We start from the raw sequence: 57,671 nt of genomic DNA on the forward strand, positions 1-57,671 counted from the left end.
CATCACCACGGCACGCCTCAACGACGTCGACCCGAAAGCCTGGCTCGCCGACGTCGTGGCCGCATTGCCGATCTTCCCGCCTCGCGTCTGCACGAACTACTGCCCTGACAATGGAACCGCCTGCGCGAAGCCGACAAGCCCGCCGATCAGCAGGCCGCCTGACCTTCACGCAAGTCCATCATAGAGCCCGCCGCGGCCACGCGCGCGTGCTAATCATGCGGCCTTCGTCGTATGCGTACGATAGGTCGCAACCTTGACGCCAACCACTGTCATCAAGGCCACCAAGGCACTGGGCGCCGATGCCCAGAGTTTTACGCGTGAGGTTAAGTCTGAGAATTGGTTGGTGTCGAACAGAGGAACGCGTCCGCCGGACCAGAATACTGGATGCTTATAATGTCACCCCAGACAGCGAAGCCATCGGCCAGGACAAGCCCGACGCAGATAGCAGCCTGATTGTCATAGAAAAATGCGCCCTTGCCAGGCGCTAACAAGACATCTTCGATCTGCATTTCGTTTCGCTCGGGTTGTTCCAAATGCGTTAGCCGCCTGGCCAACAATACGTCACTTGCCAACGAGTTCGCCAATGCAGATGGAGGCACTTGCCGCCGTCAAAGGTCTCTCGGAGACGATGCTGAGTCCTGAATTCCAGTTTCGCCGGTGTGAAGAATGGACCAATCAAGCCGTCTGACATACCGAAGGACTCACGAACGTGCTTCATCGCCGCAGTCGTGGATCGAGCGCATCTCTGAGGCCGTCGCCGATATAAGCGACGCTGAGGACTGTGAGCGAAATCGCAATCCCCGGCCACAGCACTAGTTGCGGGTAAACCTGCATCTGTCCCATCCCGTCATAGAGCAGCCGCCCCCAGGTCGGGAAATCTGGCGGAAAGCCTAAACCGAGAAACGACAGCACGCTTTCCGTGATAATGGCGTCGGCGATGCCGAGAGTGGCCGAGACAATGATCGGCGACATGACGTTGGGCAGCACATGCCGAAAGATGATCCGATGCGGCGGGGTGCCGATGCTGCGCGAAGCCAATACGAATTCGCGCTGCTTTACGGCCAACACCTCGCCCCGCACGATGCGCGCCGTGCCCATCCAGCTCATCACGCCGATGATCGACACGATTAGGATGAAACTCCCCAGATCGGGTCCGAGAACGCTTGCCACCGCATCGCGGAACAGCATCACTGCGACTAATAGCAATGGGAGCACCGGCAATGACAAACAGAGTTCGGTGAGCCGCATCAGCGGCCCATCAAGGGATTTGAAGTAACCGGTAAGGACACCGACAAGCGTGCCGATACAAATAGAGATGACCATCGCCGTCAGGCCGACGGCGATCGATATGCGACCGCCTGTCATCATCCGCGCCAGTAAATCGCGCCCAAGCTGGTCAGTGCCCAACGGATGGCCCCAGCTTGGTCCCGCGTTCATAGTCGTGAAGTCGATATAGGTAGGGCTTACGCGCCAAACGAAGGGGACGAAGAGGACACCTACGACAATCAGGAAGAAGACGGCCGCCCCGGCGAGCGCGCCCTTGTGGGTCTTGAACTGGTCCCAGACGTCCCACCGCTGATTGCGCGACGGTGCCTCGATCAACACAGGGTCCACGTCGGCGACGGGATCGGTAGTTGGCGTTTGCAAAACAAACGCCTCGGCAACTTCTTTCGGCTCGTGGTAGCTAAGCAGATTAGTCATAGCGAATCCTGGGATCGAGTACGCCGTAGAGCAGATCGGCAATCAGGTTGAAGACGACGATCAGCACAGCGAAGATGAAGGCCAATGTCTGCACCATCGGCACGTCGTTGGCGGAGATGGCGGTAATCAGGAGCTCGCCGATTCCGTTGACCTTGAATATCTGCTCGGTGACGATGGCGCCGCCGAAGATGCTTGGCAGCCCGAGCGCGATGATAGTGACCACCGGGATCATCGAATTGCGCAACACATGGATGAAAACGACCACATGCTCTCCCATTCCCTTGGCACGAGCCGTGCGGACGTAGTCCTGGCCGAGATTGTCGAGCATTGACGACCGCAGATAGCGGCTGATGTAAGCCGTGGTCTGAACAGCTAGCACCATCACCGGCATGGCCATTTGCCGGAGTTGCTCGAGAAAACTGCCCCAGTTGTCCACGACGAGATTGGTGTTGTAGATCGTCGGAAGCCAGTCGAGATACACGGCGAAGATCAGAATCGCCAGAACGCCCGAGAAGAAAGACGGTACGGCAAGGCCGAACATCGAAAAGAAAGTGCCGATCTGATCGAACACAGAATATTGCTTGTAGGCCGAGACGATGCCGATCGGCAGAGCAATCAGCACACCGACGATATAGGCGAGGCCGACGACTACCAAGGTTTGAGGAAGGCGTTCGGCGATAATGCTGAAGACCGGGCCGCGCGATTGCCAGGAGATGATGCGCTGTACACCGTCCGAAAAGTGCGTTCCGAAAAGAACGTCGAAGCCATGCAACGGCTCGATTACGAAGAACTGCTTCAGCCAAAGAAGATACTGGACGAACAGCGGCCCGTCGATGCCAAGAGCGGCGCGCATCTTTGTGCGCACTTCAGGCGGAAGGGAAGGGGGCAACTGCGATAACGGATCGCCAGGCGCCATTTTGAGCAGCGAGAAGATCACGAGGCTTATTAATAACAGGGTCGGGATCGCGATAAGCAGTCGTCGGATGGCATAGTTGAGCATGCGCCGTACCTATTGCTGCCGGCCGCGGAAATAGTGCCCGCGGCCGGTGTGGAAATGGAAGCCGAGCACCCTTACAAGAACACGCAGGCTCTCATTTTTTGCGATACCAGTCCTGAGCGTTCCCCAACTCGGAATCCCAAGCGTTCGGGATAGTGCCGCCCAGCGTATTGGAAATCGCCGAGACGACTCCGCGCCAGACCAGTGGCATGATCGCGTAACTGTCCGTTAGAATGGTATCGAGTTTTTTGACTATCTCGCCGCGCTTCTGGATATCAGCGGTCTTGCCGAGTTCTGTCACGAGCGCGTCGTAGTTCGTGTCGCAGTAGCGCGGGGTGTTCGTGCCTGGAGAGCCCGGCTGCGGAACCCGGCTACAGGTGTAGGCTTCGACATATGCGCCGGGATCGGTACCGTCAAAGTAGTCGGCCCACATCTGGGCGTCGGCGTAGAAGTTCGTGTACGTTTCCGGATTGCTCGGATCGCTGCCGAAGAAGACCGAAGCGTCGACGCTCTTGAGCTCTACCTCAACGCCTATCTCGTGCCACCACTGCTTGATGATCGCCTGGAACTGGTTGCGCACGGCGTTGGTCGTGGTCACGAAAGTGAGGTTCAGCTTTTCGCCGTCCTTCTCCCGGATGCCATCGGGCCCCTGCTTCCAGCCCGCCTCGTCAAGAAGCCTTTTGGCGTCCGGGATGTCCTGCTCCAGGCAGCCCGTACTGCCGGCGGCGAAGGTCGGCGGCGCCGGAACGAAGTCGCAGGTGGGCTTGCCCATGGAGCCGTAGCCGATCTCGCTCAACCTCACGCGGTCTAGCGCCATCGACAGAGCCTTGCGCACGCGAACGTCGCTGAGAATCGGGTGTGGATGTTTGGCTGTCGAACGCTCCTCCGGCGGGAGGCTGGGCGAGGGATCGGTTAGGTTCATGAAGAGGAATTCGACTTGCGCCCCGAAGGCCACCGCCACCTTGCCCTTGTCCCCTTTCTCCATCTCGCTTAGCACGTCCGGAGCGAGCTGCAAGTTTATGGCGTAGTCATATTCGCCCGTCTGCAGCACGGCACGGGCCGCCCCGAGCGCATCGCCGCCGCCCTTGATGTCGACCTCGGCGAAAGCGGGCTTGTTCGGATCGCGGTAGTTCGGGTTGGCCTTTAGCTGGATCGCGTCATTCGGCTTGAAACTGGTGACGACAAACGGCCCGGTGCCGACCGGATAGAAATTGGCTTCGGTGCAGGTCTGGGCCTTTGCGCCGAGGCAGTCGGCGAACTGGTTGGCCTGGATAATCGGAGACGCCTTCCCGACAAAGAGGGTATAGGGGACTCCCGTCGGCTCCTTGAACGTCACTTTAACGGTCAGATCATCCAGCGCCTCGACCTTGTCGACACCCTGGAATCTAGCTGTTGAGCAGCCAACCTTTGGGTCCATACAGTAGTTGGCGGTGAAAACCACGTCCTTCGAGGTGACCGGCGAACCGTCGGACCATTTGAGGCCTGGCCTCAGCTTCCAGGTGATCGACTTGAGGTCCTTGGCGACGCCGCCGTTTTCGACGGTCGGGATCTCCGCGGCAAGCCGCGGGAAAAGCTCACCATTCTCGTCATAACCGGCTAGCGGCTCAAGCACTAGCGAGGCAGGAATGGTCTCCTTGTCGCCTTGCGCGAGGTAAGAGTTCATCATCGACGGCGCCTGCCAATTCAGGATCTTGACGGCGCCGTCTGTGCCGCGTCCGGCAAATGCAGACGATGCGGCTAGGGTCGCTACCATCCCCCCTGCTAGAAGTGATTTTAATCTTAACATTCTGTTGTTCTCCTCTTTTTTTAACCTCGGCCTGGCTTATTCTGGCCTTTTGCCCCACGCCTAAATCCGTCCTCGTGGTGAATCACGGACGCGTTAGTGAAACCTTTCTGCGAGGGACCTCGCTTCCACTGCTTCACTCGGCCCTGTGGCAAGCGACCCAGCGCTCTCCGGCCAGCTTTCGCCAAGCCGGTTGCTCTACCGCGCACCTGTCGAACGCGACCGGGCAGCGGGTGCGAAATCGACACCCCGAAGGCGGATTGGCCGGGCTCGGTACATCGCCCTTGAGGACGATGCGCTGCCGAGCTCGCTCTACCCTTGGATCCGGCACCGGGACCGCAGAGAGCAATGCTTTCGTGTAGGGATGCATTGGGTCTTTGTAGATGAGGTCGCGCGGTGCGAGTTCCATCACCTTGCCCAGATACATCACCGCGACATCGTCACAGAGGTGACGAACCATTGAAAGGTCGTGACTGATAAAGAGGTATGTCAGCGAGAACTGCTCCTGGATGTCTTTGAGGAGATTGACCACCTGAGCTTGGATGGAGACATCCAAGGCGGAGATCGGCTCGTCGCAGACAATGAAGTCCGGATTGAGTGCGAGCGCCCGGGCGATGCCAATGCGTTGGCGCTGGCCGCCGGAGAATTCATGCGGGTAGCGGTTGGCGAATTTCGGGTTGAGGCCCACTGAATCGAGCAACTCGCGGATTCGCCTCTCCTTTTCCGTGCCTTTTAGCACAGCGTGCTCATTGAGCGGTTCAGCGATGATCGAGCCGACGGTCATGCGCGGATTGAGGCAGGCCTGCGGATCCTGGAAGATCATCTGCATGCGCGCGCGCATGCGGCGCAGCTTGTTGCCCCCGATGTGCGTGATGTCTTGTCCATCAAATTCGATGCGGCCGCCGGTGGGGTCGTAAAGGCGCAGGATAACGCGCCCCGTCGTCGTCTTGCCGCAGCCGCTCTCGCCAACCAGGCCCAGCGTTCGGCCTCGCCTGACTTCCAAATTCACGCCGTCCACCGCTCTGATGCTGCCTGCCTGCCGCCCGAAGACACCCCGATAGGTCGGGAAATGCAAGGTCAGGTTACTGATACGGAGAAGGACGTCGTCGTCGCCGGCCTGTCCATCTCTGGCGAGGATGCTGGGCTCAGAAATCATCGCGCGGCCTCCCCCTGGTTACGTCCCACCAGCACGCCGCATCGTGAGCTTGGCTAACAGGCATCAGCGGCGGCCTTTCGCTGAGACACCGGTCGAAAGCATGCGGACATCTGGGCGCAAAGGGACAGCTAGTCGGAAAGACGGTGAGATGGGGCGGCTGGCCGCCAACGCTCTTCAGTCGCTCCTGCCCCGACATATTGGCCCGCGGCAAGGTTTCCAGAAGCGCGCGCGTATACGGATGACTGGGATTTGCGTAGAGATCGTTGACAGCGGCGCATTCGACAACAAGTCCGCCATACATGACCATCACCCGATCGGCGATCCCGGCTACCACACCGAGATCATGTGTGATCCAGATGATGCTCATGCCGATTTCCTGGCGCAGCTTCTGCATGAGGTCCAGGATCTGGGCCTGAATCGTCACGTCGAGGGCGGTCGTCGGCTCATCGGCGATAAGCACCTTTGGGTCACAGGCTAACGCAATGGCGATCATCACCCGCTGGCGCATCCCACCGGAGAACTGGTGCGGATAGTCGTCTATCCTGTCCTGCGGCGAGGGAATGCCGACCCGCGAGAGAAGCTCGATCGCACGCTTGCGCGCCTCGCTACGGCTGAGACCGAAATGCTTGCGCAACGGCTCCATCAACTGGTAGCCTACCGTGAAGACCGGGTTGAGCGATGTCATCGGGTCCTGGAAGATGAACCCAACCTCGCCGCCGCGGACATTTCGCATTTCGCTCGGGTTAAGCGACAAAAGATCCCGGTCCCCGAGACGCACCCTTCCAGACACGATTTCGGCAGGCGGCGTTGGCAGGAGCTTCATGAGCGACATCATCGTAACGCTCTTGCCAGAGCCGCTTTCACCGACGACGCCAAGCAGTTCGCCGGGATTAAGTTCAAAGCTGACGCCGTTAACGGCGTGGATCGTGGTTCCGCGGGTCCTAAAAACAATCCGCAGGTCCGACACCTGCAAGACCGGCGCGTCGTTTATTCTGTGTGATGTCCGACCCACTAAAGCTACCCCTCGTTTCACCGAACGCCCTCAATGTGTCCCGGATAGCTCGGCCAGTGCCTTCTCAAGCTGGACCACGTGCGTTTCACGCAGAACTGGCAACTGAATGAATCGGCAATCCCTCCCTTTTCTTTCGATTCTGACGAGGCTTCCTTTTCCATTATGGCGGGATGAATTCTATTATGGCGGGACAAGCGAACTCTACTCGCTTTCGTTGATAATCAACGGCCGGCCGGATTACGTCAATTATAGTTTGTATAATGTTGTTATCTAGAAGCGAGATGGGTCAAACTGGATAAGTGCGATTGGGTGACTTTGAGCGCGCCGCTGATGCGGTTCGCTCTTGGTGATTGCGGTTGAGAGTTCGTCCCGGATATGGTGATGGGCTTCCCCGGTTTCGTTTCTAGTGACAAGGATCCGCGATCGATCGAAAGCGGGCAGCTCAGGCCCATGAGGCGTCGATGTTGCAGTTGGGCCAGCCATTGGCGATGCGCTCGATGTCTGGTAAAGTCAGGCGTGCGGATCAACCTGATTAACCTTGGCGGTCTATGCCGGGTTGTGTGCGTCAAGTTCTGCAAATTGGGGGCGGCCACGATGCTGGTCATGCGGCTTGGCGCAAAGCAAGCTTCTTGTGCTCGCGCAGGTCATCCATGTTGATGTAGCGGTTGGCCTCCATCCAGTTTTCGTTGGTTTCGACGGCCAGCGCCCTGACCAGGCGCAGGCAGCTTTCGGCGTTCGGGAAGATGCGCACGACATAGGTGCGCCGGCGGATTTCCTCGTTGAGGCGTTCCAGCATGTTGGTGGACTTCAGGTGCTTGTGGTGCTGGCGCGGCAGGCAAAAGAAGGTCAGCGTGCATTCGATGGTCTCCTCTACCCAGCTCGTCAGTCGCGGATAGCGGCCCGACCATTTGGCAAGCCATGCGGCGAGATCGGCCTTGGCCTCGGCGAGATCGCGCCGGTCATAGAGCCAGCGCAACTCCTGCAGGCAATCATCGCCACGATTTCTCGGCAGGTGATCGAGCGCGTTCCTGAGGCACGTAGCAGCGCTGCCAGGCGGCTTCGGGGATCACCCCGCCGATCGCCGCCACCAGGCTGGCATGATCGTCGGACACGACCAGTTCGACGCCCCTGAGCCCGCGCGCCTTCAGCGCGACAAGGAAGTCCCTCCAGGCCGAGCGGCTTTCGCGATTAGCCATCTCGACGGCCAAGATCTGGCGCCGGCCGTCCCAATCGATGCCGACAGCGATCAGCACCGCCTGGCTCATGACGACGCCGGCCTCACGCACCTTCTCATAGCGCGCATCGAGGATGAGGTAAGGAAACGGCTCTTGAAGGGGGCGCCTGGCAAAGGCAGCGAGGCTCTCGTCCAGCCGCTTGTTGATGGCCGAGATCGACGAGGCCGAGAACGCATGGCCGCACAGCTCTTCGGTGATCGCCTTGACCTTCCTGGTCGACACGCCCTGCACATACATCTCCGCAAGCGTCGCCACCAAGGCCCGCTCGGAACGCTGGTAACGCTCGAAAAGCTCGGTCGAGAAGCGGCCGGCCCGGTCCTGCGGAACCCGCAGCTCAAGCTTGCCGACCCGCGTGACAAGGGTGCGGCCGTAATAACCCGAGCGGTAGCCGAGCCGCTCAGGTGTGCGCTCGCTCTTCGAAGCCCCCAGCGCCTCGTCCATCTCGGCCTCGAGCACCTCCTGCATCACCGCACGGATCACTTCGTGCAATCCATCCGGGTCCGAAAGCAGAATGTCTTTGACGGCAGCGCTGGCGGTCTTACTTTCAATCTTGGTCATGGTGGCGTTCCTTCGCGGGAATCGGTGACGTTAACAATCACCAGCCTGCCATGACCGCCCTCTCTCAGCGAATTTGCAGAACCCTCAGCACACTACCCTATGCCGACCGCCGAACTTATGCCGAGCGGGTATACCAGGACGTAGACTCATAACCGCGTAGCCAGATGCGAATTGCGACAAGTTTCAGTGCGGCGAGGTAGTTCTCGGCCAGTAGGTGACGATCCGGATATTGAGCCGGCCGTTGCTAGTCAGAACGTAGGAGAAAGGGAGGCCCATGTTGGGAACCTAGATGATCGCGCCGCGTACACAAAGGCACAAACGCAAGTCCCAATCCATTCGTCTCTCGGTCATCCCTCATTTATGAGTTCACGGCCTAAAGTTTTTTGTGGCTTGGTCGCAGCTTGATCGCATAAGCGGTTCCCTCAGTTCCGAAGTCGGAACATGACGCAGGCCTCCCAGGTAAGTTCAATCACCTTTCCCGCGCACCTGCCGGATCTACAGCCCTGCCCCTTGATGATATGGACTTCGCGATATGTTGCCCGCTCGTCCGGCCCGGGGTGCCTCACATCCGGTTTCTGTTCGCCAGATCGCGCTCCACGCTTCCTTCAGACACCACCTCGCGGCAACACCCTTGGCTTCACTAGCGTTCACCTCCATCACATTTGGCGGTTCGGCTTGCGGGTGAAGCTTCTGTTTTGAAGGATTGCGGCTGTTAAGGTTAAAGCGCAATCTTGAGAATAGGAGCAATAAGATGGCCGAGTTGAGCCCGCTTCGCCCGGCGCATGATCGAGGATATCACGATCCGTAATCTGTCGCCGGCCACGCTGCGCTCCTATGTGCATGCCGTGGCGAAGTTTTCGCACTACTTTGGCCGTTCTTGGTCCGGAGGAGCACCACGACTCCCATGGTGAGCACGCGGCCAGCTTGCGAGTGGGGATCGGGAAACTACAATGCGTGGAGAGCATGCGACGCCAAACACCATTATTTTCGCATTGTGGCCTTAACGGCCCGGCATCAGAGGGTGCCCCCCATAGCGATGTCGCTGCGCATCTGGGGGTCCCCGCCAGCGCGGGCTAAAGACCGACGCACCGGCTTGGCCCCAGTTTGTTGATGCGCCCCCTCGGGCCAGATGGCATTCCGGACGCGGAGTTGGTGGCATCGCGCGCACAGGTAACGGCGTGCCAATCCTGGCAAACAGCACTACGACGACGGTCTCTACAACCCTATCTTATTTGGTCACCCTACCTTGGGCGAACTATGCCTGCCCGGGTCGGAGTTTGGCGGGTGATGTCTGAGCTGAAGCTCAACGAATTGGCAATCCGCCGGTGACAAACACAGATCCTTTTCGATAAGGCTGAGCTCGCTGGGTGCCCCATTCAGGTGCGGGCGCTTGCGCTTTCGCCCCCGGCATGATGGGAAGGAGGATTCTCGAAGGATATGTCTCCGAGTGATAGACCCTGTTAATGGATGCAGCGCCAGCTGGAATGCTGCCGATGGACGGCTTGGAGATGGGATTGGGAGCGCCGATGGTTAGCTCAAGACTGTGGCCTCGTCGCACTACATGAGCGATTGGCGACAACAGCGACATTCGCATCTCATAAATTTGCCCCGGCGTGAGTTTCTGGGTTTCGCGAAAAATATGAACGACTTCGTCAGAATAGCTCCGCTTTTCATCGACTGCGCGTAGTGACGCGCGCAGCAGGCCTGATTGAAGGAAGAGCACGTTTCCTTCCGAATCGACATCCTTCAAAGTTAGTTCCAAGTCTGCATCATCTCCATTGTCGATGCTGAGATAGAGTGTAACTTCCGGGTTCCCCAATAGTGTCATCTCGGAGAGCGCTACAGCCGTGCGGTAGTTCAACACACCTTCCTTGTTGGGCTGGATGGCGAATTGCTGATTGTTTCCATAGAGTTCTGCTCCAGACGGATAGAGGTAGGCGCGCGAGCCGTGATTGGGACGAGCATCAGGTTTGTCAGGCGATATCTTGGCATCGGCCGTCAGAAAGTACGGGCGACGCTCCACTGAAGATTCTGGCCAACCGTTGTGCTGTGTTACCCAACCCGCAACGGACTTCTTGGGATCTCCACCGGGCTCCCAAACTTCCCAATAGATAGTTACCGGCAATTCGTGTTCTATACCATTGTCAACCCTCTTTACCCAGCGATCCAGAAATTTCATACGCTCGTCGCTTACAATGCTATACTCACGGGGTCCCGGACCGGCGATACCGTGATCGCCGTTCATAAGGACAAGTTTCTGGTGCTCCAAGTTCGGCATCAGCTGAGTAAATAGCCGAGTGCTTTCCCTGACTGCACAGCGGTCCTGCCACGCACCAATAATCATTGTGGGGACAGCAACCTTGCCGGCAACCTCGTCGCGAGCCAAACAGATCGAGTCCCACCATTCATCCTTTAGTGGGCGCTTTCTGATCTCATCAAAGAATGAATGTTTGACGAGTTGTCGGTCGCCTCCACGAATTCGGACACATTCGGTATCCCCCGCGCTGATTCGCCCCTCCACTCCCTCAACCTGGGAAACGAACTCACTGTCGAGAGACCATCGCAATGTGGAGAGCTGCAGCATTCCGCCTAAGGAAATCCAATCGTCGTAGCCGTCTAAGACGCCGCTCGCCACAATGGCTCTCAAATGAGGCGGTCGTTCTGCTGCGACCCAGAATTGAACCGTGCCCGCAGATGAATTGCCGACCATTCCAATGTTGCCGTCGCTCCAGGGCTCTTCAGCAATCCATTCGACTATTTCGGCACCATAAATCCCTTCCTTTCGGTCAAACCAATAGTCGATGATGCCTTCCGAACAGCCCGTCGCTGGGAAGTTGGCCCCGACGAAAGCGTAGCCGGCGTTTAGAAACGGTTTCGCGACTTCGAAAGGTGCAAAGCCCGCTGTGTATGGGGAGTACCAGAAGACGCTCGGATAGCGGCCAGATTTCGGATAATACGAAATGTAGGCAATGCGCGTTCCGTCCTTCATCGACACGTAGCCCATGTCGCATGCGACGTCAGCTTCAGTAAGAGGGGCATTGAGTGTCATCTGCGAATCCCGTTCAATTTCCATTTACTTTGCTTTCATAATCGCGTTGAACAATGCACAAAAGCCGGAAGACATTCTTCGAAACAGGCGGCCTGTAGTGCTGAGCTTGGGCGGCCTCACATGGCTCCGACAATCAAGAACCGCGCTATGAAGCTAGCAGCGTCAGCGGCCGCTTTGAACGAATTATCCTTCGGCAAACGCAGGAAATCGGCGTTCCTCCGCTGAGGGCGCACGTAACGTGCAGAGTACTGGCCTGCTGCCGGTTTCGTGGACACCGAGATAAGGTGTTTAACGGAACTGGAGAGTGGAAATGCAGAGAAGGAAGTTCAGCCGCGAGTTCAAGCTTGAGGCAGTGAGGCTGGTGAAGGATCGGGGCGTCGTGGTGACCCAGGCGGCCCGCGACCTCGATCTCCATGAGAATGTGCTGCGCAAATGGGTGCGCGATCTATCGGCCGATCCGCAGCATGCCTTTCCCGGCCACGGACAGATGAAGCCCGAGCAGTTGGAGATTGACCGGCTGCGCAAGGAAGTCGCGAAGCTGAAGGCGGAGCGCGACATCCTAAAAAAGGCCGCAGCCTACTTCGCGAGGGAAGTGACATGAGGTTCGCTTTCATCGCGAGGCACCGGGGCATCTGGCCGGTGGCATGGCTGTGCAGTGTGCGCTGGATGTGTCCCGCTCGGGCTTCCATGCCTGGCTCAACCGCAGCCCCAGCGTTCGCTCCCGGCATGACGAGATCCTCGTTTCCAGGATCGACCGAAGCTTCAAGAGCAGCGACCGCACTTACGGCGCGCGTCGGGTCTGGCACGACGTTCTGGCAGAGGGACTTTCCTGCGGACTGCATCGCATCGAACGGCTGATGCGGGAGAACGGCTGCGGGTCCGGCCTCGGCGCCGCGGACTGCCGAAGGACACCAGAGAGCGAGCGGCGGTGTCGGAGAACCTACTCGACCGCGCCTTCGAGGCATCGGCCCCGAACCAGAAGTGGATTGCGGACTTCACCTACATCTGGACCGCCGAAGGATGGCTCTACGTTGCCGCCGTCGTTGATCTGTTCTCCAGGCGTGTCGTCGGCTGGGCGATGAAGGCCGAGATGACGGCGCAGCTCGTCACCGACGCTCTCATCATGGCGATCTGGAGGAGAGGCAAGCCGGACAGCCTGCTGCACCACTCCGACCAAGGATCGCAATATACGAGCGAGCAGTTCCAGCGACTGATGGCCTAATGAGCCGGTCGGGCAACGTCTGGAACAACGCTGCGATGGAGAGCTTCTTCTCGTCGCTCAAGACCGAGCGGATAGCCCGCAAGGTCTACAGAACGAGGGATGACGCCAGGGCGGATGTGTTCGATTACATCGAGCGCTTCTATAACCCTCGGCGAAGGCACTCGACGCTAGGCTACCTGAGCCCAGTCGAGTTCGAGGAACAAGCTATGCTAGCTTAACCTCGTGTCCGAAAAACCGGCAGCAGGCCATACAATGCAGTCCGTCGGGCGGTCTGACTTAAAGCCGACGACAATTTAGCGGTTGCCCTTCCCAAACCTCGGTATTTCGGTGGTGCCGGCGCAGCGGCGGCGAGTTGTAGCGTTCCAGACCGCGTAACCGCATAAGCGGAGCCCCCCGGCCAGTTCCTTACGACGTCGCCCGTGAACTATCGGCAAGGCGGCTCGCTGATTGAGGAAGATTGTGGATTAGTTAGGCATTGCAGGAGTTGCAGTGTTTGGCCGCTGCTTTCTTGCTTTCTTGCAATTCGATTTGCCGATTCCATTGTGCGCCAATGCGTGATTCACTCGTTTAGGCGAGGCGAATCGAGGGGACGGCGGTGTCCAGGCCACGCGAGAAGCGCGAGACGCGAGAGCAGGATCTGTTCCGCTCCAGGCTCGATCAGATCATCAACATGAAGCATGAGCTGGTGCGGCTGGCGCAGGCGATCGACTGGCCGGTGCTGATGATCGTTTCGGCGCGGTTTATTCGGACGGACCGGGCATGCCGCCGTTGGCGACGTGGCTGATGGGGGGGGCTTGCGATCCTGAAGCACACCTTCAATCTGTCGGACGAGGAGCTGTGTGCCCGCTGGGCGGCGAGACCCTGCATGCCCTCTCGAAGCGCCACGACATCTCACGCAATCTGATGCGGATACACCTTGAGGACCGCGTTATCCTGAATGGGAACAAGACCGTCGTTTTCTCAGGCTGAGAAGGCAGAGGCTCTTAGTCGTAGTCGCGAAGCCCTCAAGGGCGGGGAAGCGATGCTCGCTGGCGCGAAGCGGTTCGCGTTGAGCAGCGCGCGACTGTACCGCATTGAAAGTTTGTCCGAACTCTTTCGGCGCTGCCATCCGCTCTGCGAGCGAGGCCCGCGCGCTGTTCTGGTCTGCGCTCCCTATAGGACGAGAAGAGCGGTGTGTGCGACCAAGGTGAACATCGTGTCGTTCAGCAGTTCACCGCACGCGTTTGTCCCAGGGCGGACGCTTGCCCCTTTCGCGATGCCGGGCTTCTGGCCGGCCTATGCATATTCGAGCGTCGCAATTCAATGGCACGCAGACTAGCAAGGGACGGAGGGCGCCTTCTTTCAGTTCGGCGGCATGCGGAAGTACTGCCCGAAAAAGCTTTTAAGTTCCATTAGGTGACACCTGCGAGTACCGTTCAGCCCGCTTTCGCACCACCTGTGCTGCCATTCTTCTAGCAATAGCGACGCAGCAGTCGCGCAAGGCGGAACAATTCGTCTGCACGTCACTATTCGCAGGAGAACGGCTTGGTAGGCTGCAACTGCGCTGCCAATCGACGATTTTACAGCGCTAATTTTGATGAAATTGAACGCCCATCCGGAGTTTTAGATGAAAGGTTCCGCAACCGCTGCATTGGAGGGCCTCAAACGCCCGGACCTGCTGCAACGAGGCGCGTATGTGAATGGCGCTTGGCTCTTGAAGCCCGAAACCCTCGCTGTGGTCGATCCCGCTACCAGCGAAGAACTGGCTCAGGTGGCAGCCTGCGAAATGTCTGATGTAGATAATGCGGTTCGTTTCGCGCGAAGCGCATTCCTGCGGTGGCGCGACTTGCTTCCTTCAGAACGGGGCGCATACCTCCGGAAGTGGGCGACAGGATTGCGCGAAAATGCGGAAGATCTGGCCGTCATCATGACCGCCGAGCAAGGCAAGCCTATCGCGGAGGCTCGCGGCGAAATCTCATACGCCGCGGGCTTTCTGGACTGGTTTGCAGCGGAGGGCGAGCGAGCATACGGCGAAACCATCCCCAGCCATATAATTGGAAGCCGGCTGGCCGTGCAGATGCAGCCGATCGGAGTGACCGTTGCTATCACACCATGGAACTTTCCATCGGCAATGATCACAAGAAAGGCCGGAGCGGCGTTGGCCGCTGGCTGCACCATGATTGTAAAGCCTGCTCCAGAAACACCCTTGTCGGCACTCGCGCTTGCGCGTCTTGCCGAAGACGCAGGAATCCCCGCCGGCGTGTTTCAGGTGATAACCGGCGAAGCTCCCCCAATTGCAAAGCGGCTGTTGGGACATACCGATGTGCGCGCGTTCTCATTTACGGGCTCGACCGAGGTCGGGCGATCCCTGCTTGAGCAGTCCGCAAGGACTGTAAAGAAAGCTTCGCTCGAGCTGGGCGGCAATGCTCCATTCATTCTTTTCGACGACGCGCCGATGGAAGCTGCGGTGACAGGCTGCATGGCAGCAAAGTTCGCTACATCCGGCCAGGACTGTTTGGCAGCAAACAGGATTTACGTTCAGCGGGGAGTCTATGACCGGTTCGTAGAAGAATTCGGCAAGGCCACCAGCAAACTGAAAGTCGGACACGGATTGGAGATCGACGTCGACATCGGTCCAATGACCAAGGCATCTGGTGCCGAAAAATGCAGGCGGCAGATCTCCGAGGCTCTTTCAGCAGGGGCTCGAATGATAGTCGGCGCACATACCGCTCTTGGTGGGAACTTCGTGATGCCGACAGTGCTCGCCGATGTGACCGACGACATGCTGGTTGCAAAAGAAGAAACGTTCGGGCCTGTGGCTGCAATTCTGCCCTTCGACAACGAAGCGGAGGTGCTCGCGCGCGCGAACAACTCGGAGATGGGTCTTGCGGCGTATATTTACACCCGAGATCTTAACCGCGCGATGCGGCTCACCGACCGGCTCGAATACGGCATGGTGGCGGTCAACACCCCAAAATTTACGGGAGCGCCCATCCCCTTTGGCGGATGGAAACAGTCCGGACTCGGCCGGGAAGGCTCAAAACATGGCATTACCGAGTATCTAGAACCCAAATACACCTGCTTCGGAAATCTTGCAGCATAAGAGGATGCGTTGATGACTATCAACATCAAAGAAGTAAGCGAGAAGGACAGGAACTCTGTCCTGCATCCTTTCACGCAGCTCAGGGATTTCGCTAGCGGCAAGCTTGGTGATCCAACGATCATCGAAACGGGCAAAGGCATCCGCATCCAGGATGCGCATGGAAACCAGTTTATCGACGGCTTCGCTGGCCTATACTGCGTTAACGTCGGCTACGGCCGCACCGAAGTCGCAGAGGCGATCTCCCGTCAAGCTCACCGTCTCGCCTATTACCATTCCTACGCCGCGCACACGACCGACGAACTTGCTATCCTGTCTGACCGTCTCGTGAAAATGGCGCCAGGTAAGATGAGCAAGATTTTTTATGGCATGTCCGGCTCGGACGCCAACGAGACGCAGGCCAAACTGGTCTGGTACTACAACAATCTTCGGGGCAAGCCGAACAAGAAAAAGATCATCTCGCGCGAGCGCGGTTATCACGGCTGCAGCGTCGTGTCGGGGTCCATGACCGGCATGAGCTTTTACCACGACCACATGGATCTGCCGCTCCCGCAGATTGTTCACACCGGTGTTCCACACCATTACTGGGGTGCGACCCCGGGCGAGACCGAGCGCGAATTCTCCGTTCGCCGCGCCGCCGAGCTGGATCAGCTGATCGAACGCCTGGGTCCGGACAATGTTGGCGCCTTCATCGGCGAGCCGGTGCTCGGCACGGGCGGCATCACGCCTCCGCCGGAAGGTTACTGGGAAGCGATACAGACGGTCCTCAAAAAGCATGATGTGCTGCTCATTGCTGATGAAGTCATCACCGGTTTCGGCCGGATCGGCTCGATGTTCGGCTCCCAGCACTATGGCATCGAGCCAGATCTGATCACGATCGCGAAAGGTTTGACGTCGGCCTACTTCCCGCTCTCCGCGGCAATCGTCGGTGAAAAGGTCTACAAGGTTCTGGAAGATGGAGCCGACAGAGTCGGTGCATTCTCCCACGGCTATACCTACTCAGGTCATCCGATCGGAGCGGCGGCGGCGAACGCGGTTCTCGACATTGTCGAGAAGGAAGACCTACCCGGCAATGCTCGCAACGTTGGCGCATTCTTCCAGGCGCAATTGAAGGAAAGATTCGCGCAGTTGCCGATCGTCGGCGAAGTGCGCGGCGTCGGTCTTATGGGCGCAATCGAATTTGTCGCCGATCGGCACAAACGCAAAGGTTTTGATCCGACGCTCAAGGTTGGTGCCAGAATTTCGAAGGCTGCCCGTGACCGTGGTCTTATCGCTCGTGCCATGCCGCACGGGGACATTTTGGGCTTTGCTCCGCCGTTGATAGCAACCAAGGCAGAAGTCGAAGAGATCGCTGCAATCGCCGAAAGCGCAGTGCGCTCGGTGATGGACGAACTCGTCCGTGATGGCCACATCCTCTGAAACACGCTTCGAGGTCTCCTGCAGTATCAATGCGAGGCCGGAGAAGCCTTGCACATGTCTATATAACCAGTGGCCACCCACACCTCCACGCCGTTCGAGACTGGATAGACCGCTCCAGCACATCAAGGAACCGGCCGAGCGCGTAGGTGTCGATACTCTCGATCCACAGCCGACGGATGCCGCCAGGCTCCATTTTTCCATGCTGCTCTTCATCGCCAGGACGGAACATATGCGCTGGCTTCGCCAAAACGACCTCCACGGTAACAAGCTGCGGCACGGACGGCACGGAGATCTGGCAGAGCTCCTTGCGACCGGAAAAGCTGGCACTGAAGGCTCGCCCGATCGCGCGATCGCCGAAACACTGGCCCCAGCCCTCGAAAGTCGCCGCGACCAGCCGCTCAACCTGATGCTTCGTCACAGGGCTACTCCGAGTGCTTTGCACTGCCTTCAGCCAACTCAGCAAGCCAGCCGTCACTGTACCTCACCGTGAGGATACGAAAGGACGGGTCAGAAGGAAGAGCACGGCGAAGATGAAGCGAAGGCCGAGTTCCGAGAGTAGCGGCGAGAGACATTCCGCTGAACCTCGCAGAAGATGATCCAGCCGCGGCCTTCGCCCCGCATTGTGGCCGCCTCGACAAAGTCGATCGTATTGATGTCGGCGGGACGGCGCGTGACAGCCGGTTGACTGCGCCGGTCTGGAGTTCGGCAGCAACATCGGCTATCACAACCAATCCAGGCCGCGCTCGATCTCGATCGCAAAAATCAGCTTACCTTCGTGCGTAACCCGACCCTGCCCCTCCGGCGGTCTTGCATCGCCGAACCGCTACGATCTCGCACCGGTTTCTTAACTTTCCAGCGCATCTCGGATGGCGCGAATCGCCCCGAACGCATCAAAGGGAAGGGCTTTGGGGGCCTGGTAAACTTGGTCAGGCCACTGTGCCCGCTTCACCGGTGATTGGCCAGGCTGGTGTGAGAGCTTCACCGCCGCGAAGTCTGCTTGAGGATCAATATAGATCACCTGGCCACCATACCCCCACGCGATGTAGGCGCCTCTCTCTTGGTCTTCAATCCAGAACGTATTGTGATAAGCGCCATTGGGCAGGTCTGAACTGGCATCGGCATAAGAACCGTTCGGTGCGAACAAGTCGAATAGATGAGACTTAGGGCGTCTTATCGCCTCGATCCATTCAGATGGAACGATCTGCCTGCCGTTGAGCCTGCCGCCGCGCAGATGCAGCAGCGCGAAGCGCGCGAAATCACGGAGTGTGGCTTGAAATCCACCGGACGACATTGAAAAACGAGACTTGTCTACGATTTGGCAGGCGTCTTCCTCCGCCCCCATCGGACTCCACAATTCGCTGCTGTACAGTTCCGGGAGAAACTTGCCGGATACGCGCTGCATGATTAGCCCCAGCACGTCGATGTTGGGGTCAAAGTACTTGAACCGCGCGCCGTGCGGCGCCTCCTGCTCGGTTATCCGCAGAATGGCCTGCCATATATCGGGAGGAGCGGCAGGATGTCCCTCCGGGTGGCCGAAGTATCCTGTGGCTACAACGTAATTAAAGTAATCGTTGTTTGGCACGTACCACAATCCCTTGAGAGTGGCGCCCGCAGTCATGTCCAGCAAGTGCTGCACCGTGGCGCCGCGGTAGGCGGTGGCCTGTAGTTCCGGCAGATACCGTGTTACCAGACTTTCAGGGTCGATAAGCCCACGGTGCACAAGAATTCCGAACACCGTCCCGGTGATGGACTTGGAACCCGATCTGGCGATGTGCTGAGAATGCGGTTCCATACCATTCATGTATGTTTCGAACACGATCTCGCCCTGGTGCAAAACCAGAAACCCGTCAGTATAGTCCCTCTCGAGGTATTCGCGGATCGTGGCGTGCTGGCCGTCGCTCGACGAAACTTCGATGTCACCGATATCCCCCCTGGTCCGACTTGGAAGCGGCAGGACCGGTCCTGGCCCGCGCCAAACCCGGGCGGTTCGCGTAGATTCGCTTACGTGCGAGTATGTCCACTTGCTATAAGGCCAAAAAGACCACTCGTCGGGTGGGATGATCGGCGCACCCAGCGTCGGATCGGGCCGCCATAACTCGGGATCGGACTGCGAGGTGCCGGCAACGCGGCGGTTGAGATCTTCGACTTCCTGAGACATCGAAATGCTCCTTGACTTCGGCCAATGCCATCACAAACTGGCGGCAGATGGCCAATTTTCTGAAATTCAGCACTCATCAGGCCTATACTTTGATCAACCCGACACCGCTCGTGAAAAAGGTTTCACTTGGGCAATGGAGAGCCGATCGACATAAGCACCTATTGGGATCACGCCCATGTTCGCCAGCTGCTGCTGTGTTGGACGAAACAGCGTTTGCAGGTGCGTTAACATTGCGCGTCTACTGGCCTGGCAGCGAACCGGGCCGCGATCGGAACACCCCCAAGTTGTTCTCGATTGGCCCAGCCCGGTATCATCAGAAGCCTGCGTCTGTTTTAGCGGACGTAAAGCTGACGTTTGTAGTTCGTCAAAATCTCGCAGCCAGTTTCGGTTACTCGAACAGTCTCGCTGGTGCCGACGTCCGCAAAGCCGAAAGCCTTGACCATCGAGGGGATATGGAACACCATATTCGGCTTGAGGATCCGCGTTTCCCCTCGCTTAAACGACAGGATGTGGCCTTCGCCCCAATCCGGCGGGTAGCTGATGCCGATGGAATACCCTGTGCGCTTGAAACGACCCTCGTAGCCTCCATCGTTGACGGTCTCCGACCAGATACTCCACACCTCACCGAGAGGGCGATCAGGACGTATGCCGTCGAGCATGTTTTCCAGCGCCCTTCGTGACACGTCCTCCATTTTCTCGAGTTCACGGTTGGATGGACTGACCACGGAAGCCCGCATGATCGCGGCGCTATAGCGTCGAACGGTGCCGGACAGTTCCAGGAAGACAGGATCACCCGCCTGAATCTGCCGGCCCGACCACGTGCCGTGCGCATAGCTCGTGCGCACGCCTGAAGTCACAAACGGCGGGTAGCCGGGGTATTCACTTCCCTTGAGCGTGACCACGCGCTGGATTTCGGCGGCGATTTCATTCTCGTTCACGCCGGCCCTTATCTGGTTGATACCTGCTTCGATGCCGGCCTCAGCAATCCGAGCCGCCTGCCGGATATAGTGTATTTCAGCATCGGATTTAATGACGCGGACGGTCTCGACAATTATCGAGCCATCTTCGAAGCGCACATCGGGGAGAAGACTCTTGAGCGCTTCATAATCGGCGATCGAGAAGAACCAGGACTTTTTCTCAAACCCTACCTTCGCCTTGGCAAACCCCAGGTTACGCAGGGTTTCCGCGAGCAGCTCGAGCGGGGCCTCGTGGTCCATGTAGCTGGTACTGTTATCTATCCACGAATAGACCCGGACATTCACTTCTTCAATGCCGCGGGTGATATGCAGGGGCTCCCCTTCCAGCGGGATAAGCAGATACTGGGCGGAGGCATAACCGAGCGTGTTGTAACCGCTTAGGTAAAGCATGTTCTCGGGGATGGTCACCACGAGGATGTCCAGATCGCGGGCTGCAATGCCTTCGCGGACCGCCTTGAGCCTTCTTTGATATTCCTGGATAGTAAAAGCCAGGTCTTTTTCTACCTTTATGGTGTCTATTCCGGAAACTTTCATAGGAGCCCTTCGAAACAAAGAGGCGCGCCACGCGCTGGACGGTGTATCGTAGCACCTGACCTGCGCATAACGTTGCCGTCGTTTCCAAGTTCGCGCAGGAAACCTGCGTTGAGCTGGCCTTGATGCTCAAAAGCCTCCGTCCTCGTCTACATTGCTGTTCCATCGACAGCCATCCCAACAATCCAAACCTCTGGAAAATGGCGGCGGGTCGGGCGAAATCTGCGCGAAGGTTGTGCCCGCGTCAGGAGCCTGGACTTCGCCGGCTTAGATCACTTCACTTCCGGCAGCCTCGGCGCGCGTGCGGGCCGTCGGAGTGTTCTGCCAGTTGAGATGGCAGGCTTGTGATCGGGTAAGAATGCGGCTGCCGTCACCGCTGACGTCGGGTCCCCTGTCCGAGGCGCTGACGTCGCGGGCCTCCCGATGCAAAGTGCCTGCGCGCACGATTGGCTGCCCCCTCCCGGCTCGAAAGTCTGCACGCAATTCGCATCTATGCAGAAAATCCTCAACATGGGTGAGAAATAGGGGGAATTTCCCATGGTCTGACGGATATGATCAATCCTGCACAGACGAAGCTAGTTCCCCGCTGCCGCCAGCCGCGTTCGCGCCTGGAGTCTGTCCGCGGCGTTTGGACCAAGGTAAACCGCAATTGACGAGCTCCATGATTATGAACGGCAGTCTCCTTCCATTAGACAGCATCAGGGACGATTTCCCAGCGACGCAAGACTTTATTTACATGGATGTTGCCAACCAAGGATTGATATCTCGTACCACAAGAATGTCGTTCGAGGATCATCTGAATAACAGATTGCACGGGATAAACGATGAGCTTAGCCAATTGGCGGCCATCGAGAAGACACGCGCCAGATTTGCTAGATTTGTTGGTGCGGATAAAGATGAAATTGCCATCACAAAAAACGCGTCAGAGAGTATCAACATAATCGCCAACGCGATTGACTGGCGAGCCGGCGACAGCGTTGTCTTATGCCCTCAACTTGAGCATGCTAACAACATCCTGCCATGGCTCCAGGTGAAAGCTCTACATGATGTTGATCTGAAATTGGTGGAGCCGGATAATGGTGCCATTCCCGTAGATGCGATTGTCAATGCCCTTAATTCCAGGACTCGCGTTGTGGCGCTTTCGACCGCAACAATGGTTCCTGGTTTTCGGACAGTCACGCAACCCGTCGCGGAGGCGTGCAGGCGTCATGGCGCCTTCCTTTTGGCGGACGGGACTCAGTCGGTCGGAATTCTCCATACTGATGTCAACCGGTTGGGAGTAGATGGTTTGGCCGTCTCGACTGTGAAGGGATTGATGGGCCTCTACGGATCGGGGTTTCTCTACTGCCGCCGGGAGTGGGCAGATCAGCTAAAGCCAGCTTACCTCGCTCGCTTTAGCGTCGATCTCGGGAACGCACCAGAGTCGGCTCCCATTCTCAACGCCGCCAGGCTGCGGGCTGGAGCGCCTCGTTTTGATATCGGGCATTACAATTTCCCAGGCATGATTGCCGCGCACGCATCCTTGGGGCAACTGCTGGAGATCGGAACCGAAGCAATCGACAAGCACGTGACATCTTTGGCAACTCGACTGGCTTCAGGGCTGCTAGAAGCCGGACTGCCTGTCTGTGGCGGGCCTCCTGGCGACCACACTGGGAGTATTGTGGCGATTGGCGACATGGCTGCACTCGGCGGAACGCAAGAAGTCGCCGCTTACATACCGTCGCTGCACAGCTATCTTGCGGAAAACAAGGTCGTTGCATCAACGCGACGAGGGCTCCTTCGGTTCTCGCTTCATCTTTACAACAGTGAAGAAGAAGTCGACCAAGTTATCGATATAGTCAAGAAATGGTCGAATTAGCTGCGCCAGATTACAACCGGATAGGAGAATTTATGTCATCGCAAAGCGCGGATACGGTGGCGCTTCTTCAAGACCTTGTCAAAATTGAAAGCGTCAACCCTTCGCTTTCACCCAGGGGCAGCGGAGAACAGCGGGTCGCCGAATATCTTGAAGGGTTTTGCCGGGACCGAAACCTGCCTTATGAACTCCAGCACGTTGTCGACGGGCGCTCGAACTTCTTGACCTGGATCTCAGGCAAAGACCCTGGTCGGCGCCTTCTTTTCGTGGCCCATATGGACACGGTGCCCACTGATAATTGGGCTTCCGATCCATTTTCTCCCGAATTGAAGGACAATCGACTCTACGGCAGGGGGAGTTGCGACACAAAAGGTTCCCTCTCTGCAATGATGATCGCCCTGAGTACCCTAGGTGACCGTCAGCCGAATGCCACAATTGTCGTTGCCGCTAGCATTGATGAAGAGTACCGCAAGATCGGCGCTCGCGCCATCGCTCTCTCCGGCAAGTCGTATGATGCCGCCGTTGTTGGCGAACCAACCGAGCTCGAGCTTGTAGTCGCCCACAAAGGGTCAGTCCGCTGGCAAATCGAGGTTCAGGGTGTCCCTGCTCACACTTCGAAGCCGCACCTAGGAGTCAATGCAATCTCAGGCATGGCAAAGGTGATATTGGCGCTCAACGAACACGGCGAGAATCTCGCTTCGCGCACCCAACCTTTGGTCAGCCCTCCCACTTTGACGATAAGTCTGATTGAGGGTGGCTTGGAATTGACGACGGTTCCTCCATCGTGCCGCATCTGGGTGGATCGGCGCCTCGTTCCAGGGGAGCGACCAGAGCAGGCGTTGGCAGAAGTGGAGAACATACTGCAAGGTTTGCGGGATCGCGAAGACATCAAGGTCCGATCATTACTGCCCGCGCTTGAAGATCCTGCTCCGGACAGTGCCGAGTCAAGCAAGATAGCTTCTGTGGCAGCGCAGGCGTGTGCCGATATTGCCGGCACGGGCACGTACATTGGAGTGCCGTACGGCACGGATGCTAGTCAGCTATCTTTGGCCGGCATTCCCTGCATTGTGCTAGGACCAGGAAGCATTGATCGCGCTCACACAAACAATGAGTTCATTGAATTGGATCAGCTTGAAATGTGCGTTCAGATATATAGACAAATAATGCTCAGTTATTAGATTCGAAACTGCAGAGATAGCACGGATGCTTACGCGGCACGTCGTGAGAGAGAGCCGTGGTCCGGCTCGACCACTCTCAATCGGGAAGGGATCATCGCTATGAATGATCATTGTCGAAAAGTTCTGGTGATGGCCAGTAGCAAGGGTCTTGGCTTGGCCATCGCAAAACGATTAGCTAAAAATCGCTCGGAAGTCGTTATCTGTGGTCGTAACAAGGCTGCATTAGACCAAGCCGTAGGTGATCTACAGAAAATTGAGGGATGCGCTGGCGCTCATGGCATAATTGCAGACTTATCCCGGCGATCAGATGTCGACATGTTGTTGCAACGCACTTTGGAGCTCCTCGGGAGCATTGATTGCCTCGTCGTAAATTCCGGTCATATGCCGCACGGAACTATCGAAGACCTAAGCGACGATGATTGGGATCATTCCTACGAGACGCTTCTCATGAGTGCAGTAAGGGTGTCGCGAGCGGCAGCCGCTGCGATGAAAGCGTCTGGTCGTGGGGGCGATATCGTCTATGTTACCTCGGGAGGCGTGCACGAGGCGACAGGTCACCTACTGCTGTCGAACGTCATGCGTGCCGGCATAGCAGTATTAGCTAAGCACCTCGCAGATACACTTGCGGGAAGTGGCGTTCGCGTGAACGTTGTCGCGCCTGGTTATTTTGACACAGGCAGAGTTCACAAGAGAATTGAGGCGTTGATGGTCGACGAAGGTCTCAATCGAGATGCCGCTATCAAACGTGTGGCCAATACCAATCCCTTGGGGCGTATCGGAACTGCCGACGAACTCGCGGAGCTAGTTGGATTCATCGTCGGTGACCGAGCAAGATACCTGAATGGCACGACAATAGTGATTGATGGCGGGGGCAGTCGCCTTGTGATGTAGCTGTAGGTGGTTGTTGGTGCATCCGTGCATCCCTCGCCGCATCCGACCTCAGCGCACAGGCCAGCCGAAAGAGGGCGAATTATTTTCTGCCCCAATGCCCCTAATGAGCTATGCAGCCGATTATGGCTGGCTGCTTGAGAGCTTGGATTTGAATGGCACCGCAAAGATGGACTTACAGCGGCGAGCTTCCAGCCGCACGTCAGACTCGGAGACACTCACTCTACGGTAAACGGAAGGGTCAAGGCTGGCCACATGTCTGACCTTGACGAGCCGAAGGCTCGCGAGTAGGGAGCAGGACGCAAGCAACGCCAATGATCCTGAGCTATGCGCCTGATCTGCCCTACATGGCTTGATTAACGTGAAGCAATGATTTCCCGGCGAATGCGCTTCGGCCGAATAGACTGCTGCTGTTGATTGCGCCGGCTCACATTGCACCATCACGCCGCCGAGCGGCGCGTCCCGGCTACCCGGCGCGAGCAAAGCAGAATGTCAGTTCACCACTGCAACCGACCCTCGTTCCAGGAGCACGGCTTTCGAATCGCCGTTGCGTGAGTGCCAGTCCGACCGCTCATCTTAGAAGACTCTCAGCGGAGTTCGATTCCCTACAGCGCGAGGGTCAGGCGGCCGCGATAGGCAGCAGAACATACGAGGGGAACTCTTCGCAGTGATGCACGCTGTTGTGGGCGACTTCCCACTTCGTTTCGTCCCAATTGTTGCCGCCCGTATTCAGATTTCGATCGAAGCGAGGAAACGAGGAGCTGGATATCTCGAGCCGAATTCGATGACCGGGCGGGAACCAGTTGCTCGTGGCATCCAGGTCAACCTGTACTTGGTAGACGTTGCCCGGCTCCATCAGAACTGACCGGTCGAAGCCTTCGCGAAACCGAACGCGCAGTATCCCGTCGACGACGTCAACGGCACGCCCGTCCGGATGCACGTCAAGTAGTCTGGCCACAAAGTCTGTATCCGGGGCGGAAGATGAGACGAAAAGGACGGCTTTGACAAAACCGCTGACTTCAACTCCCTCTTCAAGGAGGTCAGACGTAAAACACAGAACGTCCTGGCGGAGTTCTACTTCCTGATAGTCACGAGGGCCCATCGTCGTCCCCCTTGAGTTTCCGCCATGAACCCCCAAAAACGGCACCGGATTGCCAGGGTCATAGACAAAACTATCGGCTGGCTCGTCCTCGGCAGGTGGGTTGAGTTCAAGTGCGCCATCGCCGAGGCGAGTGTTGGAATTTCCACCGCTTCGCAAGAACCAACGCTGTAGTTCCACACCGGCAGGTGGCCATTCTGAAGCCGCACGCCACTCGTTGCGACCCATGACATAGTATCGGACGCGGGGCATCGCCTCGATGCGGTTGGGCATTTCCTTCAGCCAACCGTCGAACCAGTCCAGGTAGATTTGCCAGCAATCCAAGCGTGCATCGCCCAACTCACGCTCACCGATGACTGTCGGGGCCTCAAGTGTCGCGGTCTTGCAGTGGGTGGCTGGCGAGAGAATGATGTGCTGGTGATCACGAGCCGCAGCGCTCGTCCCCCGAGCGCTGAAGAGGCGCCGCGTGTAGAGTGCGTCGGCGGCACCGACGTCATACCACGAGTTCACAAATAGGGCTGGGAGGTCAATTGCCGAGTCCTCGCGAAGGAAACCAAACCTGTCGAACCAGGGATCCCCAGGGTCCCGTGAAACCCAGTCCTCCCAATCCGTGGGCGGTGACCCGATGATCTTGAGGATGTCGATGATCGGCAGCGTTGCGAATGCGCGCTGGTACTCTTCGTCGGCCTTCGCTTGCGGCCGGGAACGATCCTTGCCATGGCTCTGATGGAAGTGGGGTACCCACATGCTCAACTCTAGCGCGCCGCCAAGACGCGACCCGCAAAGGCGCAAATCCCCCAGTCGCTGTCGATCGCCAGATAGCGCGCCGCCCGCCCCCTCTATGATCGCACAGCGATGAGCGGGATGGCATAGCTGAGCGGTAAGCACCTGGGTGATTCCGAGCGCGGAGCATCCGTACGTGCCGACCCGCCCCGCCGACCATGGCTGGGAGGCGATCCAGGAGAGAGTATCGTAGCCGTCCTTCGCGTCATGCTCGAGGAGCGCGAAATGACCGCCAGAATCAAAGAGCCCACGAAGTTCCTGCACAACCACGGCGTAACCCTGAGCCGCGAACATCATGGCTACAGGGCGTGTGGGTTCGGGCAGACGATATGCGGCCTTGCCGTACTTCGTTCGGATCAAAATCGAAGCGAGTTTGCCCGTGTACCCGAGAGGGCGGTAGACATCCGTCGCAAGTTCCACGCCGTCGCGCATAGGAACTCGCAACCCAGTTTGTAGAACCACTTCATAACGGGGTTCTAAAGGTTTCGACATATGGTGCTCGCAACAAGTCATATTTGGCTCTCCACAAGAAGCTGCTCGCGTCAGCTGGCATTTACGCAGCGGAGTGACCGCCTCGACTGCTGCTACTATGCGTTCGTACTTCGACCATACGTTATTGATGCAGTAGATCGGTGTTTTCCTACGGCCGGGCGCGTCTCCGCCACGGACACACGGGACGACGTTCTCGCATTCGGGCTTCACCATCGTTCGGAAGTTAAATCGTCCATCTCAGTGGGCTGCATTTGGGAAAGCCAGAGAGGAAAAAAGCGTCGCGTTACGTCTTTGGTCGATTTGGGAGCTTGGGTAGCGAGCTGGGGATTCACCCCGATCAGCGTGCGCCGGCAGGCGCTCTTGCCTGCCCCAGTCGGGTGACCTGCCTGGAATTCGCTGCCAAGTCGAGAATTCCCGCCGCCTACCTGGCCTCTCCTCAACACGCCGGAGTGCGTTCAACGCCAATATGGTGCGGCCAGAGATCAGTTCCCCCCGCTTGCCATGCGGCGTCCCTTTATGGCGCTTTCCAGCCAGCCAAGCTCCATCTCGGGAACTGAAGAGAGCAGAAGGTCAGTATATGCGTCGAAGGGCGGGGTGAGCACTTCGGTCTTGAAGCCATAGCGCACGACCCTTCCTTGATACATCACTGCGATGGAATCGGCGATCGCCTTTACCGTCGCGAGATCGTGGGTTATGAACAGATACGCTACGTCCTCGATCTTCTGCAGACGCAGCAGCAGCTTGAGGATGCCATCAGCCACGAGCGGGTCGAGAGCGCTGGTCACCTCGTCGCAGATGATAAGTTTCGGCCTGGCGGCGAGCGCGCGAGCGATACAGACGCGCTGTTTCTGGCCGCCCGAGAGTTCGGCAGGATAGCGATCGACGAAACCCTTGCCCATCTCGATCTCGTCGAGCAGTTCCGCCACGCGATGATCGCGCTCACGACCGCGCATCCCGAAATAGAATTCGAGCGGACGGCCGATAATGGTGCCAACTGTCTGGCGCGGATTCATCGCCACGTCAGCCATTTGGTAAATCAGTTGCAGTTCGCGCAGATCGTCCGTCGAGCGCTCCGCAAGCCTCGGCGTGAGCGTGCGGCCGGCAAAGGTGATCATGCCGGATGTGGGCGGCAGCAGACCGGTGATGGCGCGCGCAAGCGTGGACTTACCCGAGCCGGACTCGCCCACCACGGCCAGCGTCTGACCGGGATGGACCTCGATTGAAACTTCCTGCAGCACCTTTACATGACCGCCGTAAGCCGCGGTGATATTCCTCACCTCGAGCACCGGACAGGCTGCCGGCCTCTTTTCCTGATGCTCGATCGAACGTACCGACACCAGCGCCTTGGTGTACTCCGTCCGCGGTGCCTCGATGATCTGCCGCGTCTCGCCATGCTCGACCATTTTGCCGTGGCGAAGCACCATGATCTCGTCCGAGACTTGGGCAACGACCGAAAGGTCATGCGTAATATAAAGGGCCGCGACGCCAGTATCACGGATCGCATCCTTTATTGCAGCGAGCACATCGATCTGTGTCGTCACGTCGAGCGCCGTGGTGGGCTCGTCAAAGACGATAAGGTCGGGCTCGGAGCATAGCGCCATGGCTGTCATGACGCGCTGCAATTGACCGCCCGAAACCTGGTGCGGGTAACGACGGCCGATGGTTTCCGGGTTGGGGAGGCCGAGCTTTTTGAACAGTGCTATGGCGCGCCTCTCCGCCTCGGCTCGGGTGGCGATACGGTGCAGCAACGCGGACTCTATGACTTGCTCCATCAGACGAAGCGCCGGGTTGAACGCTGCGGCTGCCGACTGCGCGACATAACAGACTTTGTTGCCGCGCACTTTGCGCAATGCCTGGACGCCGCCTGTCAGAATGTTGCGCCCGTTGAGAAGGATTTCGCCTCCGGTGATGCGCACGCCACCTCGCCCATATCCCATCGAGGCCAGACCGATAGTCGATTTGCCGGCGCCGGACTCGCCGATCAGGCCCAAGACGCGGCCTTTCTCCAGCTTTAGCGAAACATCGTCGACGATCACGGTATTCTGCGGATCGCCGCCCGGCGAATAGGAGGTTGCTTCGATGCGCAGTTTCCTAATTTCGAGCAACGGACCGCTTTCGACATGAGGTCGTTTCACTGCCGCCTTAGGCATTGCCGCGCCCTCCCCTGAGTGAGGTGGTCCGATTCAGGATCCAATCCGCGACGAGATTGACTGAGATGGCGAGTGCTGCGATTGCCCCGGCTGGGATAAGGGCAGCGGCAATACCGAAAACAATGCCATCTTTGTTCTCTTTCACCATTCCGCCCCAGTCGGCTTGTGGCGGCTGAACACCGAGGCCAAGGAAGGACAAGGCAGACAGGAAGAGCACGGCGAAGATGAAGCGCAGGCCGAGTTCGGAGACTAGCGGCGACAGCGCATTGGGCAGAATCTCGCGGAAGATGATCCAGGCACGGCCTTCGCCTCGCAATTTGGCCGCCTCGACGAAGTCCATCGCATTGATGTCGGCGGCGACGGCGCGTGACAGCCGGTAAACGCGGGTAGAGTCCAGTGTACCCATGACTAATATCAGTGTCACCACGTTGGATGGGAGCACCGACAGCACGACAAGACCGAAGATCAGCGTCGGGATCGACATCAACAGATCCACGAACCGCGACATTGTCATGTCGAACCAGCCACCGACGACGGCTGCGGTGAAGCCGAGTATCGACCCCAGCGTAAAGGAAAGCGCGGTAGCGGCCGTTGCTATCAAGATCGTCGTGCGGGCGCCATAAATCATGCGCGAGAGCAGATCCCGACCGAGATTGTCGGTGCCGAACCAGTGCTCGCCCGACATGGGCATCCAAACGTCGCCGACGATCTCCCCCAGCGGATGCGGTGCGATCAGTGGCGCGAAAATCGCGGCGAAGAGCAACAATCCGGTGAAGAACAGGCCGATCGCGGCACCGATGGGTATGCGCCGCCGGCCTTTGGCGACTGGGGCTGACGAGACGCTCATTTGGGATGCCTCAGCCGCGGGTTGGCGATGATTGCGGCGACGTCAGCGATGATGTTCAGGCCGATATAAACGGCCGCGAAGATCAGGCCGACGGCTTGCACGACCGGGACATCGCGCTTTGAGACATGGTCGACAAGATACTGCCCCATGCCGGGATAAACGAAGATCACCTCGACGACGACAACGCCGACGATCAGGAAGGCCAGGTTGAGCATCACCACATTGATTACCGGCGCGATGGCGTTCGGGAATGCATGGCGGCGGATAATCTCGATCTGCCGCAGCCCCTTGAGCTCGGCCGTCTCTATATAGGCCGACTGCATCACGTTCAGGATCGCAGCGCGCGTCATACGCATCATATGGGCGAGCACGACGAGCGTTAGTACCGTCGCCGGGAGGGCGATGGCCTTCATGCGTTCCAGAAACGGCATGCCAACGTAGACAGTGGAGATACCTGGAAGCCACTGCAGCTTCACGGCAAAGAAATAGACCAGGAGGTAACCGATGAAGAATTCGGGAAGCGAGGTTGAGGTAAGCGCGAAGCCGGAGATCAGCTTGTCGATAGCGCCGTTGCGATAGCGCACCGCCAGCAGCCCGAGGATGATGGCGAGCGGGACAGCCACAGTCGCCGCGCAGAACGCCAGGAAGAGTGTATTCCACAGCCGGGGCAGCAACGTCGCGGTAATCTCCTGTCGCGAAGTGAGCGCGGTGCCGAGATCGCCAGTCAGCACACCGCCCAACCAGCGGAAATAGCGGATATACGCCGGGTCGTTAAGGCCCAGCTCGGCGCGCAGATTGGCGAGTGCTTCCGGGGTTGCGGACTGTCCGAGAATGGCTTGCGAGACATCGCCTGGCAGGATTTGCGTGCCGGCAAAGATTAGGATCGAGACAAGGAAAAGGAGCAGGATTCCAAGCGCGATGCGCTGGGTGATTAGTCTTACAATGGGGGACATCGCCGAAAACCGCATTACGCCGCCAGCCAGCATTTGGCCAGCGCGCGGTCATTCATCGGATTGGTGTACTCGCCGCCAAAGCTGCGGCGGTTGAGATAGTCGAGTTTAAGTGACATGAGACGTTCCTCACTACTGTTCACTAAGGCCGACAAGGCGGCCAACCAAATGAGCGCGAACCGGCCAGGCCAGGCTGGTAGGCGCCCGTCACGCTGCATTCGCACCCAGGACGCGTAGGCCAGCGGCCCTCGGCGTGAGGGTAGTTGGCGCGCTTATCTCGGGCGCAACAACGGGGTCACCTACATCGCGCCACCAACAAGATCTGATAAGCTGTCCCTGTCGGATCATGCGAACAATGCCTAACCAACCAGAGAGTGGCCGGGTAGCGTCCGAGCTGAAGGTTAACGGCGTCGACGAACTAGGCCTTTAGCCAGCATTTGGCAAAAGCCAAGCTGTTCATCAGAGCGTCGTGCCAAGCGACATAGCCGCCAACCTTGTCGGAAATAGCGTCGACTGCCTGGTTGAACATTGGCACGATCACGCCTCCCTCATCGCGAACAATGATGGCCATCTCGCGATAGAGATTTTTCCGCTTGTCCTGATCGAGTTCAGCGCGCGCTTCGATGAGAAGCTTATCGAACTTCTCGTTAGAGAAATGGGTGTCGTTCCATACCGCCGTTGAGAGATACGTGGTCGAGTACATCTGGTCCTGTGTCGCTCGGCCTGACCAGTAAGTATTGCAGAAGGGTTGCTTGTTCCAGACCTCCGACCAGAAGCCGTCGTCTGGCACGCGCTGGATCTCAAGGGCAATGCCGGCCTTGGCACAGCTCTGCTGGTAGAGCTGTGCAGCATCGACCGCTCCAGGGAAGCCGGCGTTCGCGACCCGAAGGAGGATCGGGCCGCTGTGACCGGATTTTTTGTAATAATGCTTGGCTTGGTCGGCATCGAACTCGCGCTGGGGAATGTCTTCGGGAAACAGGCGGTATGCGTTGTTGATCGGGAAGTCGTTGCCGAGCGTGCCGTAGCCGCGTAGGATCTTATCGAGCATCTCCTGACGGTCGATCGCAAGCTTGAATGCCATCCTCAGATCGTTGTTGTCGAAGGGCGGGGCGTCACAAAACATGTTGAAGCAATAGTAGCCAGGACCCGAGACGGCCTCCACCTTCAAGTTGGGCGCCCGCTTCACTAGATCGATGACCTTGGGCTCGACTTGGTCAATTATATGCACCTGGCCGGCCTGCAGCGCGGAGATACGAGCCGTCGCGTCATTGATGGCGAGGAGCTCAATCTGGTCGGCAAAACCCATTTTATCTGGCTGCCAGAAATTGGCGAAACGCTCGCCGCCGTACCGAACGCCGGGCTCGTTGACGCTTGCCTTGTATGGCCCAGCGCTGATGCCTTCGGCTGGATTGTCCTTCCCCCCATTCGGCTGAATAATGAGATGATAGTCGGTCATAAGGTAAGGGAAGTCAGCATTGGCATCCTTCAAGGTTACGACCACTTCGTCACCATTCGCTTTTATGGTGTCGATGCTCTTCAGCACGCCTAGCGCGCCGGACTTCGATTTCGGGTCAGAGTGACGCTCGAGAGTCGCCGCCACATCCTTCGCCGTCACCGCCTTGCCATTGTGGAACTCGAGGCCCTTGCGGATCTTCATCGTCCAGGTTTTGGCGTCCTTGCTGGCCTCAACGCTTTCAGCGATGCGGTTCTCCAGTCCGCCGTCTGGCACCATCGCCACGAGATACTCGCCCCAGCAAGCGCCGAAACGTGACGACAAAGTCGAGAAGGTCGCCGGATCGAGACTGTCGGTCGCACCACCTCCAGAAAGGCCGCCCTTAAGGATACCACCGCGTACTGGCTCCTCCGCTCGCGCAACGCTAGTAAGGAGCGAATTCGCAAACGTCGCCGAGACGCCGAGCGCCGTTGCGCGGCCAAGAAATTCACGCCGGCTCAACCGGCCCGCAGCGACGCGGAGGCTAAGATAGTCGAGTTCTTGCGACATTTGGATGCTCCTCGGTAATATGCGTTCCCTTGGGGCCGGATGATGCGGCCTCTATTTAGAGTACCATTGGTACCAGCATCGATGTGGCGCTTTTCATGTATCGCCCATCTGTCCGAGCACGAAATCGGCGTTTTGGCCGCCATTCGCGCAGGATCCCTCCCATGACCTTGCCACTCAGAATAGGGAGTGTTCAGCAGTGCTCTACGTGATCCGACCCTTCGTAGATGACCGCCCGCAATTCTTGGTCACGTTCAAATTCAACCTCGCCAACATCCAATTAAGTCCATCGTCATGTAGCGCTTCAAAGGCAGCTTACTTATTCTGCTCGCCTGCCAGATAAGGGGAGGGCGCTCGTTTTGCGGGTGAATAGCAGGCCCGTGGTCATATGCCGTCCGCAGCGCGCGCGATGAAGAGATGATAGCCCACCCCGCTGGGCTCGCGGGAAACGCGGCTCCGCGTGTCGAGGTGCCGGCCACTTGAGCCGCGTCACCGCGCGGCGCAGTGGCTGGTCGGTTGAAGACGGACTGCTGAGCTCAAGCGGATTCGAAGCCGCCCGTGGCTAAAGGATGAGGCCCACATCCTCAATCAACCGATCCATGAAGCCGACGTGGCCAGCGTCGAGAGAGCGTCGACACGTTTCATGTGCTCCTGATGTCGAACATCCTGATGCCGGTTGCCCAGCGCGTGGCGCTGGGCAACCAGCCTCGGGCCGTAAGTCACGCCGTTCAGGCTTCGAGCCAGCATTCCGCCAATGCGGAGGCATTGCTAAAATCCCGCGCAGGATGCTTCACGAAACCCTTCACGCCCGGCCCTGTCGCGTCGATGAACTGGTTGAAGAACGGTGCGATCACGCCGCCCTCGTCGCGAACGATGATGGCCATCTCGCGATAGAGGTTCTTGCGCTTGTCCTGGTCGAGTTCCGCGCGCGCCTCGATGAGAAGCTTGTCGAACTTCTCGTTAGCGAAGCGCGTGTCGTTCCACGCCGCCGTCGACAGATAGGCGACTGAGTACGCCTGGTCCTGCGTCGCGCGACCGGTCCAGAAGGAAGTCGCGAACGGCTGCTTTAACCAGACCTCCGACCAGTAGCCGTCGCTCGGCTCGCGCTTGACCTCGATAGTGATGCCGGCCTTGGTGCAGCTCTGCTGGTAGAGCTGGGCGGCGTCGACGGCGCCGGGGAAGGCAACGTCGGAGGTCCTGAGCAGGACCGGCCCGCTGTGGCCCGACTTCCGATAGTGAAACTTGGCTTTGTCCGGATCAAAGGTGCGCTGCTCGATGTCGTCAGAAAACAGCGGGTACGAAGCGTTGATTGGGAAATCGTTGGCCACTGAGCCATAGCCGCGCAGGATCTGGGTAAGCATCTGCTCGCGGTCGATGGCGAGCTTGAGCGCCATCCGGAGATCGTCGTTGGCGAAGGGAGGCGTGTCACAGAACATGTTGAAGCAATAGTAGCCGCGCCCCGAAACGTTCTGGACGGTCACGCCGGGGATACGCTTGACCAGGTCAACGACCTTCGGCTCTACGCGGTCGATCATGTGGACCTGATTGCTTCGCAGAGCCGAAATGCGCGCCGTGGCGTCGTTGATGACGGTTATCTCGATCTGATCGGCATGGCCACGCTTGTCGCCCTGCCAGTAGTTCTTGAATCTTTCGCCGCCGTGCCGTACGCCCGGCTCGTTGACCGTGACCTTGTAGGGGCCGGCGCCGATGCCGGCGGCCGGATCGTCCTTGCCCCCGTTTGGCTGAATGACGAGATGATAATCGGTCATCATATAAGGGAAGTCAGCATTGCCGCCCTTCAGCGTCACCACGACCTCGTCGCCATTCGCCTTGATCGTGTCGATGGTCCCTAGCAAGCCCAGCGCGCCGGATTTTGATTTTGCGTCGGAGTGACGCTCAAGCGTTGCCACCACATCTTGCGCTGTAACGGTCTTGCCGTTGTGGAACTCGACACCCTTGCGGATCTTCATCGTCCAGGTCTTGGCGTCCTTGGACGAACCGACCTCCTCGGCGAGACGGTTTTCGACGCCACCGTCTGGGGTCAGTTCCATCAGCAACTCGCCCCAACATTTACTGAAGGCAATCGCGACGGAGGCTGAGAAGGCCCCTGGGTCGAGGCTGTCGGTTGCCGCACCGCCCTGGAGGCCGGCTTTCAGAATGCCGCCCCTTTGCGGCACCTGCGCCTTCACAGCGCCAGCAAGTAGCGAGTTGGCGAAGGCGGCGCTCACGCCGAGCGCCGTCGCACGGCCGAGAAATTCACGCCGGCTCAGCCGGCCCGCAGCGACGCGGATGCTAAGATAGTCAAGTTCCTGCGACATTTGGATGCTCCTCGTTTCAGACATGTTCCCTTGGGGCCGGTCTATGCGGACCTCTATTTTGAGTACAGTACCAGCACCAATGTGCCGCATTGAACGAATTGTCCTTCTAACGCCGCAGGAAATCGGCGTTTAAGCCATCATCCGCGCACGATCGCCCAGATGACCGGCGAAGAATTGCGGCGGAGTCATCATGACCGTAAGCGCCGGACATTCCACATGAGCCGACGTGATCGGGCAACCAGGAAAAGCGTCAACGTTCCAAGCCGACCGACGGGGCGACTCCTTGAGCCGTCGCCTTGGATACATGAATATCGTGGTGGACGTCTTGAGTAGCAGACGACCGCGGGGCCGGCTTCAAACGCACAACCGTCGCCCCGTATACGCCGAGTTGAATCTCTTCAGCACCTTCAAGTCCGTCCGATCGACCTTCGGTTAAGCGGCTTTCTGAATACGATATGCTTTCCAGCGAAGACTACGCCGTGCTGAGGACGCGAGCCGTTGTGCTTGGCTTCATCGGCGAGCAACTCCATTATCGCAAGGGGGCAGCCAGTGCAGTCGAGATCAGCATTGATTTCGCACGTTCGTGACTACTTACCGCCAACAAGCAGCTCGAATAGCGGTGCCAACGTGGGCCGCTTATCAAGGTCCTCGACGAACTCCCCAATCAACTCGAGCTGTGTATCGGAGAATGGTAACATGGATGTTTCGGCGCAAGCTTTGAGTTTACGCATTCCATCGGCGAGCGAAGCCGGATTGTCCGGATGGCCGAATGGCTTGTCAATACGAATGAAATGTTCTGCGCCGCCCCTCAGCTTCACGGTAACTGCTGTCGGCGAATTTTGATGCAGACCGTGAGTACGATCGATCTCTGGATCAACTTCAATCTTCGTGACAGCCATGATCCGGCGCACAGCCGCATCCTCAAATGCTTCCGGACGGAAATCGCTGATTCCTACTCTGCCGTGCTGCGCCGCGACAGAGATGACGTAAGGCAGGCTGAAGCGCGCGACGACCGGGTCCTTTGGGTTCCACTTTTGGTCGCGCGGCTGTACCACATAACTCTCAGCGACGAGACGGTTCACCCCGAGCTCAAGTGAGACAATATCCTCCCCCTTGAAGCCGTACTTGTCGCGCAATTGCTTCAGTCCATCGATCCCGGGATGCATAGCCCTGCAAGCCGGCCAAGCTTTGAAGCTGATCTCAGCGTTCACGTAGTCCTGACCAAGTTTCTCCATAAGCAAATCGACGTCGTAGCTGGGTTCGAAGGCTCTGTAGAAGCCATACTTACCAAAGAAGGGCTCCCGAGGACCGTTGAAACCCACCATAGCTGACAGGGCCGATTCCACCCCCGAACGCGCCCGCAATCCTTGTTGCAGCGACACGGTGTGCGCGCCTTCCTCATACATCTGTACTTCCCCGGCGGCGTGGGCGTAGGCGATGCCGAATGCATTTCGGGTTTTCTCTTCATCGAGCCGCAGCAATTTTGCGCTAACCGCAGTGGTGCCCCACACCGCAACAATATTGTCGCGGCCGGTTTTCAATGAGTGGGTCGTCACGCTGCGCGCAAGACGCATGTGCAAATCCATAGCCGTCGCTAATGCGACCAGCAATTCGCTTCCTGTAATAGAAGGATCGCGTTCCGCGAGCGCCAGCGCCGGCGGCACATTGTAAGCACTGGCGTGGCAGCCGTTGATACAAAGCTCGTAGGTATCATCAAAGTCGATGGCTCTAGCCGTGGTGGCGTTGACGAGGACCGCCAAGCAAGCAGGAAGCTTTTCTCCAGAAACCCAGACGGTGCATTCTGCCTTGCCGCCGGACAAGCTGCCCAGCCGACGAGCGAAGTGCGCGATCTGGTCATCCGATCCCCCGATCGCGCTGGCAAGCGTGTCGAGAACGGAGAGTTTCGCGCGTTCAATCGACTCCTTAGGTATTGTCTCTGCGCCCGAGTCAATAACGTGCCTAATGAGTTGCGCCGTCAAATCCATCGCCAAACCTCCCGCCCCAATTAATAGACTACTGGCAAAATGTGGGGACAGCCCCGCCCCTGCGCCTGCGGTCGAGATTGCCATCGCATGCCTTGCCCAATCAGCTTTGATTGACCGATCCGCAGGTTGTTCTGCATATCTCTTCCTCAGAAAACAGTTGGCGCAGCTGCGCAACACAGCGTTGCAGTATTTGCCTCTTAGACACCCAGGGATCGAACGGTTGCTAGTTTCCGCTGGTTGGTGATTTGGCAGTCCAGTACCGGATGAGTCTGTTTACTGCTTCGCTCTGGTCGATCTGGACGTCATGCCCCGCATTGTTCAGCAGGTGGAAATCCGAATTCTTGATCAGCTTTGCCAGCTTTAAACCGCGGTCAGGCGGCACCGTGGGGTCGTTCTTGGACCAGATAATCAATGTCTCGGCCCGAAGCCGATCAAGGTACGGGAACACATAGGTTTGCTGCAACACAACATACAGACGGAGATTGGTTTCTTCTTCGGGCAGGTTCCGGAGAATCTCGTATTGCCCGCGCGCCGCGGCCCGCCGATAGGCCTCTCTCTTAGCCTCTTCCACATCCTGCCCATAGGCGCGGGCGCTCTTTCGCCAGGCGGCGACGTATTCCTCTTCGCTCGGCATCGGGCTGGAATTGTCGTAAACTTCCGTATAGGCTTGCCACCAAGTTTCGTCGCGGTCGTCCCCATAGGCCGGAGAAACGGAACTGGCTGTCAGCAATACAAGCCTCGAGACAAGATCGGGACGCAGGATCGCGACCCGCGCGGCCACGAATGACCCTTCTGAATGACCAACGAGGGTGATCTGCTTCAAACCCAGCGCTTCGATGAAGCCAATCACGTGGTCTACGCGACCAAGGCGGTTTACGAATTTTTGATCGGCGGGATAATCGGTCCCGCCGCACTGCAGTTGATCTACCGCGATAACCCTGAACTGATCGGATAGTTCGTTGAGCTGCCGCACAAAGGAACTCTTTCCGTCTGCACCGAAGCCGGCACCGTGCAGGAATACGATAGGCTCGCCTATTCCGCTCTCATAGTATGAGGTCCCGATACCACTGACTGAAATGCTGCGTTCAGAGATCATCTTTTTCCTTGGGTGAGACTAGTCGCAGGCCTCTCTCCAGTGCCGTGGGGAAACTGCACCCTTGGCAGCGAGCGCCGAACTATAGCAAGCCCCATATCACCGTCCTGCGCAAAGGTTTCCCTTGTCGCGCAGGAAACCGGCGTTTTTGGAGCCCTGCGTGCACTGTCCCTCTGCTGGACAGGACCAAAGGAACAGCCAGGGCAGGCACTGCATTGTGGCACCGCCGTGTGCTGGCAGTTTTGGCCTAGCGTTCTGACAATTCGCTGAGGGTTCCAGCATCGCAACACCGCATCGAATGCCGCGCCTACACGCCTACAGGATACGGCGGCAACTGTGAACCGCGGCTTACAAAGCAGCCTAGGAGGAGCCAGTCGATATGATGCCTATTTTCCGATGCGCCAAGGGCGATGAGGGACTGACCGGCAGCAGCCGAGCCCCCGGGTCGTATTGCACGTCCGCGTCCTGTCAGCCGACCCGGAGATTGCCGGATCACCTGCGCATAACAGATATATGGAATCGGTATGAGCGAGACATCGCAGAAGTTGAGCTAATATTAGCAAGAATGTGCAGTTTTCCTGCGAGGAGCCCCAATGTTGCATGCACCGCCGCTAGATTTGGACCGAATTGATCGGAAACTCCTCATTGCCGTACAGCGTAACAATCGCCTTACCACAGAAGAATTGGGCGAACTTGCAGGCCTTTCGGCAACCGCATGTCAGCGGCGATTGAAGCGACTTCGAGATGCGCGTGTGATCCAGGCAGATGTTGCTGTAATCTCGCCAGAAGCGATCGGGAGGCCCATGCTCATGCTAGCCTCTATCACTTTAGAGCGCGATCGCGCTGATATCATCGATCGTTTCAAACAAGCTATCCGGCGCACGCCCGAGATTATGAATGGATATTACGTAACAGGTGAGGCCGATTTTGTTCTCGCAATTTCGGTGCGTGATATGGTCGAGTACGAGGCATTTACTCGTCGCTTTTTTCATGAGCACCCCGATATCAAGGGCTTTAAAACGATGGTCGTAATGGATCGAATTAAGGCATCATTGGCTCTGCCAATTGACGAATAGAATGGAAGCACCAGTAGCGCCGCTGCCCCCTCCGAAGACCGGCAAGCACTTTCGCGAGTCGCTGCATCGCAGGCGATGACAAATGGTCAGTTAGCCAGTGGCCCGACGGTGCTCCAGCCACTTCAACTGGTGGTCGATGAACTCGTGCCGCCAGTAATAAACTCGCCCGACCAGCGCCCGAGCTCGACATAACGTCGAACCATCTGCTCAAGGAATGATATGATGTGCCGTGCGGCTGGCGGCAGTATTGTTCCATATGCGGTTGTTAGCGCCAATTCAAAGCTTAGCGAAGACCGCTCAATCGCAGCGACAGACAGGTTTGGGCCTTCGAGATCTTCCCACAAGCATGCACGACTGAAAATCCCGTAGCCTTCATCCAGCGCAATCATCCGCTTAATGAGAGGTATAGAGTCGATCTCGTACTTGAATGTCAATTCCACCTTTTGCTCGTGTGCGGCTGCCTCCAGGCGTCGTCGCGTATAACTCGGCGGCGCCGGAATAATCAGCGGAAGGCCCTCCAATTCAGACAACGACACCCTCTCACCGAACGGCCAATTTTTTGTTGAACCAACCAAATAAACTTCTTCTTGGAAAAGGAATTCGGGGTTTAGATGGCGATAACTATCAACATCGTAAGCGAAGCCTAGATCGATCTGCTTGCTCTGTATCCAATTCGCGGTTTGGTAGGTAAACCCCTCAAGCAATTTTAGCCTAACACGGGGGAATTGTTCACGGCAGCCTAAAATAAGCTCCGCCATGAAGGTTGGGCCCAGGTTGGGCAGAACTCCCACGCGAATGACACCGGAGGGACTCCCTTCATCGATTCGAGCTTGAAGGCAAGCATTTTCGAGCCGCAGCAAGACATTCGCAACTTCGTCGCGGAGCTTGGCGCCAGTTTCCGTCAACGTCACCCCTCGACCATCCCGAATGAACAATTGCACCCCGAGTGTTTCCTCCAGGCGACGCATTTGCCTAGATAAAGCGGGTTGTGCTAGGCGCAACTCAACCGCAGCTCGGCTGATGCTGCCAAGTTCGGATACTCGGATGAAATGCCTGAGGGCGCGAAGCTCGATCTGATTATCCACGTGTTCGGCCCGCTCACTTGAGACGACTTGGCACCCCGATCAGACGTGTCAGCTCTGAACCTTGCCCAAGCCTCAACGTCGAAACTAAGCTACTACCGCACCGCCCCGCAATAGGCCGACCCAAGCTGACTCCACGCCTCGCATGACTTGTCTTCAATCGAGAATGAAAGATTAATTCCAAGGCGGGTGTCACATTCGTGGGGCTTCCCTCAGCGTATTGCCGAACTCTCGGCACACTACCCGCTAGGCCAGCCGTTGCAGATCCTTCGCATAAAAATACACAATCTTTGCAACCGCAAATCGTCGGCGATGGTACTTTCACTTCTGAGGTCAGGCTAAGCCGAACGGGCTGATGCCAATTTTTTGCTCCTGCAGGTCGCAGGAACACAACGTAGGAGACAGCCAATGGCAAGGAAAGCGCTCATCCTGATCGAAGGTCATAGGGGTAATGGTCAGCTCTATGTCCAAGCGGCTCAGCGTCTTGGTTTACATCCGATTACACTGTCGGCTGATCCGACTCAGTACGAATATCTTGCAGCGGAAAACCTTCAGACAATTCGTGTCGATATAGACAATCTCGATGCGCTAATCCAGGAATGTTCCCGGCTGCATGCCACATTTGGCATTGCCGGCATCACCGGCTTTGCGGGCCACGACGAGTCGGTCTCTGCCACAGTTGGTAAGCTCTGCCGGTGTTTTGATCTACCGGGTCCCGATCCCGCGTCGATTGAACAATGCTACGACAAATTCGTTCAACGTCAGCTCCTCGCAGAGGCCGGCGTTGCAATACCTGCTTATCGCCTGGCAGCGAATGCGACGGACGTAGAAAGCTCTGCCGCGGAGATCGGCCTTCCCGTGATTGTTAAGCCAGCCGTAGGCAGTGGCAGCATGGGTGTCCGATTGTGCCGCAGCCCCGATGAGCTGGCCGAACATACGGCCTATCTGTTGGAGGGGAAGCACATATGGCGGTCTCCGCCAAGAGTGCTGGTCGAAGAATTCGCAGAAGGCCCTGCGTATGTCGCTGCAGTGATGGGACATGAGGTCGTGGGGATTGTCGCCGCTGACTACCATCCGCCACCGCACTTCGTCTATCGAGAGTGCACTTTTCCGGCCCCGCTAACTGATGAGGAGCATGAGCGTATGGCCGATGTTTCGCTCAGCTGTTTGCCAGCTCTCGGCCTTGACTGGGGGCCAAAAAGTGTTGAACTCCGGTTGACCAAACGTGGCCCAGTCGTCATTGAAGTCAATCCGCGTCTTAGTGGTGCGCCCACTCCTCTACTGATTAAGCTTGCTCACGGTGTCGATCTCATTACCGAGCACATCAAGCTTGTCATCGGCGATGAACCGAACTTGCGCAAAAGAGACTCGCGGACTGCGGTTGGGCGATTTCTTGTTGCTGATAGCGATGGCACCCTCGATTGGACCGATGGCGCTGGCCGGGCAGCTGCTTTACCAGGTGTCGCAGAGATAAGATTGTATGTTAAGTCTAAGGCGCCAATCGTAAGGAAAGGCGATTACCGAGACTGCATCGGGCATGTCGTCGCCGCTTCACCCACCTATGCTCAGACGGAAGCGATAGTCCAGCGTGCCGTCGCCTCAATTGGTTGGTCGATAACGCCATTGCCCACTGTTGACGAACGGGAAAAGGCATAGGAGCGCGGATAGGATTCTTCGAGACCCCGCCCGGCGAGCAGGCGCAGGTCGACTTTGCCTCACATGTCGTCTTCACCGACGAACCAACGACACCGAGGATCATCTGGCTATTTGCGTATTTCGCAAAAGCCGGACAGGGGTTCCGCTAATTCCGGACAGTGGTTTCGCTAATGTCGGGACAGTCTGACGGCGTCGGTCCTTGGGTGCCTTGTTGCGTTCACGGATGATTGATTTCGCCGTTTTCGGCGCCGGTCAAGAGGGGCGCGGCCTTTTGCTTTCGCATGCTGTCGCCCTGGAGCACGATGCGGTGGGCGTTGTGCACGATCCGGTCGAGAATGGCGTCGGCGACGGTGGGGTCTGCGATCAGGTCATGCCATCTTGCCACCGGGACCTGGGCGGTGATCAGGGTGGATTTGCGGCGATAGCGTTCCTCGACGATTTCGAACAGATGGAAGCGCTGTTGGTCGGTGAGGCTGTGGGTCCGAAGTCATCGAGGATGAGCAGTTGCGCGCGGGTGAGTTTGTCGATGAGGCGTGGGAAGCGGCCATCGAGACGAGCGAGCGCCAAATCCTCGAACAGGCGCGGCACGCGCACATAGAGCACGGAATGATCGAGCCGTGCCGCTTGCCGGCCGAAGGCGCAGGCCAGCCACGACTTGCCGGTTCCGGTCTGGCCGGTGACGATCAGGTTTTCATGCGCTTTCAGCCATTCGCCCTGGGCGAGCGCCATGGTGCTGCGCCGGTCGAGTCCGCGCGGCGCGGCAAAGTCGATGTCCTCGATGCAGGCTTCGGGAAAGCGCAGCCTGGCTGAGGCGAGCCGGTTCCGGACGCGCTTGTCGGCCCGCATGGCGACCTCCCGGTCGAGCATCAGGCCGAGCCACTCGTCACGGCTGAGCTCGTTGGCGTTGTTGCGTTCGGCCAGTTCGCGCCAGGCGGCAGCCATGCCGGCCAGACCGAGGGCCTGCATCTGGTCGAGGGTGGGGTTCGTCAGCATTCTTTCTTCCTTTCCTTCACTGGTAATAGGTGGAGCCGCGGATATTGGCGTGCTGGGGTGTCGGCTTTGCCGGTTCTGCGGAGCTGGCCCGGTCGAGGCCGGCTTTGAGGATGGCGGTGACGGAGGAGTAGGCGATCGCGTTGATCAGCAGCGCCCGCTCGCAGGCGGCATCGAGACGCTCCGGCCCATAGCGCGGCGCCAGCGACAGGATGCCCATGGCCGAGCGGTATCCCTGTTCCGGATGCGGCCGCTCGCGCATCATGCGCTCGACCAGGATGGCGGCGTTGGGGCCGATCCTGGCCGCCCTGCTGATCAGGCTGGCCGTGGTGTTGGCGTAGCGCTGGTGCGCCTTGGGCATGTGTTCGTTGACGGTGACATGGCCGGAACGCTGCGAGCGACGGACATGGCTGGCGACACGCTGGTGATCGTGGAAGATCTCGACCACTCGATGCGTGAGCCGCACCTCGACGGTGTGCCCGATCAGCCGGTGCGGCACCGAATAGAAGGTCTTGTCGACCTCGACATGGTAGTCAGGATGGACCTTCGCCGACTTCCACTCGGCGTATTCGAACGGTGCCGCCGGCAGCGGCTTCAAGGCAGCCGCTCGATCTCCCCGAACAGTTCGCGGCGGCTTTGGCCGACATGGCGCATCGGCCGGTTGTTCAGCTCCTCGAGCAGTTCGGCGATCACGGCGTTGAGCTCGGCGATCGAGAAGAAGGATCGGTTCCTCAGCCGCGCCAGAATCCAGCGCTCGACATCAGCACCGCGCCTTCGACCTTGGCCTTGTCGCGCGGCTTGCGGCTGCGGGTCGGCAGGATAGTGGTGTCGTAGTGCCCATCGCGGCAAAGGTCGCGTTCAGCCTCGACTCGAACCACAGCGCCTTGACGACACCGGCCTTCAGGTTGTCGCACACTATCGCTCTGGTGACGCCGCCGAAGAAGGCGAGCGCTTGCACCTGGCCCTCGATCCAGTCCGGCAGCTTCTGGCTGGAGCTGGCAAAGGCGAAGGTCAGACTGGAGGCGCCCAGCACCGCGACAAAAATCTGCGCCGGGTAAATGATGCCGGTCGCCGGATCGATCACCGGCACCGTCTGCCCGGCATAGTCCGTCTGCACCACCGCGCCCGCCGCATGCCGGTTGCGGAATGTCGCGCTCGTCCGGCGCTCGAAAGCGGCGAAGTGCTCGCAGAACCAGGTGTAGCCGTAGCCGTCGGGGTGGGCGGCGCGACACTCCTGCCACAACAGCGTCAGCGTCACCCCCTTGCGCTTCAACTCCCTGGCGATCAGCGCAAAGTTCGGTTCGCTTAGGTCTTGCGGCGGACGACCGGCACGGCCAAACAGCAGCCGCTCAAGTGTCGCGTCGCGGCGGCAAAGGCCAGCATGACAGCCCGGCCTCCCGCGCCCGTAGCAAATAGGTCGATACTGTCGTCTTGCTGATCTTCAGCCGTTCCGACACTTCACGCACCGAAAGACCCTGCTCATGGGTCAGGCGCAACATCGCTTGGATGTCCCTCACGCTCGTTCGTCTCGCTTGCTTCCGTCTCGGCATGGCCCCTCTCAACATCATCGTGAGAGGCCAAACTGCCAGAACGGCGCAGCCAAGAACCGACCGCTAAATCCGCTTCCGAAAACTGTCCGGGATTTAGCGGAATCGCTGTCCGCGAATTACTGAAATCACTGTCCGGGATTTAGCGAAAAGGATGTCCGGGAATTACCGAAACACGCAGCTATTCTCTCTGGTGCTCGGCTTCAGCCGCTTGATTTGGCCCGCTTCGACAGGATCTGCTGCTGCTTATACGCTGTCAGGCCGCTGCTTTCGAGGCGTTGGGCGGCGCTCCTCGTGACGTGCTCGACGGTCTTATGGATACGGCGGTGATCGGCGAAGGCGAAATCGGCGGCTTCATAGCTGACGAACCTTCGCCGAAGACGACGGCGAATTGTGTCCTGGCCATGAACCACTCGCGCGGGGCGCGTTTCCATTCCTCGGCGGCGTGGTTGAGAACCAGTATTATAGCAGGTTCATTGCGGGCATTGGGACATGACCGCGTTTGGTTCAACGCCTCGTGGCGTTTGTAACCGGTATGACCCATGACGGCGCGATCCGATCCCCGCTGGAGATGAGCGATTTTCGGGGATGGTGCGACCATCCGGGACAGGAGCGCCGGGAGCACGTACGGGCAGACCGATCAATTCGATGAGCTGCGACTCGCGTTCCCTGCGACTTGCCCGGTTGCGCCGAGAGCGCGGATCCGTAGGTGTGCCGTCCGTTGGCTCCCGACTGTTTGAGGAAAGGGAGCCGATCAGATGTGTGATTGGAATGGATATCCACCGCACCTTTGCGAAGGTGGTAGTTTGGGAAGACGGCCGGCTGCGCCATCACGGACGGGTCGACATGACCCGCTCGGGACTAAAAGGGGTTGGCCGCAGTTTGCGACGCATGGCGGTAGTGCGGGTTCTGTCGCCCTATGTCGGCCGGGAGATTGTGGCCAACCCGATGCAGGTGAAGGCGATCGCCCATGCCAGTATCAGGACCGGCAAGATCGATGCCGGCGTTCTGGCGCAGCTCCATGCCAGCGGCTTTCTGCTTGAGGTCTGGGTTCCCGATGAGCGGGCCGAGCGGCTTCGCGGTCTGGTCGCGCGGTGCAACCAGGCCGTGCGGCATCGGACGCGCGTGAAGAACGAGAGGCATCCTGCAGGCGCACCTCGTGCAAAGTGCCGCTCGCGCCTGGCTCGAGCGGCAGGTGCTTCCTGACAACGAGCGGGGCCGCGATCGTCACACATCCGCGAGATCGATCGCCTGGCCGAAGATCTGGCTGACCTCGATCGCGACATCGCCTGGGAAGCGGCTGATGATGTGCAAGCCGGCGGCTTCAGACGACGACCGGCTCAATGCGATGGTCGCGAGCGGTATCATCGCCGCCGTGGGCGACATCGGCGGTTCCGGCAACCGCAGAGGCTGGTGAGCTACTTCGGCCTCAATCCGCGCGCGCCAATCCGGTCTCGGCTTGGCGCAATATGGGCGGATCAGCAAGCATGGGCGCTCCCACGCCCGCGCCATGCTGGTCGAGGCGCCCGGTCTGCGGCGAAGCGCCTGGTCTGCTCAGAGCCTTCTTTCTGCGCATCCGCAACAAGCGTGGCCATCAGGTCGCAGCCGTGGCGGTCGCCCGCAAGCTCACGATGTTGATGAGGCATCTGCTGACGAAAGAGCAGGACTACTTCTGGGCTCGCGCGGCGCTGGTGGCAGCAAAGCAGAGGCAGCTCGCTCTCAAGGCTGGCGCGCCGGGCGACCGCGGTCTCGGTCGTCGCGGTTCGGCTCACGCCTACAACGTGAAGAGTTTGCGAAACAGCGATAAAGCGTGGCCGAGAATGCCGAGCGTGCCTACGAGCTGATGCTTCGGCATTGGCGGCCACGCGGGCCGAAGCGGCACACGGACAGGCGAAGCCAATAAGCAAAAACACGCGAGCCTGGAAATTTTGAGCTCAGGTTCTGGTTCTCGCGTCCAACGCCAATCCCTGCACTTCTATAACCTCACTAGTCCCGCGCAGTTGGGCACGCATTACACTGCACTCGACCGTTGGGCCGGAAAGATCGACTTAATCTCGAGGAATGCTGCCAGCCCCTCAGGTCCGAGTTCCCGACCAAGGCCGCTTTCCTTGACACCGCCGAATGGCGCGTCGATGTGAAGCGCGTAACGGTTGATGCCGACAACACCAGCCTCCACTCGGCGCGCAATCGCCATGCCCCGCTCAGGGTCGGACGTGAACACCGCACCACCCAGGCCATACGTAGTGCCGTTGCAGATCGCGATCGCCTCCTCCTCGTTGTGGTACGGGATCACAGACACCACCGGCCCGAAGATCTCCTCCTGCGCGATCCGCATAGATGTGTCGACATCACGGAAGACCGTTGGCTCGAGATAATATCCGACGTCAAGTCCCTGCGGACGCCGACCGCCGGTAACGACCTTCGCGCCCTGCACGCATCCAGATGCAATGTACTCCTCGACGCGAACACGCTGCCGCTTCGCCACCAGTGGCCCGACCTGCGTCGCTGGATTGAGCGGGTGGCCCACGACTAGCCCAGCCACCTTGTTCGCAATTCCTTCGACGACTTCGTCGTACCGTGCGCGCGGAGCAAGGACGCGGGTCAGGGCGTGACAGATCTGACCGCTGAACGGGATGCACGCCGGCGCGACTAAGGGGAGAAACGTGTCAAGATCGACATCCTCGAGCAGCAACGCCGCCGACTTGCCGCCAAGCTCGAGCGTAACGCGCGCGAAGCGCTTGGCACAGGCCAGTGCAACCTGGCGACCAGCGTGCGTTGAACCGGTAAATGACACTTTGTCGACACCCGGATGCGACGCAACCAATGCTCCTGTTTCGCGCGCACCGAACACGATATTGACGACGCCGGGGGGAATGCCTGCCTCGCCTAAGGCTTCAGCGAGCAGGTATGAGTCCAGTGATGCTTCCGGTGCGGGCTTAACGACCGTCGTACAACCAGCGGCCAACGCTGGTGCCAGCTTCCATGCGATTGCGCCCTGAGGGCCGTTCCACGGTACGATCAATCCGGCAACACCTACCGGCTCCCTCCGAATGACAGTTCGCAACTCGTGTCCTATGCGCTCGGATTCGACTTCTAGTTGATCGGCAAGCTCGGCATAGTAGCGGTAAAATTTCGATGTGCCGCTCCCATTGGATTGCACGGAGCTTACCAGGGGCATCCCGATCTGCGCCGTGACAACGGCGCCCAGCTGCTCGGCGCGATCCTCGATTGCACGCGCGAGTCTGCGCAAATAATGGGCTCGCTGCGACGGCGGCAGCTGAGGCCACCCGGAGTTCCGGAACGCCGCACGTGCGGCATCCACTGCCGCAGAAACGTCGTGCTTGTCGCCATTGGGGATTGTCGCAAATTCCAGCTCATCCGCCGGGTTCACGACCGGAATCCTAGCCGACGAATGGGCCGGCCGGAGCTCGCCGTCGACATAGATATCGGTGTGCTCGCCTGTCATCAAGCTGATTGGCGTGGTCATTGCTTTGCCTTTCGTCACATAGGCTGATCCTTCCAAAGGGCTCAACCAGTTGTCCACTCAGCACCGCTGCTACGCGTCGACCTTGGTGGCGGGAGCCGCTCGGCGGGTTTCCTGCATGCTCGTCAGCAACCAGACGCCGGCGGATTAGTGGACGACTCGCACGGCCAGCCGATTGGTTGATTGCTGTGGCACGAACTCGGCCAGGGCGATCGACAGCTTCGGCTCATTCGATCATTTTTGTTGAATCACACTCAAACGCATTCTGGAGCTCGATCGGGGCATTACTAGGATCGGGGGATGCCCGCGACGAGTTCCAACCTTGCGGCCCGTCCCCTACACCTCCGGGCCAAACTCAATCCCTGCCCAAACCAAGGCCAGCGTTACGGAACCAAGTGCCACGCGGACAGCGGGCGCTCGTGGGCAGACGCCTGTCTCAGGGCCAAAGGTTTTGCAGCACTCTTGGAGTGGCAGCCTTGGCACGCTTGACCTCTGCTCTGGACAAACGGTCGACAAATTGGGCCAGCACTAAGCGGGCAACCACTTCCGGATCGACCGCCGGGTCTCGCTGGACGCCGACGTGGATCCGTTCGAGAAATGAATTCCGGTTTCTGGCGTTGGCGCGCCGGCCGGGATTCCAACCCTCGTAGTAGAAGCCGCGAAGCAAAGCTGGCAACCGTGCGCCCATGTAAACGGCGTGGTCGCGATCCAGGCAGTCGCGCAGAGCGTGCAGCGTCGCAATCAGAGCTTGGTAGACCCGCTCGCGATCATGCCAGCGAAGTCTCCACATCAGATCGCTGATCCAATTCTGAGTTACTTCTAATGCGTTGTTGAAATCATGCCTCGCGCACATTGGCTTTTCTCATTTCCTTGAAGGTTGCCAGGATCTCGAATGCGCCTCATCGGCCTTGAAGTTGACCTGGTCAGGCGAGACTAGCGCTGCAAAGACGAGGACCACAAAAATGGCTTCCGTCCGTGGCGAGCGGGCGATGCCTGACAGATGACCCCCTTGGAAAAGAGGCCTTCCGGTAGCGAAGTAGTTCCAGAGGCCAAGCTGGAGTTCAGACGGTTTGACAAAGATATTAACCGGAGCGTTCGCGAGTGCTCGTGCGGGCACGGCTCGACCCAGACAAACACTCCCTTTGGTTATAATTATCTCCTTGCATCCAGATTAATCGCTCAGTTTCCGCGTCAGAAATCCTCGCCTCAGCGCAGCGCTAGGATCTCGTTCGGCGCAATCTAAACAATTTGGCAGTCCCAGCGTGCCTAATTCCAAGGGCCTAGAGGCCGCCGCGTTACGCGACGGCGGCACTCAGAGAGTTCTTCTAGGGCTCACGTCAGGGTGTGCTACATCGTCGCCGCAGTTTGCTCCCGTTTCATAAAGCCGAACACCTACTGCAACTCACGCGCGCGCCCGGCCCCATTCCCCTTTTCCCATATTGACTCGTAGTTTCGCAGCATCATCTCCGCGACACCAAAGGTGTGATTGCCTTGCCGCGAAGCCAGGCGAGCATCGATGTCGGGATAGATAAAGAAGGGCAGGGAAATTCGTTCGGCCGGACCACTGTGCACGACCTGATGCGGCGTACTCTTGAACCGGTTATCGCTCAACACCTGAAGCATGTCGCCCAGATTGACAACGAGACTATCGGGGAGGCTCGGCGCCGGTATCCAACGCCCGTGGAACCACACCTGCAAGGATCGCGTGGGGAGTTCCTCCTGCAGCAGCAGCGTGAAAAAACCATTGTCGGTATGCTTAGCGGCCGCGCCACCGGTAGACGGATATCGGATCACGCGTTGCAGAACCGTCGGGGGGCTGAAATGGCGTTGGAACCAGCCTTTTTCCATATCGAGCAGGTCGGCCAGCGCGTTCCCGAGCGGCGGGACGACGCCATTAAGCACGGTGGCCTGCAAAGCTAGGAGGCTCCGCGCGAAACCTGGAGCTAAGGCGTCGTCCGGAAGGCGTGTGCGTCCGGCAAATGGACGCCGGTCGCTTTCATTCTCGATACCGAGGTCGAACATTTCCTTTGGGTCCGGTCCGGCCTCGGGATGCAGCATTTCACCGTGCAACGGACTGTATCCACGGGCGGTGGTGGGGTGGACGTTTTGAAAGGCGTGACCATAGCGTTCCTTCGTAGCCAGGGGCAACGCGAAGAAGCGCCGGGAAGCATCGATCGCTTGTGTAATCTGTTCTTTCGGGATTCCGTGCTCGATAAGGTAGAAGAATCCGTACTCCTCGCAGGCCGTGCATAATCGCTGTTGCTCTTCACGTCGCGTTGCATCGGATGACAGTTTCGCCAATGAGATTTGCGGTAGCGCAGTCATAGTCGCTCCTCCGTCGGTGCTGTGCCCCTGTGGGGCTACTTAAGCCAAAAGCTTGTTTTACATTCACAGATCTATTCTCTGTCGAAGCGAATATCCTCTAGATTACCCACCGGCGCAACAGAAAATATGTTAAGAATATGCGAAATTACTGTACAATTGGACTTAACGGTCCCTGAACATCCGTAGCAGGCGAGGTTTGTGACCGCCCTCGAGTTCAAGAAGGGACGATGAGCACTTTCCTGCAAATGCGAAAGCCTGTTCGATGATCTGCGCGAGATCTGCCCAAATTCACGCTGGCCAGGGTGTGGACGCCGTACACCCAGCCCGTATCGCCTTGCGATGTTGATACAGGCGAATGACCGCCACGTTCCAGTGCGTTGGCAATGCGCAACAGCAAGCATCAGTATGCATGTTGATAGGGACGGAATTGCCAAGCTTGTGTGGGTGAAAGCAACGGCAAGTTCTACCTCTTCGGGACTTGTCTGGCATTTGGCAGCTCATTAACCTCGATCGCTTGGCCAAAAACGAATCCGGCCACAAGAAGTTTTTTGATCACCTTTTCGCTGATGATTCCCGGTTTTCTTTTAAAATTGCGTCAGCCATCTTCTCAGCCACCATGATCGTTGGAATGTTTGTATTGGCCCGGGGGCAGAACGGCATCACCGAAGCATCGGCAATCCTCAAACCCGAAACGCCCCGAACCCGGCCCGACGGATCAGTCACCGCAGCAGGGTCGGAGGCTTGCCCTATCTTGCAGCTCGAAGTCGGATGCCAATTGCCGGTCACATTCTGTCGGACAAATCGGTCGAGATGCTCCTCGTTTTTGATAAGATCTGCAATGCTATGACCATCGGTTATGACATGACTAATGAGGGCGCGGCGCAAGCGTGGAGAACTGTCCATAAGCAAAGCAAGCACCGAGGTGAGTCCGTAATTAACGCAATTGACCTTACTGACCTGCTTCGCTCGTGCATTCCAAGCTGAGGGAAAAGGGTCAAGCGCGACCGCCGACAGGGAATCCTGCTTCAGTAGGCGGGCCATGAAACAGAAGCCGTGCTTCAGTCGATCGGCGTCCCGCTTGTCGCTCAACCAGTTGAAATCTACCTGCGGCTCTACGGTATGAGAGCGATCCTTGAGCACGATCGTTCCTGTCGAGTAAACTCGGTTGACCCACAAATAGAGGGAGCCGAGGCGCTTGCCCAGCGGGTGCCAGGCCGACTTCGCAACTCCCGATATTGCCATGTCCGTCGACGGGCACCCATTGTAGCCCGACGAGTAACGGGCGTGCATCTGGATGTGGCCGCTCACATTGGGCGCCATGCGATCGCTTGGTTTCAAATACGCAGAAACGGCGATCCCTGGATGTTCTTGAAGGTTCTGGCCCACACCTCTTACATCTGCCACAACCGGAATACCGAGATTTGTCAGTTGCTCGGCCGGGCCGACCCCGGAGCGCATCAATATGGTGGGGGAGTGGACAGCTCCGGCGCAGAGGATCACACTTGAAGCGAGATACGACTGCTGGCCGAAGTTGTTTTCCGTCTCGACCCCCGTGACGGTGCGGCCTGAAAAGGCCAGACGCACAACCGTCGTTGCCGGCAAGATTGTCAAATTGCGTCGAGAGCGGACGCTCTCGGACAAGTAGGCCATCGCAGCGGAAACGCGGTGGCCGTTTCGGTTGGTCAAGGGAACGACGGAGTAGCCGTCACCAAAACCACCATTGAAGTCCGGCCTGAAATGAATACCCTCATTTTCATACGCTCTCGATACCGCTCGGATAAAGCCGGACCAGTCTGATCGACGCACCCGTCTTATCGGCAGCGGACCAGCCTTGCCGTGAAATTCGCCGCCGAAATCCAGATCGCATTCGAGGCGACGGAAGTAAGGTAGAACCTCCTCCCAACTCCAGCCCGCTGCACCGCTCGAGGCCCAGTCATTGTAGTCTTCGGGACCACCGCGGTTGGCCACCTGAGCATTGATGCTGGAGCCGCCGCCCATCACCCGGGCCTGCTCGTAATGAATGGGCTTGCGGCCATCCCGGACTGTGGTCGCGTCGAGTAAAGGCCATTGATAATCAGGATTGAAGTAAGCACGTGTTGGATTGCCTTCCAAGATGTCATCAGGGACGGCATTCGGGGGCGTATCAGGACCGGCTTCGATGAGCAGTACGCGATGTCCATCGGCGGAGAGCCTGCTCGCTACGACGGATCCAGAGGAACCGCCACCGATCACGATATAATCGAAAACCACACAAGCCTCCCCCTATTCACATGATGCTCAGACGAGGGATAACGGGCAATATTAGGCCCCCCCAGCAGAGGATCACTCGTCAGGCAGCTAAATACGTCATGGTGCCGTAGGAAATCCACACTACACCCTAGTAGTTGGTAAGAGCCCGAGAATCAGCTAGGATGACAAGCGGAATGAATGTCGAGACGGCCGCGTGAGCAATTTCGTCAAGTTTAGCCGCTATCTTGCAGTCATCGCACCGATGCGACCTAGCCGATCTTCTTCCAGCTCGCGCCGGCACGTTACGCCACCCCTGGCGAGACCGTGTGCGGCCCGCCTTTAACGGCGTGGCGCTCGGACGAGCGACGATCCCGAAGGATATCCTATGTTCCGTGCGCTTGCTGTTCGTCATGCTAAAAGTCATTCCCGCCTATAAGCGGACGCGTCAACTACTAGATGCCGTAGTATCAGTGCTTTCCCGCAAGCTCTAGAAGTCACCGTGTGTTCAGCGCACTGAAGGGTGCATCGGCATGCAGAGCAACGTCACGACCCTAGAGCTTGCGAGGTGCATCTGTGCGGCAGACGAGTTGGGGCGCAAGATGGGCCTTCACATTACCATGGGCGAAGATTTTGAAGAGTACGTTGGGATCACCAGCAGACTTCCCGGGAAGTCACCGACGTATCCAAGCTTCCGTCCCGACTGTTCTTATCTTCCGCCTGGAAAGGCCTTTTGGATCGTCGGGCGTGATCAGTATGGAAGAGTAGCGCATGTACAAGCAATGCGTCTATATCATCTATCCAACACAGACGTTGCTGAGCACCTTGGGTCGTTGAGAGCCTGGTTCGCGGATCCTACCTTCATAGCCGGGTCTGGTTCCTCGTCTCGCTGCGATGCGCCCACTGGCCGCAGCATGACTGGGCTGGTCGCCTATCATGGCGACATCTGGTTGCGCGAGGACTTCAGAGGCCGCGGTCTCTCTACCTTTATCGGTCGCATTGCATTTGGACTAGCCTGGGCTAAATGGTCGCCGGACTTCATCTATGCGCTGGTTGCCGATTGGCACATCCAAAAGGGCGTTGTCGATCAGTATGGGTATCTACATCAGGAGCCACACGGATCAGTCCTGCACTTGCCCGCGCACGGGATAGATGACGACGATTGGCTCGTTTGGCTGACGCGAGACGAACTGTTGAAGACGGTTCGTGCCTCATCAGTGCAGGCGCCCGGTGAGAATACTGTGGCGAAAGCCGACTCTCGATCATGGACCGTATCGCCAGACTGATCTGAGCCGGAATCAGATGCCGTATGAACGTCTCATCGGCCAGGTGAATGGAGGTTTCAAATACTACACATTCGAGAGCCTCTAACACGCGTGAGCCTCAGCGCTTGAGCGACTATCAACGACCAAGTTTCAAACTCTCTGGAGTGGGCTCGGGTTGGCGATAGTTTCGGTGGCACTATGTGACACTCTCGCTACGCTAACCGTTTGAGCTGCCGCCATTCCGGCAACACTGTTGGCCCTGCGTTAGCTGCCGGTCGACACCGCGTTGTCCCTTGGCATGTGGCATCCGGCAGGTTCCAAGAAGGCCTCGGACGCGACATACACGCGACCGCGAGGACCGCCGATTCAAGCGACGAGGACCGGAAGTGAGGTTGATTTTCCAATGCAAGTCGAAAGGATTGCCCGGGAGATGTTCGTCCTCCCGTCGGGTTGGCCAGAGCCAAGCCCACCTTGTCAACTGCGTCGGACAGACTTTCGGTAATCCCATTCACAACTATCCAGAATATAAGATGTTTCACCATTTTGAAGTTGTGCAATATAAAGATCAATATAATTTTACGTTCCGATAATTCACCGAGGGGAAACTCCGTGCTAAAGCTTTAACGCCGACCTGCCAAGGACGGCGCGCCGAGCCTTAGCCGCAGCTTTGTGCGCCGCTCGCAATATTCGGTGCAAACGGTTGCGGAGAAGGGATTATGGAACGCCCCCAACTCGAAGAAGTGCCCGTCCTTTCCGCTAGGGAAATAGAGTGCATACTCTGGGCAGCCAGAGGGAAATCGTCGTGGGAGATAGGACGAATACTTAACAGGTCCGAAAACACTGTGAATTTTCACATAAAAAACGTAATGCGGAAATTGGACACGGGCAGCAGAACGGTCGCTGCTATGAAGGCGGTAAGCCTCGGGATCATCGAACTAGAGGAAGCGGTGAGCGCCGCCGAAGTGTCGTCAGGCGACGATTAGAGTCTCGGTCTTTTCTGTAATGTAAGGCCGCTGAGCCCGGATTGCGCCAATAATCCCGTTATGGCTGCCGGGTCTCATAGTCGACCCACGAATGCGGCCTCGCAGTGTGAACAACACGATGACACAACGCCCACGGACCTGCGGAACGCGAGTTTTCGTCCATCGCATCCTCGGGCCGGGGTTGTGTTCACATTCATGAGGTGATCGAGAAGGCTGACCGGGAGGTTTTCCGCTGCGGGCGCGGTCTGAATCGCGTGGCGCAACTACGCCAGTACTTTGGGGTCTTGGTGACTTGCTGCAGGACGGAACGGCCGAATAGTTCGGGGCACAGCACCAGGGCCGACCACGCGCCATCGGAGGGGTTCATGCTGCGCCAGCGCACACCATATCAGTTCGATCTCAAACCGTACGATGCGAAGACCGCGCAGATGCCACCATGGCAGGCGCTGGCCGAAGAGACGCTCCTGATGCGGCAAAGCTGAGAGTGCGCCGGAACCTCGGCGAGGTTGGCGTAGACGAGCGTTATGTCGTGGAGTCCTCGGCCCATCGGCGGCTGCAAAATCTGAGAGCAGCCTCGCGCACCGGTCAACAGGAGGTGGCGCGCGTGATGGACGAGAAGATTCCGGCTCAACCATCTGGAGCGCCCTGCAGTCTGCGATGCGGCGTCGCCTGGTGAGTTGTGTGCGTCAAGTTCTGCTAAAATGGCGTGGCATTCAGTGGTGACGTTGAGTGTCCGCCGCGCAGCCGCCGTCTAGCGGAGCGGCGGACACACGGGCGGTGCTCAGGCGGCCAATGCCCTCAGGCTCTCCTTCGTGAGCTCGCGCAGACGGATCGCTTCAAGCCGGTTCTCTTGGATGCCCACCGCCAGCGCCCGCACCAGCCGCAGCTGGCGCAATTCGTCGAGATGTGCCTCGTCGACCATGCTGATCAAGGTCTACGGTGCGACGTCCAACTTCAGGTCCACCAGAGAACAAGGTCAGGCCGGGCAAATCCGAAAAAGCAATTCAGCACCAGGCGACGCTTTCCGTCGCCTGATTGACCGGTAACCCCGTGAACGAAGCCGCCATCGATTAGGGCGATATCCCCAGTTTTGAGCTCGAACTCGCGGTAAGGGACGGCCTCCAGATAGGCTGCCGAATAGGGATATCCAGTGGTCTCCACACCTTGCGATATCCGGTCCGCAACCGTCGGCTTGTGGCTCCAGAGCTTCAGATTGCCGCCTTGCTCAGGCATGCTGGGATAGAGGTTGAGCGCTGCGACCGTATTGTGCGCCACCGCAGAAAGCTCGTAATCATCGCCAGCACGTAAGACTTGAGCGACGTCGTCGTGGGGATCCAAGGAAAAGGTGCCTGTGCCCGACCAACTGAGGCCGCGACAAACATTGGCCTGGCCGTGTTCGGAACGGGCTAGCCGCAATTCGATTCCCTGGTTGTGAAGCTCTCGCTTCAACGCCCCGAATACTGCTCGAACCGGGTCAACCAAATTCTTAAAAAGGGCATCGACGTACGGCCGCGCGTTTTCGGCGTCTGCGAAATAGGTGGCTGCATCCTTTCTGTAGTGAGATGCGCCGACATATTGTCCGGGCACACCATCTTTACGCTCTCTGAGACCGGAGCTTCCAATAAAGTTCGTAGTGATCTCCTCGGCTACTTCGGTGCTGAAAGCTTGCTTGATGTGCAGAGCGGTGAGCTCACCTTTCAGGACCGAGATGATCTCCGACGTGTTGATCGATCCGGTCCGTTCTTTGATCGAAACCGGCGAGATGGCTGGCACTTGAGATATCTGACTAGACATTGTCTTGCTCCTGTAGTGCGTGTTCAAGTATGGTGATGCCACGATCGAGTTCGGCATCGGTGATGGTTATCGGTGGGAGGACTTTGATAACGTCGCGATTTGGCCCCGAGGATTCGATAAGAAGGCCATTTTCGAATGCGACATCGTGCACGCGGCCGACAACTGCCGGTGAACGGCATTTCAGGCCGGCCATCAGACCGCGGCCGCGCTTCTGTTCGATGTATCTTGGAAGTTTCGCAACCAGGCGATCGAGGTGCGTTTGCAGCCTGACGGCTGTCCGCTCGACACCTGCAGTAAATTTCCTATCCGACCACATCTTGCACATGGCTCCTGCCGTCACGAAGGCGAAATTGTTGCCTCTGAAGGTCCCGCTATGTTCTCCGGGCTTCCATATGTCCAAGTCGGGTCGAATCAGAACGATGGACAGCGGACTACCTGAACCGCTTAGTGACTTGGAAAGACACACAATATCCGGTTCGATTTTCGCGGACTCGAATGAGAAGAAATCGCCAGTTCGGCCCGCACCCGCCTGAATATCGTCGACGATAAAAACAATGCCGTGAGTACGGCAAATGCGCTGAATTTCCGTGAGCCAAGCTGCGGATGCGGCGTTCATGCCGCCTTCTGCCTGGATGGTCTCCAGAATGATTGCGGCAGGCTTTTCTATGCCGCTCCCCGGGTCGCTCAAAACGCTGTCGATGTAACTGGCGGAATCGAATGCTTGGTTCG

37 protein-coding genes and 9 pseudogenes (1 of these 46 running past the window's edge) are annotated in these 57,671 nt (G+C 58.3%); 15 read left to right on the plus strand and 31 right to left on the minus strand.

The window, feature by feature from the left end:
- Nucleotides 1-108: pseudogene (locus tag EOB59_RS10380) on the plus strand (transposase domain-containing protein); the annotation flags it as partial.
- A 606-nt stretch (nucleotides 109-714) separates the two neighbouring features.
- On the opposite strand, the gene EOB59_RS10390 reads toward EOB59_RS10380, so the two are convergent.
- The 6 genes and pseudogenes from EOB59_RS10390 to EOB59_RS10415 all read right to left on the minus strand — a co-directional run bounded on the left by EOB59_RS10390 (nucleotide 715) and on the right by EOB59_RS10415 (nucleotide 8,442).
- The gene (locus EOB59_RS10390) at nucleotides 715-1,701 is read right to left on the minus strand and encodes an ABC transporter permease (RefSeq protein ID WP_128288309.1); all 987 of its coding nucleotides are present in this window, start codon (nucleotides 1,699-1,701) and stop codon (nucleotides 715-717) included.
- A complete protein-coding gene (locus tag EOB59_RS10395; RefSeq protein ID WP_128288310.1) occupies nucleotides 1,694-2,701 on the minus strand; it encodes an ABC transporter permease in 1,008 nt (335 codons plus the stop codon). Before EOB59_RS10395 ends, EOB59_RS10390 begins: the two co-directional genes overlap by 8 nt.
- Nucleotides 2,702-2,792: 91 nt before the next feature.
- Nucleotides 2,793-4,451, minus strand: a complete 1,659-nt coding sequence (locus EOB59_RS10400; protein ID WP_245486583.1) for a peptide ABC transporter substrate-binding protein — start codon at nucleotides 4,449-4,451, stop codon at nucleotides 2,793-2,795.
- A gap of 166 nt (nucleotides 4,452-4,617) precedes the next feature.
- Nucleotides 4,618-5,637: an ABC transporter ATP-binding protein gene (locus tag EOB59_RS10405; protein WP_128288312.1), complete on the minus strand. Its 1,020-nt coding sequence runs from the start codon at nucleotides 5,635-5,637 to the stop codon at nucleotides 4,618-4,620.
- Nucleotides 5,627-6,604 (minus strand): ABC transporter ATP-binding protein, encoded by a 978-nt coding sequence (locus tag EOB59_RS10410; protein WP_245486589.1) that lies wholly within the window; start codon nucleotides 6,602-6,604, stop codon nucleotides 5,627-5,629. The genes EOB59_RS10405 and EOB59_RS10410 overlap by 11 nt, the downstream gene beginning before the upstream one ends.
- A 646-nt stretch (nucleotides 6,605-7,250) precedes the next feature.
- Nucleotides 7,251-8,442, minus strand: a pseudogene (locus EOB59_RS10415) (IS256 family transposase).
- Between the two features lie 751 nt (nucleotides 8,443-9,193).
- On the opposite strand from EOB59_RS10415, the pseudogene EOB59_RS36120 reads away from it, so the two are divergent.
- Nucleotides 9,194-9,320 (plus strand): annotated as a pseudogene (locus EOB59_RS36120) (integrase); the annotation flags it as partial.
- A 425-nt stretch (nucleotides 9,321-9,745) separates the two neighbouring features.
- Here the strand turns inward: EOB59_RS36120 and EOB59_RS10425 are convergent.
- A complete protein-coding gene (locus tag EOB59_RS10425) occupies nucleotides 9,746-11,491 on the minus strand; it encodes a CocE/NonD family hydrolase (protein WP_128288313.1) in 1,746 nt (581 codons plus the stop codon).
- A gap of 310 nt (nucleotides 11,492-11,801) precedes the next feature.
- Here EOB59_RS10425 and EOB59_RS10430 point away from each other — a divergent pair.
- The 4 genes and pseudogenes from EOB59_RS10430 to EOB59_RS10450 all read left to right on the plus strand — a co-directional run bounded on the left by EOB59_RS10430 (nucleotide 11,802) and on the right by EOB59_RS10450 (nucleotide 17,211).
- A pseudogene (locus EOB59_RS10430) lies at nucleotides 11,802-12,931 on the plus strand (IS3 family transposase).
- A 377-nt stretch (nucleotides 12,932-13,308) separates the two neighbouring features.
- Nucleotides 13,309-13,563, plus strand: a pseudogene (locus tag EOB59_RS10435) (IS5/IS1182 family transposase); the annotation flags it as partial.
- A gap of 756 nt (nucleotides 13,564-14,319) precedes the next feature.
- Complete coding sequence (locus EOB59_RS10445; protein WP_128288314.1) at nucleotides 14,320-15,795, plus strand: NAD-dependent succinate-semialdehyde dehydrogenase; 1,476 nt, start codon at nucleotides 14,320-14,322, stop codon at nucleotides 15,793-15,795.
- Between the two features lie 12 nt (nucleotides 15,796-15,807).
- Nucleotides 15,808-17,211 carry an aspartate aminotransferase family protein gene (locus EOB59_RS10450; protein WP_128288315.1) on the plus strand — a complete coding sequence of 468 codons (1,404 nt, stop codon included), beginning with the start codon at nucleotides 15,808-15,810 and terminating at the stop codon, nucleotides 17,209-17,211.
- A gap of 58 nt (nucleotides 17,212-17,269) precedes the next feature.
- Here EOB59_RS10450 and EOB59_RS10455 read toward each other — a convergent pair whose 3' ends face one another.
- The 4 genes and pseudogenes from EOB59_RS10455 to EOB59_RS10470 all read right to left on the minus strand — a co-directional run bounded on the left by EOB59_RS10455 (nucleotide 17,270) and on the right by EOB59_RS10470 (nucleotide 20,880).
- Nucleotides 17,270-17,629 (minus strand): hypothetical protein, encoded by a 360-nt coding sequence (locus tag EOB59_RS10455; RefSeq protein ID WP_128288316.1) that lies wholly within the window; start codon nucleotides 17,627-17,629, stop codon nucleotides 17,270-17,272.
- Between the two features lie 75 nt (nucleotides 17,630-17,704).
- Nucleotides 17,705-17,897 (minus strand): annotated as a pseudogene (locus EOB59_RS36125) (ABC transporter permease); the annotation flags it as partial.
- A 158-nt stretch (nucleotides 17,898-18,055) separates the two neighbouring features.
- Nucleotides 18,056-19,369, minus strand: a complete 1,314-nt coding sequence (locus tag EOB59_RS10465; protein ID WP_128288317.1) for a serine hydrolase — start codon at nucleotides 19,367-19,369, stop codon at nucleotides 18,056-18,058.
- Nucleotides 19,370-19,701: 332 nt separating this feature from the next.
- Nucleotides 19,702-20,880: a Xaa-Pro peptidase family protein gene (locus EOB59_RS10470; protein WP_128288318.1), complete on the minus strand. Its 1,179-nt coding sequence runs from the start codon at nucleotides 20,878-20,880 to the stop codon at nucleotides 19,702-19,704.
- Between the two features lie 664 nt (nucleotides 20,881-21,544).
- On the opposite strand from EOB59_RS10470, the gene EOB59_RS10475 reads away from it, so the two are divergent.
- From EOB59_RS10475 to EOB59_RS10485, 3 genes are all read left to right on the plus strand, one after another.
- The gene (locus EOB59_RS10475) at nucleotides 21,545-22,735 is read left to right on the plus strand and encodes an aminotransferase class V-fold PLP-dependent enzyme (RefSeq protein ID WP_245486584.1); all 1,191 of its coding nucleotides are present in this window, start codon (nucleotides 21,545-21,547) and stop codon (nucleotides 22,733-22,735) included.
- A gap of 32 nt (nucleotides 22,736-22,767) precedes the next feature.
- Complete coding sequence (locus EOB59_RS10480; RefSeq protein ID WP_095489429.1) at nucleotides 22,768-23,910, plus strand: M20 family metallopeptidase; 1,143 nt, start codon at nucleotides 22,768-22,770, stop codon at nucleotides 23,908-23,910.
- A gap of 99 nt (nucleotides 23,911-24,009) precedes the next feature.
- On the plus strand, nucleotides 24,010-24,801 hold the full coding sequence (locus EOB59_RS10485; protein ID WP_128288320.1) for an SDR family oxidoreductase: 792 nt from the start codon (nucleotides 24,010-24,012) through the stop codon (nucleotides 24,799-24,801).
- Nucleotides 24,802-25,417: 616 nt separating this feature from the next.
- Here the strand turns inward: EOB59_RS10485 and EOB59_RS10490 are convergent.
- From EOB59_RS10490 to EOB59_RS10520, 7 genes are all read right to left on the minus strand, one after another.
- Nucleotides 25,418-27,112 carry a CocE/NonD family hydrolase gene (locus EOB59_RS10490; protein ID WP_164895623.1) on the minus strand — a complete coding sequence of 565 codons (1,695 nt, stop codon included), beginning with the start codon at nucleotides 27,110-27,112 and terminating at the stop codon, nucleotides 25,418-25,420.
- Nucleotides 27,113-27,654: 542 nt separating this feature from the next.
- Nucleotides 27,655-29,322 (minus strand): ABC transporter ATP-binding protein, encoded by a 1,668-nt coding sequence (locus EOB59_RS10495; protein ID WP_128288322.1) that lies wholly within the window; start codon nucleotides 29,320-29,322, stop codon nucleotides 27,655-27,657.
- On the minus strand, nucleotides 29,315-30,169 hold the full coding sequence (locus tag EOB59_RS10500) for an ABC transporter permease (protein WP_128288323.1): 855 nt from the start codon (nucleotides 30,167-30,169) through the stop codon (nucleotides 29,315-29,317). Before EOB59_RS10500 ends, EOB59_RS10495 begins: the two co-directional genes overlap by 8 nt.
- The gene (locus EOB59_RS10505) at nucleotides 30,166-31,122 is read right to left on the minus strand and encodes an ABC transporter permease (RefSeq protein ID WP_128288324.1); all 957 of its coding nucleotides are present in this window, start codon (nucleotides 31,120-31,122) and stop codon (nucleotides 30,166-30,168) included. The genes EOB59_RS10500 and EOB59_RS10505 overlap by 4 nt, the downstream gene beginning before the upstream one ends.
- Nucleotides 31,123-31,136: 14 nt before the next feature.
- On the minus strand, nucleotides 31,137-31,238 hold the full coding sequence (locus EOB59_RS37180) for a DUF1302 domain-containing protein (protein WP_164895624.1): 102 nt from the start codon (nucleotides 31,236-31,238) through the stop codon (nucleotides 31,137-31,139).
- 299 nt (nucleotides 31,239-31,537) lie between these two features.
- Nucleotides 31,538-33,121 (minus strand): ABC transporter substrate-binding protein, encoded by a 1,584-nt coding sequence (locus EOB59_RS10510; protein ID WP_128288325.1) that lies wholly within the window; start codon nucleotides 33,119-33,121, stop codon nucleotides 31,538-31,540.
- A 725-nt stretch (nucleotides 33,122-33,846) separates the two neighbouring features.
- On the minus strand, nucleotides 33,847-35,436 hold the full coding sequence (locus EOB59_RS10520) for an ABC transporter substrate-binding protein (protein ID WP_128288326.1): 1,590 nt from the start codon (nucleotides 35,434-35,436) through the stop codon (nucleotides 33,847-33,849).
- Between the two features lie 455 nt (nucleotides 35,437-35,891).
- On the opposite strand from EOB59_RS10520, the gene EOB59_RS37185 reads away from it, so the two are divergent.
- Nucleotides 35,892-36,023: a hypothetical protein gene (locus EOB59_RS37185; protein WP_281061718.1), complete on the plus strand. Its 132-nt coding sequence runs from the start codon at nucleotides 35,892-35,894 to the stop codon at nucleotides 36,021-36,023.
- Here EOB59_RS37185 and EOB59_RS10525 read toward each other — a convergent pair whose 3' ends face one another.
- The gene (locus EOB59_RS10525; protein WP_128288327.1) at nucleotides 36,024-37,421 is read right to left on the minus strand and encodes an MmgE/PrpD family protein; all 1,398 of its coding nucleotides are present in this window, start codon (nucleotides 37,419-37,421) and stop codon (nucleotides 36,024-36,026) included. It lies immediately after the preceding gene.
- A gap of 223 nt (nucleotides 37,422-37,644) precedes the next feature.
- Nucleotides 37,645-38,517 (minus strand): alpha/beta hydrolase, encoded by an 873-nt coding sequence (locus tag EOB59_RS10530; RefSeq protein WP_128288328.1) that lies wholly within the window; start codon nucleotides 38,515-38,517, stop codon nucleotides 37,645-37,647.
- Nucleotides 38,518-39,107: 590 nt separating this feature from the next.
- Between EOB59_RS10530 and EOB59_RS10535 the strand changes: the two genes are divergently transcribed.
- Nucleotides 39,108-39,590: an Lrp/AsnC family transcriptional regulator gene (locus EOB59_RS10535; RefSeq protein WP_128288329.1), complete on the plus strand. Its 483-nt coding sequence runs from the start codon at nucleotides 39,108-39,110 to the stop codon at nucleotides 39,588-39,590.
- Nucleotides 39,591-39,712: 122 nt separating this feature from the next.
- On the opposite strand, the gene EOB59_RS10540 is transcribed toward EOB59_RS10535, so the two are convergent.
- Nucleotides 39,713-40,675, minus strand: coding sequence for a LysR family transcriptional regulator (locus EOB59_RS10540; protein WP_128288330.1), 963 nt, complete (start codon nucleotides 40,673-40,675; stop codon nucleotides 39,713-39,715).
- Between the two features lie 405 nt (nucleotides 40,676-41,080).
- Here EOB59_RS10540 and EOB59_RS10545 point away from each other — a divergent pair, with 405 nt between their 5' ends.
- Nucleotides 41,081-42,328 carry an acetyl-CoA carboxylase biotin carboxylase subunit family protein gene (locus tag EOB59_RS10545; protein WP_128288331.1) on the plus strand — a complete coding sequence of 416 codons (1,248 nt, stop codon included), beginning with the start codon at nucleotides 41,081-41,083 and terminating at the stop codon, nucleotides 42,326-42,328.
- A 217-nt stretch (nucleotides 42,329-42,545) separates the two neighbouring features.
- On the opposite strand, the pseudogene istB reads toward EOB59_RS10545, so the two are convergent.
- Nucleotides 42,546-43,321, minus strand: a pseudogene (istB, locus tag EOB59_RS10550) (IS21-like element helper ATPase IstB).
- A 16-nt stretch (nucleotides 43,322-43,337) separates the two neighbouring features.
- Nucleotides 43,338-44,868 (minus strand): annotated as a pseudogene (istA, locus tag EOB59_RS10555) (IS21 family transposase).
- Nucleotides 44,869-45,636: 768 nt separating this feature from the next.
- Between istA and EOB59_RS36130 the strand changes: the two are divergent.
- Nucleotides 45,637-46,071: a hypothetical protein gene (locus EOB59_RS36130; protein ID WP_245486585.1), complete on the plus strand. Its 435-nt coding sequence runs from the start codon at nucleotides 45,637-45,639 to the stop codon at nucleotides 46,069-46,071.
- A gap of 21 nt (nucleotides 46,072-46,092) precedes the next feature.
- On the opposite strand, the gene EOB59_RS36135 is transcribed toward EOB59_RS36130, so the two are convergent.
- A complete protein-coding gene (locus EOB59_RS36135; protein WP_245486586.1) occupies nucleotides 46,093-46,251 on the minus strand; it encodes a hypothetical protein in 159 nt (52 codons plus the stop codon).
- 101 nt (nucleotides 46,252-46,352) lie between these two features.
- Here EOB59_RS36135 and EOB59_RS36140 point away from each other — a divergent pair, with 101 nt between their 5' ends.
- Nucleotides 46,353-46,709, plus strand: coding sequence for a hypothetical protein (locus EOB59_RS36140; RefSeq protein ID WP_245486587.1), 357 nt, complete (start codon nucleotides 46,353-46,355; stop codon nucleotides 46,707-46,709).
- Nucleotides 46,710-46,876: 167 nt separating this feature from the next.
- Here EOB59_RS36140 and EOB59_RS10565 read toward each other — a convergent pair whose 3' ends face one another.
- From EOB59_RS10565 to EOB59_RS10580, 4 genes are all read right to left on the minus strand, one after another.
- Entirely contained in the window at nucleotides 46,877-48,397 is a 1,521-nt protein-coding gene (locus EOB59_RS10565; RefSeq protein ID WP_245330128.1) for an aldehyde dehydrogenase, read from the minus strand.
- Nucleotides 48,398-48,785: 388 nt separating this feature from the next.
- Nucleotides 48,786-49,202, minus strand: a complete 417-nt coding sequence (locus EOB59_RS10570; RefSeq protein WP_095489418.1) for a DUF2267 domain-containing protein — start codon at nucleotides 49,200-49,202, stop codon at nucleotides 48,786-48,788.
- Between the two features lie 539 nt (nucleotides 49,203-49,741).
- Nucleotides 49,742-50,674: a 2-oxoglutarate and iron-dependent oxygenase domain-containing protein gene (locus tag EOB59_RS10575; protein WP_128288332.1), complete on the minus strand. Its 933-nt coding sequence runs from the start codon at nucleotides 50,672-50,674 to the stop codon at nucleotides 49,742-49,744.
- A 552-nt stretch (nucleotides 50,675-51,226) separates the two neighbouring features.
- Nucleotides 51,227-52,924, minus strand: coding sequence for a GMC family oxidoreductase (locus EOB59_RS10580; RefSeq protein WP_128288333.1), 1,698 nt, complete (start codon nucleotides 52,922-52,924; stop codon nucleotides 51,227-51,229).
- Between the two features lie 1,978 nt (nucleotides 52,925-54,902).
- Between EOB59_RS10580 and EOB59_RS10590 the strand changes: the two are divergent.
- Nucleotides 54,903-55,148, plus strand: a pseudogene (locus EOB59_RS10590) (helix-turn-helix transcriptional regulator); the annotation flags it as partial.
- A 781-nt stretch (nucleotides 55,149-55,929) separates the two neighbouring features.
- Here the strand turns inward: EOB59_RS10590 and EOB59_RS35255 are convergent.
- The 3 genes in view from EOB59_RS35255 to ectB are tightly spaced (at most 32 nt apart) and all read right to left on the minus strand, a layout consistent with a single transcriptional unit that may run on beyond the window.
- Complete coding sequence (locus EOB59_RS35255) at nucleotides 55,930-56,070, minus strand: hypothetical protein (RefSeq protein ID WP_189341863.1); 141 nt, start codon at nucleotides 56,068-56,070, stop codon at nucleotides 55,930-55,932.
- 32 nt (nucleotides 56,071-56,102) lie between these two features.
- Nucleotides 56,103-56,942, minus strand: a complete 840-nt coding sequence (locus tag EOB59_RS10595; RefSeq protein WP_095489413.1) for a hypothetical protein — start codon at nucleotides 56,940-56,942, stop codon at nucleotides 56,103-56,105.
- Nucleotides 56,935-57,671 carry the 3' portion of a diaminobutyrate--2-oxoglutarate transaminase gene (gene ectB, locus EOB59_RS10600; RefSeq protein ID WP_095489412.1) on the minus strand. 520 nt of this gene lie beyond the right edge of the window, so only the last 737 of its 1,257 coding nucleotides appear in the window; the start codon falls outside the window, past its right edge; it ends in the stop codon at nucleotides 56,935-56,937. The genes EOB59_RS10595 and ectB overlap by 8 nt, the downstream gene beginning before the upstream one ends.

It is taken from the genome of Mesorhizobium sp. M7A.F.Ca.MR.176.00.0.0 (assembly GCF_004023165.1).
In the GTDB taxonomy this organism is placed as follows: domain Bacteria; phylum Pseudomonadota; class Alphaproteobacteria; order Rhizobiales; family Rhizobiaceae; genus Mesorhizobium.

Coding starts and splice junctions, on each gene's coding strand:
- EOB59_RS10390 (WP_128288309.1), bottom strand. CDS start 1,701: ATGACTAATCTGCTTAGCTACCACGAGCCGAAAGAAGTTGCCGAGGCG.
- EOB59_RS10395 (WP_128288310.1), bottom strand. CDS start 2,701: ATGCTCAACTATGCCATCCGACGACTGCTTATCGCGATCCCGACCCTG.
- EOB59_RS10400 (WP_245486583.1), bottom strand. CDS start 4,451: ATGGTAGCGACCCTAGCCGCATCGTCTGCATTTGCCGGACGCGGCACA.
- EOB59_RS10405 (WP_128288312.1), bottom strand. CDS start 5,637: ATGATTTCTGAGCCCAGCATCCTCGCCAGAGATGGACAGGCCGGCGAC.
- EOB59_RS10425 (WP_128288313.1), bottom strand. CDS start 11,491: ATGACACTCAATGCCCCTCTTACTGAAGCTGACGTCGCATGCGACATG.
- EOB59_RS10445 (WP_128288314.1), top strand. CDS start 14,320: ATGAAAGGTTCCGCAACCGCTGCATTGGAGGGCCTCAAACGCCCGGAC.
- EOB59_RS10450 (WP_128288315.1), top strand. CDS start 15,808: ATGACTATCAACATCAAAGAAGTAAGCGAGAAGGACAGGAACTCTGTC.
- EOB59_RS10465 (WP_128288317.1), bottom strand. CDS start 19,369: ATGTCTCAGGAAGTCGAAGATCTCAACCGCCGCGTTGCCGGCACCTCG.
- EOB59_RS10470 (WP_128288318.1), bottom strand. CDS start 20,880: ATGAAAGTTTCCGGAATAGACACCATAAAGGTAGAAAAAGACCTGGCT.
- EOB59_RS10475 (WP_245486584.1), top strand. CDS start 21,545: ATGAACGGCAGTCTCCTTCCATTAGACAGCATCAGGGACGATTTCCCA.
- EOB59_RS10480 (WP_095489429.1), top strand. CDS start 22,768: ATGTCATCGCAAAGCGCGGATACGGTGGCGCTTCTTCAAGACCTTGTC.
- EOB59_RS10485 (WP_128288320.1), top strand. CDS start 24,010: ATGAATGATCATTGTCGAAAAGTTCTGGTGATGGCCAGTAGCAAGGGT.
- EOB59_RS10490 (WP_164895623.1), bottom strand. CDS start 27,112: ATGCGCGACGGCGTGGAACTTGCGACGGATGTCTACCGCCCTCTCGGG.
- EOB59_RS10495 (WP_128288322.1), bottom strand. CDS start 29,322: ATGCCTAAGGCGGCAGTGAAACGACCTCATGTCGAAAGCGGTCCGTTG.
- EOB59_RS10500 (WP_128288323.1), bottom strand. CDS start 30,169: ATGAGCGTCTCGTCAGCCCCAGTCGCCAAAGGCCGGCGGCGCATACCC.
- EOB59_RS10505 (WP_128288324.1), bottom strand. CDS start 31,122: ATGTCCCCCATTGTAAGACTAATCACCCAGCGCATCGCGCTTGGAATC.
- EOB59_RS37180 (WP_164895624.1), bottom strand. CDS start 31,238: ATGTCACTTAAACTCGACTATCTCAACCGCCGCAGCTTTGGCGGCGAG.
- EOB59_RS10510 (WP_128288325.1), bottom strand. CDS start 33,121: ATGTCGCAAGAACTCGACTATCTTAGCCTCCGCGTCGCTGCGGGCCGG.
- EOB59_RS10520 (WP_128288326.1), bottom strand. CDS start 35,436: ATGTCGCAGGAACTTGACTATCTTAGCATCCGCGTCGCTGCGGGCCGG.
- EOB59_RS37185 (WP_281061718.1), top strand. CDS start 35,892: ATGCTTTCCAGCGAAGACTACGCCGTGCTGAGGACGCGAGCCGTTGTG.
- EOB59_RS10525 (WP_128288327.1), bottom strand. CDS start 37,421: ATGGATTTGACGGCGCAACTCATTAGGCACGTTATTGACTCGGGCGCA.
- EOB59_RS10530 (WP_128288328.1), bottom strand. CDS start 38,517: ATGATCTCTGAACGCAGCATTTCAGTCAGTGGTATCGGGACCTCATAC.
- EOB59_RS10535 (WP_128288329.1), top strand. CDS start 39,108: ATGTTGCATGCACCGCCGCTAGATTTGGACCGAATTGATCGGAAACTC.
- EOB59_RS10545 (WP_128288331.1), top strand. CDS start 41,081: ATGGCAAGGAAAGCGCTCATCCTGATCGAAGGTCATAGGGGTAATGGT.
- EOB59_RS36130 (WP_245486585.1), top strand. CDS start 45,637: ATGGATATCCACCGCACCTTTGCGAAGGTGGTAGTTTGGGAAGACGGC.
- EOB59_RS36135 (WP_245486586.1), bottom strand. CDS start 46,251: ATGTCGCCCACGGCGGCGATGATACCGCTCGCGACCATCGCATTGAGC.
- EOB59_RS36140 (WP_245486587.1), top strand. CDS start 46,353: ATGGGCGCTCCCACGCCCGCGCCATGCTGGTCGAGGCGCCCGGTCTGC.
- EOB59_RS10570 (WP_095489418.1), bottom strand. CDS start 49,202: ATGTGCGCGAGGCATGATTTCAACAACGCATTAGAAGTAACTCAGAAT.
- EOB59_RS10575 (WP_128288332.1), bottom strand. CDS start 50,674: ATGACTGCGCTACCGCAAATCTCATTGGCGAAACTGTCATCCGATGCA.
- EOB59_RS35255 (WP_189341863.1), bottom strand. CDS start 56,070: ATGGTCGACGAGGCACATCTCGACGAATTGCGCCAGCTGCGGCTGGTG.
- EOB59_RS10595 (WP_095489413.1), bottom strand. CDS start 56,942: ATGTCTAGTCAGATATCTCAAGTGCCAGCCATCTCGCCGGTTTCGATC.